Annotated in this window: 42 protein-coding genes (2 of these 42 only partly in view); 25 read left to right on the top strand and 17 right to left on the bottom strand. The window is 63.5% G+C overall.

Going from position 1 to position 57,671, the window contains the following annotated elements; all coding sequences use genetic code 11:
• Positions 1 to 290, bottom strand: the 5' portion of a protein-coding gene (locus BM338_RS01450; RefSeq protein ID WP_090449004.1) for a GNAT family N-acetyltransferase. The gene continues 184 nt to the left of window position 1, outside the view; only the first 290 of its 474 coding nucleotides appear in the window; it begins with the start codon at positions 288 to 290; the stop codon falls past the left edge of the window.
• 151 nt (positions 291 to 441) lie between these two features.
• Here BM338_RS01450 and BM338_RS01445 point away from each other — a divergent pair, with 151 nt between their 5' ends.
• Complete coding sequence (locus tag BM338_RS01445) at positions 442 to 2,538, top strand: prolyl oligopeptidase family serine peptidase (protein WP_090449003.1); 2,097 nt, start codon at positions 442 to 444, stop codon at positions 2,536 to 2,538.
• Positions 2,539 to 2,945: 407 nt separating this feature from the next.
• Here BM338_RS01445 and BM338_RS01435 read toward each other — a convergent pair whose 3' ends face one another.
• On the bottom strand, positions 2,946 to 4,721 hold the full coding sequence (locus tag BM338_RS01435) for an acyl-CoA dehydrogenase C-terminal domain-containing protein (protein ID WP_090449001.1): 1,776 nt from the start codon (positions 4,719 to 4,721) through the stop codon (positions 2,946 to 2,948).
• A 41-nt stretch (positions 4,722 to 4,762) separates the two neighbouring features.
• Positions 4,763 to 5,245, bottom strand: a complete 483-nt coding sequence (locus tag BM338_RS01430) for a hypothetical protein (RefSeq protein WP_090449000.1) — start codon at positions 5,243 to 5,245, stop codon at positions 4,763 to 4,765.
• A 170-nt stretch (positions 5,246 to 5,415) separates the two neighbouring features.
• Between BM338_RS01430 and BM338_RS01425 the strand changes: the two genes are divergently transcribed.
• The 3 genes from BM338_RS01425 to BM338_RS01415 all read left to right on the top strand — a co-directional run bounded on the left by BM338_RS01425 (position 5,416) and on the right by BM338_RS01415 (position 9,317).
• Positions 5,416 to 5,889, top strand: a complete 474-nt coding sequence (locus tag BM338_RS01425; RefSeq protein ID WP_090448999.1) for an SET domain-containing protein — start codon at positions 5,416 to 5,418, stop codon at positions 5,887 to 5,889.
• A gap of 288 nt (positions 5,890 to 6,177) precedes the next feature.
• Positions 6,178 to 8,742 (top strand): glycoside hydrolase family 3 protein, encoded by a 2,565-nt coding sequence (locus BM338_RS01420; RefSeq protein WP_255367155.1) that lies wholly within the window; start codon positions 6,178 to 6,180, stop codon positions 8,740 to 8,742.
• Between the two features lie 23 nt (positions 8,743 to 8,765).
• The gene (locus tag BM338_RS01415) at positions 8,766 to 9,317 is read left to right on the top strand and encodes a putative glycolipid-binding domain-containing protein (RefSeq protein WP_090448998.1); all 552 of its coding nucleotides are present in this window, start codon (positions 8,766 to 8,768) and stop codon (positions 9,315 to 9,317) included.
• A 40-nt stretch (positions 9,318 to 9,357) separates the two neighbouring features.
• On the opposite strand, the gene BM338_RS01410 is transcribed toward BM338_RS01415, so the two are convergent.
• Positions 9,358 to 10,896, bottom strand: a complete 1,539-nt coding sequence (locus BM338_RS01410) for an MFS transporter (RefSeq protein WP_255367154.1) — start codon at positions 10,894 to 10,896, stop codon at positions 9,358 to 9,360.
• 314 nt (positions 10,897 to 11,210) lie between these two features.
• On the opposite strand from BM338_RS01410, the gene BM338_RS01405 reads away from it, so the two are divergent.
• The 5 genes from BM338_RS01405 (at position 11,211) to BM338_RS21535 (ending at position 15,036) form a co-directional block, all read left to right on the top strand.
• On the top strand, positions 11,211 to 12,077 hold the full coding sequence (locus BM338_RS01405; RefSeq protein ID WP_090448996.1) for a LysR family transcriptional regulator: 867 nt from the start codon (positions 11,211 to 11,213) through the stop codon (positions 12,075 to 12,077).
• Between the two features lie 281 nt (positions 12,078 to 12,358).
• Complete coding sequence (locus BM338_RS01400; protein WP_090448995.1) at positions 12,359 to 12,844, top strand: nuclear transport factor 2 family protein; 486 nt, start codon at positions 12,359 to 12,361, stop codon at positions 12,842 to 12,844.
• Positions 12,845 to 12,873: 29 nt separating this feature from the next.
• Positions 12,874 to 13,941: a sensor histidine kinase gene (locus BM338_RS01395; RefSeq protein ID WP_218156282.1), complete on the top strand. Its 1,068-nt coding sequence runs from the start codon at positions 12,874 to 12,876 to the stop codon at positions 13,939 to 13,941.
• Positions 13,941 to 14,696, top strand: coding sequence for a LytR/AlgR family response regulator transcription factor (locus BM338_RS01390; RefSeq protein WP_090448994.1), 756 nt, complete (start codon positions 13,941 to 13,943; stop codon positions 14,694 to 14,696). The genes BM338_RS01395 and BM338_RS01390 overlap by 1 nt, the downstream gene beginning before the upstream one ends.
• 190 nt (positions 14,697 to 14,886) lie before the next feature.
• The gene (locus BM338_RS21535) at positions 14,887 to 15,036 is read left to right on the top strand and encodes a hypothetical protein (protein WP_177229191.1); all 150 of its coding nucleotides are present in this window, start codon (positions 14,887 to 14,889) and stop codon (positions 15,034 to 15,036) included.
• Positions 15,037 to 15,084: 48 nt separating this feature from the next.
• Here BM338_RS21535 and BM338_RS01385 read toward each other — a convergent pair whose 3' ends face one another.
• Entirely contained in the window at positions 15,085 to 15,588 is a 504-nt protein-coding gene (locus BM338_RS01385) for a GreA/GreB family elongation factor (RefSeq protein WP_090448993.1), read from the bottom strand.
• Positions 15,589 to 15,818: 230 nt separating this feature from the next.
• On the opposite strand from BM338_RS01385, the gene BM338_RS01380 reads away from it, so the two are divergent.
• Positions 15,819 to 16,862: an alpha/beta fold hydrolase gene (locus BM338_RS01380; protein ID WP_090450047.1), complete on the top strand. Its 1,044-nt coding sequence runs from the start codon at positions 15,819 to 15,821 to the stop codon at positions 16,860 to 16,862.
• Between the two features lie 4 nt (positions 16,863 to 16,866).
• Here BM338_RS01380 and fusA read toward each other — a convergent pair whose 3' ends face one another.
• Entirely contained in the window at positions 16,867 to 18,906 is a 2,040-nt protein-coding gene (fusA, locus tag BM338_RS01375; RefSeq protein ID WP_090448992.1) for an elongation factor G, read from the bottom strand.
• A 697-nt stretch (positions 18,907 to 19,603) separates the two neighbouring features.
• On the opposite strand from fusA, the gene BM338_RS01370 reads away from it, so the two are divergent.
• Complete coding sequence (locus BM338_RS01370; protein WP_255367153.1) at positions 19,604 to 20,164, top strand: hypothetical protein; 561 nt, start codon at positions 19,604 to 19,606, stop codon at positions 20,162 to 20,164.
• Between the two features lie 243 nt (positions 20,165 to 20,407).
• A complete protein-coding gene (locus BM338_RS01365; protein WP_090448990.1) occupies positions 20,408 to 22,372 on the top strand; it encodes a hypothetical protein in 1,965 nt (654 codons plus the stop codon).
• Positions 22,373 to 22,769: 397 nt separating this feature from the next.
• Here the strand turns inward: BM338_RS01365 and BM338_RS01360 are convergent, their stop codons facing one another.
• The 5 genes from BM338_RS01360 to BM338_RS01340 all read right to left on the bottom strand — a co-directional run bounded on the left by BM338_RS01360 (position 22,770) and on the right by BM338_RS01340 (position 32,640).
• Positions 22,770 to 25,187, bottom strand: a complete 2,418-nt coding sequence (locus BM338_RS01360; RefSeq protein ID WP_218156281.1) for a TonB-dependent receptor plug domain-containing protein — start codon at positions 25,185 to 25,187, stop codon at positions 22,770 to 22,772.
• A 570-nt stretch (positions 25,188 to 25,757) separates the two neighbouring features.
• Positions 25,758 to 28,040: a xanthine dehydrogenase family protein molybdopterin-binding subunit gene (locus BM338_RS01355; RefSeq protein WP_090448989.1), complete on the bottom strand. Its 2,283-nt coding sequence runs from the start codon at positions 28,038 to 28,040 to the stop codon at positions 25,758 to 25,760.
• Positions 28,037 to 28,570 (bottom strand): (2Fe-2S)-binding protein, encoded by a 534-nt coding sequence (locus tag BM338_RS01350; protein WP_090448988.1) that lies wholly within the window; start codon positions 28,568 to 28,570, stop codon positions 28,037 to 28,039. Before BM338_RS01350 ends, BM338_RS01355 begins: the two co-directional genes overlap by 4 nt.
• A 127-nt stretch (positions 28,571 to 28,697) precedes the next feature.
• Positions 28,698 to 30,038, bottom strand: a complete 1,341-nt coding sequence (locus BM338_RS01345; protein WP_090448987.1) for an APC family permease — start codon at positions 30,036 to 30,038, stop codon at positions 28,698 to 28,700.
• A gap of 667 nt (positions 30,039 to 30,705) precedes the next feature.
• Positions 30,706 to 32,640, bottom strand: a complete 1,935-nt coding sequence (locus BM338_RS01340; RefSeq protein WP_090448986.1) for a S53 family peptidase — start codon at positions 32,638 to 32,640, stop codon at positions 30,706 to 30,708.
• 372 nt (positions 32,641 to 33,012) lie between these two features.
• Here BM338_RS01340 and BM338_RS01335 point away from each other — a divergent pair, with 372 nt between their 5' ends.
• From BM338_RS01335 to BM338_RS01310, 6 genes are all read left to right on the top strand, one after another.
• Positions 33,013 to 34,527, top strand: a complete 1,515-nt coding sequence (locus BM338_RS01335; protein ID WP_090450045.1) for a fumarate hydratase — start codon at positions 33,013 to 33,015, stop codon at positions 34,525 to 34,527.
• A gap of 580 nt (positions 34,528 to 35,107) precedes the next feature.
• Positions 35,108 to 37,720 (top strand): bifunctional aspartate kinase/diaminopimelate decarboxylase, encoded by a 2,613-nt coding sequence (locus BM338_RS01330; RefSeq protein ID WP_255367152.1) that lies wholly within the window; start codon positions 35,108 to 35,110, stop codon positions 37,718 to 37,720.
• A gap of 94 nt (positions 37,721 to 37,814) precedes the next feature.
• Complete coding sequence (locus BM338_RS01325) at positions 37,815 to 38,201, top strand: endonuclease domain-containing protein (protein ID WP_090448984.1); 387 nt, start codon at positions 37,815 to 37,817, stop codon at positions 38,199 to 38,201.
• A gap of 62 nt (positions 38,202 to 38,263) precedes the next feature.
• Positions 38,264 to 39,607, top strand: coding sequence for a UDP-N-acetyl-alpha-D-muramoyl-L-alanyl-L-glutamate epimerase (gene murL / locus BM338_RS01320; RefSeq protein WP_090448983.1), 1,344 nt, complete (start codon positions 38,264 to 38,266; stop codon positions 39,605 to 39,607).
• 15 nt (positions 39,608 to 39,622) lie between these two features.
• Positions 39,623 to 40,981, top strand: coding sequence for a UDP-N-acetylmuramoyl-L-alanine--D-glutamate ligase (murD, locus tag BM338_RS01315; protein WP_090448982.1), 1,359 nt, complete (start codon positions 39,623 to 39,625; stop codon positions 40,979 to 40,981).
• 72 nt (positions 40,982 to 41,053) lie between these two features.
• Positions 41,054 to 41,458: an OsmC family protein gene (locus BM338_RS01310; RefSeq protein ID WP_090448981.1), complete on the top strand. Its 405-nt coding sequence runs from the start codon at positions 41,054 to 41,056 to the stop codon at positions 41,456 to 41,458.
• A 10-nt stretch (positions 41,459 to 41,468) separates the two neighbouring features.
• On the opposite strand, the gene BM338_RS01305 is transcribed toward BM338_RS01310, so the two are convergent.
• Complete coding sequence (locus BM338_RS01305; protein ID WP_255367209.1) at positions 41,469 to 42,197, bottom strand: N-acetylmuramoyl-L-alanine amidase; 729 nt, start codon at positions 42,195 to 42,197, stop codon at positions 41,469 to 41,471.
• 243 nt (positions 42,198 to 42,440) lie between these two features.
• On the opposite strand from BM338_RS01305, the gene BM338_RS01300 reads away from it, so the two are divergent.
• Together BM338_RS01300 and BM338_RS01295 are read left to right on the top strand one after the other, a co-directional pair.
• A complete protein-coding gene (locus tag BM338_RS01300) occupies positions 42,441 to 43,616 on the top strand; it encodes a GGDEF domain-containing protein (protein WP_090448979.1) in 1,176 nt (391 codons plus the stop codon).
• Positions 43,617 to 44,301: 685 nt separating this feature from the next.
• Positions 44,302 to 47,013 carry a TonB-dependent receptor gene (locus BM338_RS01295; RefSeq protein WP_255367151.1) on the top strand — a complete coding sequence of 904 codons (2,712 nt, stop codon included), beginning with the start codon at positions 44,302 to 44,304 and terminating at the stop codon, positions 47,011 to 47,013.
• Positions 47,014 to 47,591: 578 nt separating this feature from the next.
• On the opposite strand, the gene BM338_RS01290 is transcribed toward BM338_RS01295, so the two are convergent.
• Positions 47,592 to 48,575, bottom strand: a complete 984-nt coding sequence (locus BM338_RS01290; protein WP_090448978.1) for an alpha/beta fold hydrolase — start codon at positions 48,573 to 48,575, stop codon at positions 47,592 to 47,594.
• A 192-nt stretch (positions 48,576 to 48,767) separates the two neighbouring features.
• On the opposite strand from BM338_RS01290, the gene BM338_RS01285 reads away from it, so the two are divergent.
• Positions 48,768 to 49,577: a helix-turn-helix domain-containing protein gene (locus tag BM338_RS01285; protein WP_090448977.1), complete on the top strand. Its 810-nt coding sequence runs from the start codon at positions 48,768 to 48,770 to the stop codon at positions 49,575 to 49,577.
• Positions 49,578 to 49,605: 28 nt separating this feature from the next.
• Here BM338_RS01285 and BM338_RS01280 read toward each other — a convergent pair whose 3' ends face one another.
• The 3 genes from BM338_RS01280 to BM338_RS01270 form a co-directional block, all read right to left on the bottom strand.
• Entirely contained in the window at positions 49,606 to 50,829 is a 1,224-nt protein-coding gene (locus tag BM338_RS01280; RefSeq protein WP_090448976.1) for an SGNH/GDSL hydrolase family protein, read from the bottom strand.
• 648 nt (positions 50,830 to 51,477) lie between these two features.
• Positions 51,478 to 51,909: a universal stress protein gene (locus BM338_RS01275; protein ID WP_090448975.1), complete on the bottom strand. Its 432-nt coding sequence runs from the start codon at positions 51,907 to 51,909 to the stop codon at positions 51,478 to 51,480.
• Between the two features lie 155 nt (positions 51,910 to 52,064).
• Positions 52,065 to 54,161, bottom strand: coding sequence for a M13 family metallopeptidase (locus tag BM338_RS01270; protein WP_090448974.1), 2,097 nt, complete (start codon positions 54,159 to 54,161; stop codon positions 52,065 to 52,067).
• A 142-nt stretch (positions 54,162 to 54,303) separates the two neighbouring features.
• Between BM338_RS01270 and BM338_RS01265 the strand changes: the two genes are divergently transcribed.
• The 4 genes from BM338_RS01265 (at position 54,304) to BM338_RS01250 (ending at position 56,429) form a co-directional block, all read left to right on the top strand.
• Positions 54,304 to 54,654 (top strand): YfeK family protein, encoded by a 351-nt coding sequence (locus BM338_RS01265; RefSeq protein WP_177229190.1) that lies wholly within the window; start codon positions 54,304 to 54,306, stop codon positions 54,652 to 54,654.
• A 53-nt stretch (positions 54,655 to 54,707) separates the two neighbouring features.
• Complete coding sequence (locus BM338_RS01260) at positions 54,708 to 55,094, top strand: DUF1398 domain-containing protein (protein ID WP_090448973.1); 387 nt, start codon at positions 54,708 to 54,710, stop codon at positions 55,092 to 55,094.
• Between the two features lie 105 nt (positions 55,095 to 55,199).
• Positions 55,200 to 55,517 (top strand): hypothetical protein, encoded by a 318-nt coding sequence (locus BM338_RS01255; protein ID WP_090448972.1) that lies wholly within the window; start codon positions 55,200 to 55,202, stop codon positions 55,515 to 55,517.
• A 192-nt stretch (positions 55,518 to 55,709) separates the two neighbouring features.
• Entirely contained in the window at positions 55,710 to 56,429 is a 720-nt protein-coding gene (locus BM338_RS01250; RefSeq protein WP_090448971.1) for a hypothetical protein, read from the top strand.
• A gap of 154 nt (positions 56,430 to 56,583) precedes the next feature.
• On the opposite strand, the gene BM338_RS01245 is transcribed toward BM338_RS01250, so the two are convergent.
• Positions 56,584 to 57,671, bottom strand: the final stretch of a protein-coding gene (locus BM338_RS01245; protein WP_090448970.1) for a GH92 family glycosyl hydrolase. 2,275 nt of this gene lie beyond the right edge of the window; the window shows 1,088 of its 3,363 coding nt (coding positions 2,276–3,363); the start codon falls outside the window, past its right edge; it ends in the stop codon at positions 56,584 to 56,586.

Genomic DNA, 57,671 nt, shown 5'->3' with positions numbered 1-57,671 from the left:
GCCACCGCCAGATCGGAGATGTGGCAGTTGGTGTGCCCGGTGAAGAAGTCCTGCGTCTTTTGCAGATGGACGAAACCGACTCTTTCGCCGCCATCGTCTTCGGCGACAAACAGAAAGCTGTTCGCCGGCTGTTCTTCGAGATGGCGCGCAAGGTCCTTGCGGATGCCGGCGATGCATTCGTGGCGCCGGCGCCAGGGTGGCAGGGTGAAGTCCACAAAGCGGGGAACCAGGGCGAGGATGAAGTCGTCGTCGTCCTCGGCCAGCCGAATCAGAAAACTTATGTCAGTCATGCGCTTGGGTGTCTGGGGTTGTAAGGCAGGTTCTACACCACGGCATGTATAGGACGGAAGTCCCACCCCTGCCATCCGGGACAGGCGGGGCCAACAGGGCATCGATAAGGTCGGCGCACCACCGTGTGCTCTGGTCACCCTGGGAGGTTCCATGCGTCTGCGCGCTCGCTGTCTGCTAGTCCTTGCGTTGGTTGCTGCATCAAGTCTCCATGCGGTGGGTTCCGTGCCCGATGGTGCCGGTGTTCCGGCCGCGAGCGATCCGTATCGATGGCTGGAGCGCGCCGACGATCCCGCCGTGCAGCAATGGATTGCCGAGCAGAACCAGCGCACCGAAGCCCTGCTCGGCGCCACCCCCGATGGCGCGGCCCTGGCGGCACGCATCAAACAGCTGGCAACCAGCGGCACCACGCTTTCCGATCCGGTGATGGCGGGCGGAACGCTGTACTACATGCAGCGCGTGCCAGGGCAAGAGCATGCCCTGCTGATGGGCCAGGCCTGGCCGGTTGGTGCGGCCAGGCAAGTGCTCGATCCGGAAGCCAGTGGCCTCGGTTCCATGGATGGCTTCTGGCCTTCGCCCGATGGCCGCTATCTGGCCTACGGCACGGAAGAGGGCGGCAATGAATTGCTCACTCTTCACGTATTCGATCTGCAAACGGGAAAGACGCTCGGCGATCAGCTGCCCTGGGCAGGCGGTGGTCCAACGCCGCCCGGTCTGTCCTGGGATGCCGACGGCAAGGGTTTTCTCTACGTGCGCTATGCGCCCCCGGCGCCGGGCAATGAGGTCTCCCTGTTCAACGCGAGTGTCGTCCATCACACAGTCGGACGGCTCGCTAACGAGGACGCGATCGTGTTCGGCGAACACTATTCGCCGGTCGCCGAATACCAATTGCTGAATTCCGGCGACGCGCGATCGCAGACCGCCATTCTCGCCATGGAGGGCGATGGCGGGCCGGTCGAAGTTTTCCTGCGTGACGGCGAGCGCTTCAAACGCGCGCTCGGCCGCGAGGCAAATGCGCGACAGGCTGCATGGGTAGGTGATCGCTTGTACGTCACCGCATTCAAGGATGCGCCGCGCGGCAAGATCGTGGCGGTGGATGGCGCTGGCCGCGTCACCACCGTGCTGCCGCAGCGCGATGGCGCGATCCAGCAAGTCGCACCGCTAGGCGATGGCTTCATGGTGGTACGCAGCTGGGGGCCGGACTGGTGGGTGGAGCACTACGACGCGAAGGCTGCGTTGGTGCGTCGCCTGCCGCTTCCCGCGCAAGGCATCGCCGTCGAAACCATCGTATCCGCGGCCGGCTCGGACAAGGCGATGCTCAGCTATCGCGGCTGGACCTCGCCGCGCCGCTGGGTTGAATACCACGGCGCCGATGGCACGCTCCGCATCCTGATTGAAGCGAAGACCGCGGCGGATTACTCGACGATCGGCGTGTATCGCATCGATGGCATCTCCAAGGACGGCACGCGCATTCCGGTGACTGTGCTGGCGATGAAGGGGGTGTCACCCAACGGGTCGCGGCCAGCCATCCTAGAATGCTATGGCGGTTTCGGCTCGCCGGTGCGCGCGACGTTCGTGGGTGCGGATCTGGCCTGGCTCGAGCGCGGCGGCGTATTGGCTTATGCGAATACGCGTGGCGGCAACGAATTTGGCGAGGACTGGCATGCGCAGGGACAGAAGCTGCACAAGCAGAACGTGATCGACGATTTCCACGCCGCAGCGCAGGCGTTGGTAAAGAGCGGCTGGACCGACAGCGCGCACCTGGGCATTTTCGGTATTAGCGATGGCGGGTTATTGGTCGGCGCTTCGCTGGTGCAGCGGCCACAGGATTATCGAGCGGCGGTGGCGCGGGTCGGCTTGTATGACATGCCGCGGCATGAGGCGCTTACGGCGAATGGTCAGTACAACCGTAACGAGTACGGCAGCGTGAGCGATCCTGCGCAAGCGAAGGCGACGTTGGCGTATTCGCCGTTGCAGCAGGTGAAGGCTGGTCTGGTATATCCGGCGGTGTTGCTGACGACGGGGGCCAATGACACTCACGTGGGGGCGTGGCAGTCGCGGAAGTTTGCCGCGGCGTTGTTGGCGGCGGGGGAGGGGGTGCCATCGGATTCGCGTCGCGCGGTGTTGTTGTTGACGCGGATGAATGCTGGGCATGGCGGTGGTGCGCCTTTCAGTCAGCGTGTGAATGACACGGTGTTGAGGTTGACTTTTTTTGCTGGGGAGTTGAGGTTGCCTGAGAAGGCGCTTTGAGGTTTGTCTCGCGCCACTCCCTCCTATTCCGTCATCCCTGCGTAGGCAGGGATCCAGTGGCGTTGTCGCTCGGTTTTGGCGTCTGCGTGCGCTAGCTCGCCTGCCGCGGGCTTCCGAACCGCAGCCGCGGCTCGGGTCACTTTCTCTTTGCTGGCCCAAAGAGAAAGTAACCAAAGAGAAATGGCCTGAAGAGTAGGCGGTGCGCTCTGTAGCTGTGCCTTTTCCAGTGTCAGGCGTCGGGATGTGTTCTTCGGCTTGATGGTCTGTCCCGCCTTGAAGCGCAACATCTCCCTCTCCCCTCCGGGGAGAGGGTTGGGGTGAGGGGCGGGTGCTCGGTTCAACGTTTCTTTTGCCGCAAACAAAAAGCCCGGCATCGCCGGGCTTCTTGCATCACATCAACATGGACCTCAGGCAATCGCCGGCAACGTCTCCACACCTGCTTCAATCGCCGCCTTGTGCATCAGGCAGCGCGGCAGGATGCGTGCGAAGTAGAAGTTGGCGGTGTCGCGCTTGGCTTGTTTGAAGGCGGCGGACTGGCTGCTTGTTTCGGCGGCGGCGACGCTGCGGGCCCACATGTAGGCGAGGGTGATGTAGCCGGAGTAGTAGAGGTAGTCGAGGGCGGCGGCGCCGAGTTCTTCGGGGTTGCTCATGACGCGCGCGGCGAGTTTCTGGGTGAGTTCGCTCCACTCCTTGGTGGCCTTGGCCAGCGGGCCGATCAGGGAGGCGAGTGCGGCGTCCTGGGCGTGGCTTTGGCAGAAGGCACCGATTTCTTCCAGGAAGTACTTGGCGCCGACGCCTTGCAGCTGGAGGATTTTGCGGCCGAGCAGGTCGGCGGCCTGGATGCCGGTGGTGCCTTCGTACAGGGTGATGATGCGGGCGTCGCGTACGAATTGTTCGACGCCGTTTTCGCCGATGTAGCCGTGGCCGCCGTAGATCTGCAGGGCTTCCTTGGTGCTTTCCTGCGCGAGTTCGGTCACCACGCCCTTGGCGATGGGGATCAGGAAGGCGACGAGGTCGCTGGCTTTCTTGCGCGTGGCTTCATCTGCGCCGCGTGCTTCGATGTCGGTCTGCAGGGCCGTGTACAGCAGTAGCGTGCGCGAGCCTTCCACGATGGCGCGCTGGGTCAGCAGCATGCGGCGTACGTCGGGCTGTACGAGCAGGTTGTCGGCGGGCTTGTCGGCGAATTTGGCCCCGGACAGGGAGCGGCCTTGCAGGCGTTCGCGCGCGTAGTTGAGGCTGTTTTGCAGAGCGCGTTCGGAGAGTGCCAGACCCTGTACGCCCACGCCGAGGCGCGCGGCATTCATCATAGTGAACATCGCGGCCAGGCCTTTGTGCGGTTGACCGATCAGGTAGCCCTCGGCGGCGTCGAAGTTCATCACGCAGGTGGCGGAGCCCTTGATGCCCATCTTGTGTTCGATGGCGCCGGCGGCGACAGCGTTGCGCGCGCCGAGCGAGCCATCGGCGTTCACCTTGAACTTCGGCACGATGAACATCGAGATGCCGCGGCTGCCGGCCGGTGCGTCGGGCAGGCGGGCCAGCACAAGGTGGACGATGTTCTCGGCCAGGTCATGTTCGCCAGCGCTGATGAAGATCTTGGTGCCGGTGATCTTGTAGCTGCCGTTGTCGACCGGTTCGGCGCGTGTCTTCAGCAGGCCGAGGTCGGAGCCGGCCTGCGGCTCGGTGAGGCACATGGTGCCGGTCCAGCGGCCTTCGACGATGGGCTTGAGGTAGACGTTTTTCTGCTCATCGGTGCCATGCAGCTCCAGCGCGTGGGAGGAACCTTCGGACAGCAGCGGATACAGGCTCCACGACAGGTTGCCGGACTGGAATATCTCGGTAGTGGAGGTGCCGATCACCGCCGGCAACGCCTGGCCACCGAATTCCTCGGCCATGGTCAGGCCGGCCCAGCCGCCTTCGGCGAACTGCTTGAAGGCTTCCTTGAAGCCCTTCGGTGTTGTCACCGTCTGGGTGGCCTTGTCGTAATGGCAGCCTTCTTCGTCGCCAGGACCATTGGTCGGCGCCAGCACTTGTTCGCTGAGCTTGCCTGCTTCTTCCAGTACGGCGTCGAGCAGGTCGCGCGTGTGGCCTTCGCCACCCTGCAAGGCGGTCAGGGTCTTCTCCGCGCCGAGCACGTCATAGAGGGCAAAGCGCAGATCGTCGAGCGGAGCCTTGTAAATCGTCATGGCGAAGTTCCTGCGTAAGTAACAGAGTGATGGCGCGTCGATCAGCGCCAAGTGTTGGGAATGCCCGGCACCGGCGAGAGCCAGTTGTTGCCGTGGAATTCGAAATCGCGCGCCTTGTCTTCCTGTTCGGGCTTGGCGTTGGCGCTGCCGATGACGCTGTAAGGCACCGAGCCACTGCTGCCCTTGGCGGCGGCGACCTTGAGCACCTGGCTCATCTCGGCGGTGGGCAGCACATTGACCCGGGTGATGTCGCCGGCGAAGGCAGGAATATCCAGATCGAAACTGCTGTGCAGGCGCACCGGCACCAGTTCGTCCACCTTCAGCTCGCCGTCGATGGAGCGGAAATTCATGCCGCCGTAGCTGTTGTTCTGGATGCGCACGGTGAGCTGCCATTGGCCATCAGGCCGCACCGTCATCTCCTGGATGCTGATGGCAGGTGGGAACACGCTCTTGCGCGGCGGACCGCAGGCGACCAGGCCAGCCACCAGGGCAAGCAACGCGGAAAGGCGGAGCAGTCGTTTCATGGAATTCCCTCAAACGATTGTTTGAATATAGCAGGGAGGGGGGAATGGGGAGCAAGAGCGGAAGGCATCGCGGCGAGGCGGTATCGTTGTTGCCGCGCAGCATTTCCCCGTTCCCATCTCCTGCCTAAGCAGGCATCATCTCCAATTCCCTGACGCCAAACTTGATACTCATGACCCGACGCATCATCGCCCGCCGCTCGCCGATCCACGGCAACGGCGTATTCGCCGCCGCCCCGATCAAGAAGGGTGAGGAACTCATCGAGTACAAGGGCACGCTGATGACCCACGCCGAGGCCGACGTGCTGTACGGCGACGGCGGCGAGACGGGCCACACTTTCCTGTTCACGCTCAACGACGATTACCTGATCGACGCCAATCGCAAGGGCAACACCGCGCGCTGGATCAATCACAGCTGCGAACCGAACTGCCAGGCGCTGGTGGTGGAAAGCGAAAGCGGCGATCCGCGCAAGGACAGGGTGGTCATCGAAGCCATCCGCAACATCAAGCCGGGTGAAGAACTCACCTACGACTACGGCATCACGCTGGATGTTCCGCACACCGCGCGCCTGAAGAAGCTGTGGGTCTGCCTATGCGGTTCGCCGAAGTGCTGCGGGACGCTGTTGAAGCCCAAGCGCGGACGCTGAGCCTCCGGGTTTTCCTGCGGTCATGTAAGTAACGTTTTCCTGGGGCGCGCGGCCCCAGGAAAACGCGTGCATCGGCTCTGGCTTTGCGCGCGCACAGAGCACTACTTTCGCCACAATTTCATACTGCGCGACGTGCATTATCTCAATGTCGCACCTGGCAGGCGCCGTGTAGGATCTGGCGATGACCCAGCCACGGGAGCGGAGATGGTGCGATGTTTCGTGAGCAATGAAAGCGGCCCATCGATGCGCTGCGCGCTCCATCCACGACATTTAGTCCTGGTCGCTTGCATGCTCGTGTCCTGGCACGCCATCGCCATGGCGGCCGACACGGATCACACTGAGCAGCGCGCTGCCCAACTGGTCGCGCACATGACATTGGACGAGAAGATCGCCCAGCTACAGAGCGCCGCGCCGGCGATTCCGCGTCTGGGCGTCGGCGCCTACGACTGGTGGAGCGAGGGCCTGCACGGCATAGCGCGCAATGGCCACGCCACGGTGTTTCCGCAGGCGATCGGCCTCGCCGCGAGCTGGGATACCGATCTGATGCACCGGGTGGGTGATGTGATCTCCACCGAAGCGCGGGCGAAGTACAACGCGGTCGGTAAGGCCGATCACCTGCGTTACGAGGGGCTGAGCATCTGGTCACCCAACGTCAACATTTTTCGCGATCCGCGCTGGGGGCGTGGGCAGGAAACCTACGGTGAAGATCCATTTCTGACCGGCAGCCTCGCCACCGCGTTTGTGCGTGGCCTGCAGGGCGACGATCCACATGTGTTGAAAACCATCGCAACGCCCAAGCACTTTGCTGTGCATAGCGGCCCGGAGCCGGGGCGTCACGGTTTCGATGTGAATGTTTCGCCACACGATCTCGAAGACACCTATCTGCCCGCGTTCCGCATGGCGGTGGTGGACGGGCAGGCCGGTTCGGTGATGTGCGCCTACAACGCGGTGGACGGCACGCCGGCCTGCGCTTCGCCGGCCTTGCTGGCCGAGCGTCTGCGACATGACTGGCAGTTCGCGGGTTATGTGGTGTCCGACTGCGACGCGGTCGACGACATGACGGCGTTCCATCACTACAAGCCCGACAACGCCGGATCTTCGGCAGCGTCGCTTGCCGCGGGCACGGATCTGAATTGCGGCAAGGCCTACGCCAGCCTGGACCAAGCGGTGCGTGATGGACAGGTTCGCACCGAAGTCATCGACACCGCGGCGCGCCGCCTGTTTGCCGCACGCTATCGACTTGGCTTGTTCGATCTGGCCAGCGATCCCTATGCGCATCTCGGTAAGCAGGACATCGCGTCGCCCGCGCATCGCGATCTCGCCTTGCGTGCCGCGAGGGAGGCGATGGTGTTGCTGAAGAACGAACACCAGACTCTGCCGTTCAAGCCCGGCACGCGCCTGGCGGTGATCGGCCCTAGCGCTGACACCGTGAATACCCTTGAGGCAAATTATCACGGCACCGCGATCGATCCGGTGACGCCACTGGCTGGTCTGACTGCGCGCTTCGGAGCGGTGCGTTATGCGCAGGGTTCGACTTTGGCGCCCGGTGTGGCGGTGCCGGTGCCATCCACCGCGCTGCGCGTAAGCAAATCGGATACGACGCCGGGTCTGAAGGGCGAGTATTTCGACGCGGCCGAGTTCAGTGCCAAGCCGAAGCTGGTGCGCACCGATCGGCGTATCGATTTCGATTGGGATGCCGTGGCGCCCGCCGCCGGTTTCGATGCCGATCGCTACGCCGTGCGCTGGCACGGCGAGCTGCTGCCGCCCGGCGCGGGCGACTACACGCTGGGCGTGCATGTGGATCGCTGCTTCGATTGCACAGGGCATGATCCGGTGCGCCTCTATGTCGACGGCAAACGGGTGATCGATGACGCCGGCAAGGAGCCCGACCTCAGCGTTGCCATGCATTTTGACGATACCCGTCCGCGTCCGATTCGCCTTGAGCTACGGCACGCCGGTCAGGATCAGGGCGTGCGCTTGCAGTGGATCGCGCCGGCAGATGCGCAGTTGCGTGAAGCGCGCGCGGCAGTCGAGCAAGCCGATGCCGTGGTCGCCTTTGTCGGCCTGTCGCCGGACATGGAAGGCGAGGAACTGAAAGTGGCCGTCCCCGGCTTTGCTGGTGGCGATCGCACCGACCTGCAATTGCCCGCACCCCAGCAGCGATTGCTGGAAGCAGCGGCGGCCTCTGGTAAGCCTCTGGTAGTGGTGCTGATGAGTGGCAGCGCAGTGGCCATCGAATGGGCCAAACAGCATGCCGATGCGATTCTGGTGGCGTGGTATCCGGGCGAAGAGGGCGGTACCGCGGTCGCCGATACGCTCAGTGGCCGCGCGAATCCCGCCGGCAGGTTGCCGGTGACGTTCTATCGTTCGGTGGATGATCTGCCGCCCTTTGCCGACTACCGCATGCAGGGGCGCACTTATCGCTACTTCAAGGGCGAGCCGCTGTTCGCCTTCGGTGATGGCCTCAGCTACACGCGCTTCGCGTATGCGAAGCCGAAAATATCGTCCGATCACATCAAGGCGGGGCAGTCCCTGTCGGTCGATGTCGATGTGACCAATGCGGGCGAGCGCGATGGCGACGAGGTTGTGCAGCTCTATCTGACCGCGCTGGATGCGCCGCCCGGCAGCCCGCGTCATGCACTAGTCGGGTTTCGGCGTGTGGCGTTCAAGGCGGGGCAGACGCAGACGTTGCACTTTGATGTGGCGCCTCGCGAGTTGAGCCTGGTCGATCCGGAAGGCAAACGTGTGATCAAGGCGGGGCGCTATGAGCTATCCGTTGGGGGGGCGCAACCGAAGCAGGAGGGCGTCAAGCTGCGGTTTGCTATCGACGGAGAAGTGGCGCTTCCGCGTTGACCTCATGGCTGGAGAGCACCTGCATGATTACGACCGCGATGTGGCGAAGGCTGGATACGCCAGGGCATGACGTAGCCTCGCTAGTTCAGAGCGACACCGGCTGGCTACTCCACGGCGTAGCCGTATTTCTGCACGAACTCGGCCCAGCCAGTGTGGAGTACTCAGTTGATCTTGACCCGACCTGGCAGACTCGCGGCGGCCACGTGCGAGGCCATGTGGCCGGCAACAAGTTCAACCACGTGATCACCCGCGACGTGGATGGCTGGTATCTCGACGGCGTGCTGTCCGCTGGCACCGAGCAACCCTGCGACCTCGACTATGGCTTCACCCCCGCGACCAATCTGCAGCAATTGCGCCGTCTTGCACTCGCACCGGGGCGGACAGCCGAGTTGTCCGTCGTATGGTTCGACATCGGCGTGACGGCACTCGCGGTATTGCCGCAGCGCTACGAGCGCCGCGGCGACACCAGTTACTGGTACGAGGCACCGACCATTCCGTACGAGGGACTGCTCGACATCGCCGCGAACGGATTTGTGAGGCTCTATCCCTCGTTATGGGCGATGGAGTCCCCGTAGATTGTTGGCGGCTAGTCGCCTCCCTTGTTGCGCGCACTGCTCAAGCGGATTCCGTAGCGTTGCAGCAAACGGCATCCGGCACGGTAGTACCTGCTCCGAACGTGACGAAGCTAGCCGCCGCCAGCACCCATGCACCGAGGTAGCCGAACAGCATTACCCAGCCAAAACCATGGACGAGCGCGCTCTGCGCCACGCCATCCGCAAGACCTGCCAGCGAGGTTTCGGTGACCGAGCCGGACGCGATCCGCTCGGCCATGCGGCGCAGCTGCGATGCATCCAGTGCACCCTGCGTCGCACGTTCGAGGTGGGAGAAGATGCCTTGCAGCAGCAGGAAACCCATCAGCGCGATGTTGATGGCGAGCGTGATCAGCCGCGCGCTCATATCGATGCCCGACGCCATGCCGGCACGTGAGGTAGGTACCGAGCCGGTGGTGGTATTGGTCACCGGCGTGTTGGTCATGCCCAGGCCGGCGCCGGCAATGACGCAGCCGGGCAGCATGCTCAGCCAGCTGGCGTGATTCGCGGCGCTGCCGAGTTTCATCAAAAGGAAACCCAGTCCGATGGTGAAGAGGCCCGCGGGAATGACGATGCGCGGCTGATAGCGAAGCACGAGACGTTCGGCCAGCGGCGGCACTACCAGGGTGGGCAGCGTATAGGCGAGCAGGGCGAAGCCGGCGGCCACCACGTCGTAGCCGAGTGCGCTCTGGAAATAGATCGGCAGATAGATCATGAAAGGCCAGAAGCTGAAGTTCATGCCCATCGAACCGTAGAGCGCGCCGGAGAATGGCCGGATACGGAACACCGAGAAGTCGAACATCGGATGAGCGCGGTGCTTCTCCACATAGACAAACGCCAGGAAGCTCGCCACGGACACAGCGATGCAGGCCATGCCGGCGGCGCTGGTGAAGCCAAGCTCCGGTCCTTGCGTGATGTAGAAGGTCAGGCTGAACACCGACAACGACATGGTGACGATGCCGGCGAGGTCGAGCGTTTTCGCTTCCGGATCGCGGGATTCATCCACGCTGCCGGCGATGAGTGCCGTGGTCAGCAGCGCCAGCGGCACCTGGATCAGGAACACCCAGGTCCAGTCCAGCAACGCCACGATGGCGCTGCCGATGATGGGGCCGAAGCCCAGGCCCACGCCAAAGATGATGCCCCACGCGGCGAACGCCCGGCTGCGCCGCGCGCCTTCCTGGAACTGATGGGACAGCGCGGCGATCTGGCAGATCACCATCACGCCGCCGCTCAGCCCTTGCAGAAAACGGCTGACGATCAGCACCGAGGTGTCGCGCGCGAGGCCGCAGATCAGCGAGGTGACACCGAACGCGAGCACGCTGATCAACAGGATGCGCTTGCGTCCGTAGCGATCCGCCAGAGTGCCCGCCGCCATCAGCACCGCGGTGCAGGCGAGGGTGTAGGCATTCATGATCCACTGCACGCTGCTGAAGCCGGCGTGCAGCACTTTTTCTACGTTGGGCAGGATCGCCGGCACGCTGGAAATCTCCAGGCCGAACATCAGCGCGGCGAGGCTGATGGCAGTGACGGCGACGATGTCTTTGCTGGTGGGCGAGAGAGACACGGTGGGCTCCTTGGGGATGGCGAGCATGGTGATCGCCCATGCGGGCGAGCCATCGCCTGTTTTCGGGGTGCGTGTTGCCAGCCGCGCAGGTGGGGCTGCGCGGGCAAGCGAACGTCGGGTTGCTGTATCAGCTGCTGGCTCCCTCCCCTGCTTCGCGTCGCAAGCAGGGGGGGGGAGGAGAAAACCGCACAGCTGAGATTCGGAACTAATCAGGACGTGGCATCGGGAGGCCACGTATTCTGCGCAAGCGGGATGCATGATGGAAATGATTTAATTTTGTGCTATCCATTAGCACCCATCATTAATCCGCCGCCATGGACTTCGATCCCTCCCTGCTGCGTGCCTTCGTTGCCGTCAAGGAAACAGGCGGCTTCACCCGAGCTGCCCAGCGTCTGAACCTGACCCAGTCCGCGATCAGCCACCAGATCCGCCGGCTCGAGGAGCAGGTGGGGCGGCAGCTGTTGTTCCGCACGACGCGCGCCATGACGCTCACCGAAGACGGTGAGGACTTTCTGCACTACGCCGAGAAAATCCTGCACACGCTGGACAGCATGGCCCAGCGCTTCAAGCCATCGCCGATCTCCGGCGTAGTGCGTTTCGGTGTGCTCGAGAATTTCCTGGGCGACCGCTTGCCGACCCTGCTATGCCAGTACGGCCGTGCGTTTCCTTCGGTGCGGCTCGACGTAAGCGTGGGTATGAATCTCGACTTGCAGCCGATGATCAAGGCCGGCGAACTCGATCTGGCGGTGGTGATGGCCGCGCCGGGAAGCGAAGAGGGCACGCCGCTGCGTCGCACCCAATTCGTATGGGCAGCGGCCGAATCCTTCGACATGGCGCCCGGCGCTTCCTTGCCCTGTGCTTTATTTCCGTCGCCATGCCTCAATCGTTTGGTGGGACAGGGTGCGCTGGATGGCAAAGGCATGCCGTGGCACGTCGTGTTCACCTCGCAGAGCTATCAGGGCATCCGTGCCGCGGTGTTGGCTGGTCTCGCCGTTACGGTGATGACACGTGAAGACGTGGAGCCCGGCATGAAGATCATCGATGGCAACTACGGCCTGCCGGCGCTATCGGAAGCGGAATTCATCCTGGTCTGGGGCGCGGGTGGCAAGACACCTGCGGCGGTGGAGTTCGGCAAGTTGATTACGCAGATGCCGGGTGTGGACGGTGCTACTCGTAAATAGTGCTTGCGCTGTTGGCTGCTTTCGAGCCATCGCGTAGGTTCTGGGTGAAGGCAGTGGCGTCATCAATCCTAGCGCCAGCCGGCGCAACCACATCCAACCGCGCGCTCCCTTCGATCGCATGCCGTTTCCTCGTGTTGATGGTGCGGTCGACTATGGGAGGTGCGTGACGCGGTACACGCCCTGGCGCATGGCATGCACGACTTGCCGCATGGCGGGCCGCTGCCTATGGCGCTGCCGTGGGACTAGGGCGAACCTGCGCTCCCCCACAACGGACAGGCCCCATGAAAACCATCATTGCTTCCGCGCTGATCCTGGCATCGTTCTTCGGTGGCATAGCGCATGCCGCCGACCCCAGCGACGATATTCACCGACTCATCGACGGTTTCCAGAAGGCGATCGTGGCTAAGGACGGCAAGGCGCTGTCGGACATGTTTCTCCCCAGCGGCGGCGCCTGGGTCACCGTGCTCTCGGATGACAGCTATGCCCGCATGAAAGCGAAGTCACCGAACGTGCCTCGCTACAAGCTCGGCAACTACGCCGATTTCGTGCAGTTCGTCGCCACGTCGAAGGTTCCGATCGAGGAGCGCTTCAACCAGGTCCGTGTCGAGACCGACGGTGCCGTTGCCTCGGTGTATTTCGATTTCGTGTTTCTGCAGGACGGCAAGGAAAACAATCGCGGCAGCGAGACATGGCATGTGGTCAAGACGGATGACGGCTGGAAGATCAGCTCGATGACTTACTCCGTCAACATGCCTGCCAAGCGCTAGAATCCCTGGCAGAAACCAGGGGAGGTCAGGTGTACGCCAGCCATTTGTCGCCGCGCGTCGAGCCGCCGTTCTGGCTTCCCCTACTTGCCGGTCTACCGATCACGCTATGCATGGTGGTGATGGCGCTGCCCGATCTCGGGCGCGGGCATTCGACGGCTTACCGCGCGTTCCTTATGGGCGCGTATGTGGTGTGGATCGTTCCGTTGTGTTTGATCCAGCGCCGCCTGTGGCGGCAGCGGGTGAAGTGGTGGCAGGCCACTCTTGCATTGCTGGTGTTGACCTATGTGCTGTCGCTGATCAATAACTCGATAGAGCTGTACATGGCGGTGACGTGGAAGCAGGTGCCGAGCTACCAGCCGGCCTTTATCTTCCGCGGCCTGGACGGCTGCTGGCTGGCGCTGATCGCGTTCTGCGCCATCCATGCCGTGGTTGCCTACTACACCGAACTACAGGCGGCGCAGGCGCGGGCCGAAAACGCCATCTCGCACGCCCGCGACGCCGAGTTGCGGGCGCTGCGCTATCAGCTGCAGCCGCACTTTCTGTTCAATACATTGAATGCCATCTCCACCCTGGTGGCGTCGGGCGAAAACCGCGATGCCAACCGCATGATCGCGCGGCTTGCCGATTTCCTGCGGGCGACGCTCGAAGGCAATGAGCGATCGCACGAAGTCGCCCTGGCCGATGAGCTGGCTTTGATGGAAGCCTATCTGGACGTGGAGAAGGCACGCCTTGGACGCCGCCTGGTCATCCGCACGCAGGTGGGACCCGATGTGCTGGGAGCCATGGTGCCGTATCTGCTGCTGCAGCCGCTGGTCGAGAATGCGATACGCCATGGCATCGCGCAGCGCACAGAACCGGGGCGACTGGAGTTGACGGTTTCGCGTGAGGCGAACCGCCTTCGCATGGACGTCGCCAACGATGGCGGCGATGATGAGATCCGCGATGTCGCCAACCGCTCTTCCGCGATCGGTCTCAGCAATGTGCGCAAGCGGCTGGAGAATCTGTATCCGAACGATCACGCGCTAGACGCGGGCCATCGGCCCGACGGCGGGTATGCGGTGCATATCGATATTCCCTATCGCGAGGCGGCGGCCTGATGCGCATCGTCATCGTCGATGACGAACCCTTGGCCCGGCACGGCGTAGCGGTACGGCTGGCCGGACAAGCCGATGTCGAGATCGTTGGCGAGTTCGAAAACGGCGGCACGGCACTCGAAGGCATCGTGCGTCTTGCGCCAGATCTGGCTTTTGTCGACGTGCAGATGCCAGGCATGAGCGGGCTGGAACTGTTGTCGGTGCTTTCGCCGGCAGAGCGCCCCATGGCGATCCTGCTGACCGCGTACGACAGCTTCGCCATTCGTGCGTTCGAGCTTCACGCCATCGACTATTTGCTCAAGCCGGTCGACGACGACCGCTTCATGGAGTCGCTCGACCGCGCGCGCCAGGCTTTGCCCTATCGCCGCAAGCTGGCCTCGCCCATGGATGCCTTCCTCAGCCGGGAGGATGCCGGCTGGTTGGAGCGCTTCACCGTCCGCATTGGAACGAGAGTGCTGCTGGTCGAGTCGAAGGACGTGGACTGGATCGAAGCGGATGGCGACTACGCGGTCCTGCACGTGGGCGACGAGTCGCACCTGCTGCGCGAACCGCTGCGCAAGCTGGCAAGCCGGCTCGATCCGGGGCAGTTCGTGCGTGTCCACCGCTCCGCCATCGTGCGCATCGACCGCGTCGCTGAAATGAAGGCGCTGGTGAATCGCGATGTGCTGCTGCGGCTGCGCAATGGTGTTCCGCTAAGAGCGAGCAGGACGTACGTGGACAGGCTGTACGAAGCCCTGCGCGTTTACGGCGGTAGGTAGCCAGACACGCCACCGTCCGCTGTCCGGTCATGTCCGGACAAACATCGCCACCGTCCGCGGACAGCGTTCCTTGCGCGGACGATTTTTACGAAATGGCTTGGGAATGCGGCTTCCCAAGGATTCTCCGGGTTGGCACGGGCTTTGCCATATCTATCTCGAAAGCCTCAAAACCTCAGCAAGGAGAACCACCATGAAATTCGAGACTGTGATGCTGCATAGCCTGTTCGCCGCCTGCCTGCTGGTCTGCGCACTGACCCTGGGTGCGATGCTCACCGCGAAGACCACCGTATCGAATGTGGCTGCGAGTCAGGCGGCGGTTGCAGTTGTGGCAAGCAACTGATCGCAACCTGCTTTATCGATACACGCCCGTGAAGGTGGTATCCGGTGCTTACGTGTCATCCCCGTAATCAATCGCCACCACCTCCACCCGCATGTCGCCCGCTGGGCGATGCCACACCACTTCCTCGCCGACGCGCGCACCGATCAGTGCGCGGGCCAGCGGCGACACATAGCTGACCAGGCCATGCTCGGCATCGGCTTCCTCTTCGCCGACGATGCGGTAGCGATGCTCGCCTTCGCCGGTGTCCACGGTCACGGTGGCGCCAAAAGCCACGCGATCCCGCGGCTGCTGGGCAAGGTCGATCTCGATGGCGCTGGAGACGCGGGTGGTGAGCCAGCGCAGGTCGCGCTCGACCGCGGCCAGTTCGCTCTGCTGGCCGAGTGCCTCCTCGGCGGCTTTGATGGCGTCGCGGCGCGTCTGAGTCGCAGCCAGGCGCTCGCGCAGTTGTTGCAGACCGCGCGGCGTGACGTAGTTGGGGTGTTCGCTTAGCGGGATGTCCGGCAGCGCGCTGTTGGCGTTGTCGTCGGCATCTTTTACAAAAGCCCGGCTCATCGGACGTTCTCCTGTGCCTGACTGGCACATCATCCGCTTGCTGACATGGCAGCGCCATAGCAAGGCATCAAGCCGTCGCGGGGTCCATTTGTTACGTCCAGCAGGTGGCCTGTAGCGCTAACGGCACGTGATATTTACGGTAGTTCTATAGGATCGTCCGTTGCTGGATCTGGCTGGAGTCGACCATGCATGGCATCGCGAACGTCCGGTGGGGGAAATGGCTGGTGTGCATGGCTCTGGCGGTCATACCGGCCGGAGCCTGGGCTGCCGATGACGCGGTGCTCCGCACCGATTTCCGCGTGACGACTGAGGATGGCGTGGGCATCCACGTGCGGCAGGTGGCCGTGCGCGGCCATGCCTCTGGCGAGCCATTGATCCTGGTGCATGGTGCGCGCGTTCCCGGCATTGCTTCATTCGACTTGCCGGTGCCGGGCGGCTCGCTGGCGGCGGATCTGGCCCGCCGCACGCAGCGCCCGGTCTACGTGATGGATGCACGCGGTTATGGCGGCTCCGACCGCCCCGTGGCGATGAGCAAGCCGGCCGAAGCGAGCCCGCCGCTTTCGCGCGGCTACGAAGTAGTGCGCGATCTCGATGCGGTAGTTCGGGCGGCAAGCCGGCGCAGCGGGCACGCCACGGTTGCGTTGCTAGGGTGGGCGACCGGAGGCATGTGGGTGGCCTATTACGCATCGCTGCATCCGGAGCGGGTCGGCCATCTGGTGTTGTTGAACGCGCTATATGGCGGCACGTCGGCCCACGCGATGCTCGGGCCTGGCAGCAGTCTCAGCGATCCACAGCATCCCGGACGCCTGGTTCCCGATGTCGGCGGCTACGCGCGCTACACCGCGGCGCAGCTGTTTCCTGTGTGGGATCGTTCCATTCCGGTGGAGGACAAGGCGAGCTGGCGCGATCCGGCGGTCGCCGAAGCGTATGGCGCGGCGGCCATCGCCAGCGATCCGGATGCATCATCGACCACCCCACCCAGTTTCCGGGCTCCGCTGGGCGCGCTCGAAGACAGCTTTTATCAAGCCAATGGGCGTCGGCTGTTCGACGCGTCATCGATCACGGCACGCGTCCTGGTCATTCGCTCGCAGCTCGACTTCTGGAGCCGGCCGGAAGACGCCACGGGATTCGCGCACGATGCATCGCACGCACGCAGCGTGCAATTGTTGACCCTACCCGATGCCACTCACCTGGTGCATCTCGATCGCGCCCAGCACGGGCGCGATCGCTTACTCGATGTGGTGACTGGCTTTCTGACAGACGACGGCAGCTAACGGCTCAGTCTTCCTCGACCTTGGGCTTCCACGCCTCGCTGAGCTGCCTTTGCACTGGCGGCGGCACCGGTTCGTAGTGGCTCAGGTCCAGGCTGTAGCGGCCGCGGCCGCCGGTCATGGCTTTGAGTTCGGTGGGGTAGTCGGTGAGTTCGGCCAGCGGCGCCTGCGCCCTGATCACCAGCTCGCCGCCGCGCTGGGTATCGGTGCCGAGAATGCGCGCGCGTTTGCCGGCGAGGCCGCCGGTGACGTCGCCCACGTTCGATTCGGGAATCGCCACTTCCACATCCACGATGGGCTCCAGCACGATCGGACGCGCCTTGCCCACTGCGTCGAGAAAGGCTTTCTTGCCGGCGCTGACGAAGGCCACTTCCTTCGAGTCGACCGGGTGATATTTACCGTCGTAGACGGTGACGCGCAGATCCTGCAACGGAAAGCCCGCGACCGCGCCATGCTCCATCGCCTGCCGTACGCCTTTCTCGATGGCAGGCAGGAACTGGCCGGGAATGACGCCGCCTTTCACCGCGTCGACGAACTCAAAACCGCTGCCGCGTTCCAGCGGTTCCACGCGCAGGAACACCTCGCCGAACTGGCCGGCGCCGCCGGTCTGTTTCTTGTGGCGATGATGGCCTTCGGCATGGCCGGCGATGGTTTCGCGATAGGCGATGCGCGGCGGGTGGGTGACGACTTCCACGCCGTAGCGCTCTTTCATGCGCTCAAGCATCACTTTCAGATGCAGATCGGAGAGGCCGCGGATCACCGTTTCGTTGAGCTCCTTGTGGTGTTCCATGCGGAAGCAGGGGTCTTCCTCGGACAGCCGCAGCAGCGCTTGCGAGAGTTTCTGCTCCTGGCCTTTGTGCTTCGGCTCCAGCGCGAGGCCGAACATCGGCTGCGGGAAGCGCAGCGGCGTGAGATGGATGCGGTCCTCGTCGTGCGAGTCATGCAGCACGGCGTCGAAGTGGATTTCTTCCACCTTCGCCACCGCCGCAATATCACCGGGAATCGCCTGGTCGATTTCCACATGCGTCTTCCCGCTGAGGCGAAACAGATGCCCCACCTTGAACGGTTTGCGTCCATCGTCGATGAATAGCTGCGTGTCTTTGCGGATCGTGCCTTGCCACACGCGAAACACGCCGAGCTTGCCCACGAAAGGATCGTTGACGATCTTGAATACGTCGGCGATCACATGCTTCGCCGGATCGGTGCTGACGTCGATCGGCTGGTTCTCCGCGTTGAGGAAGGGTGGGGGATTGCCTTCGGCCGGATTGGGCAGCAGCTTGTCTGCCAGCTCCAGCAGTTCGTTCACGCCAGCGCCGGTGCGCGCGCTGACGAAGCAGATCGGCACGAGGTGGCCTTCGCGCAGGCATTGCTCGAAGGCGTCGTGCAATTGCTCCGGAGTGAGCGATGCTTCGCCGGCATCAAGGTAGGTGCCCATCACGTTTTCGTTGATCTCAACGACCTGGTCGAGGATGCGCTGGTGCGCTTCGGCCAGTGAGGAGAAATCGGTGGTGCCATCGCGGTGGAAAAAGCAGTCCAGCACCAGCTTGCCACCTTGTGCGGGGAGATTCACCGGCAGGCATTCGTTGCCGAACTCCTCGCGCAGCGCGTCCACCAGCATGCCGAGCCGTGCGCCTTCGAAATCGATCTTGTTGACCACCAGCACGCGCGCGACGCCGCGTTCCTTGGCGCGCTCCATCATGCGGCGGGTGCCGTACTCGATGCCGTTGATGGCATTGACCACGACGGCTACGGTTTCTACGGCGGCGAAGGAGGCAAGGGTGGCGCCGCGGAAATCCGCGTAGCCGGCGGTGTCGATCAGGTTGATATGGCAGTGGGCGCGATCGATGCCGGCAATGCAGCTGTCGATGGAATGGCCGCGTGCCTTTTCCTGGCTGTCGGTGTCCGATTGCGTGGTGCCGCGCTCGACCGAGCCCTGGCTCTGGATGACGCCGCCGGCTTGCAGCAAGGCCTCGAACAAGGTGGTCTTGCCGGAACCGGCGTGGCCGGCGAGCGCGATGTTGCGGATGTTTTCCGTGTTGTACGACACGATGCGACCCTCCTCTACAGAGGCGCGGGATCGTGCCGGCGTTGACCTGCGGCGCCGCACGACGCCGCGCATGGCGGCTGACGATGGCGGGCCGTCATGGTCGTCCTGGCGTGTAGGACGCGGGGGCGGTCATGGCGGGATACGGCGCGTGGCGCCGTCCGCATAGCCTTGAGCGATCGCGTGGCAGGGTCAAGTTGCACTGCGGGGCAGGGGAACCCCAACGGCCGGGATTTGTCTTACGAGACCCGCATGCCGGCCCGGAAGGCCAGGCCCGTGCGCTCCCCATGCATCGAAGGGAAGCCCCATCGAACACCCATCGCAAGTCGAACATCACCGCTGGACGGCGCCCGATGCCGCCGCCCGCGGCCTGGCTCCCCTGGACGGCCCGACCCGTGCCCTGCTGCACCAGCTGCGCTGGCGCAAGCCGCCGCGCGATCGCCGGCGGCTGTGGGCGGGCCTTGCCATCACCTTGCTGCTGCACCTGCTGTTTGTAGGCATCATCTGGTGGGAGATGCGGCCGCAGCCATTCCTCGAAACAGTGCATGAGCGCAGAGGCGATGCGCTGCAAGTGCGCCTGATCCCCCGCCCGAAGGCGGCAGCACCGAGTGCGCCGCCTCCGGAAACACCTCTACCGCCGCCCCCGCCACCGGCACCACGTCCCGCGCCGGTGGTGCACGAGGCGCCTGCGAAGAACGCGATGAGCGTGAGCCTACCGGCATCCTCGTCGAGCACGGCGCCACGCCCGCAGTTGTTCGACGCTAATGGCAGGCCGCTGATGCCTGCGGCGAATCCGTCGCCCGCACCGACGCCGGACTACGTGGCGCGCGGGGTGGATGGCGACACCAAGGTGATGCAGCACAGCAGCCCGGTGAAGTACCAGGCCACGCGTTTCGATAAAGATTGGGACCGCGGTGAGGACATAGTCGACAGCGCATTGCGCAAGGTGGTCGAGAAGGCCACGGTCAAGCACACCTTCCATGTCGCGCCGGGCGTGCGGATTCATTGCACCGTGGCGTTGTTCGTCGGCGGCTGCGGCGGCGATCCACCGCCACCGCCTTCCGCCAAGGACGGCGACGAGCGCCTCAACATGGCACCGTCTTCATTGCTCGCACCGTCACCGAACCCGCCCAAGCCGCCAAGCGAGGCGGAATGCATCGCCATCTACCGCGATGGCAAGCCGCTGCCGCACGGGTGTCCGGTGGATACCCCGAACCGCTCGGTGGATGCGGAGTTGCGCGAGCGGGAAGCCAAGCACTGAAGCAACGTATCTATTGGAATCCTTCTCCGTTCGGCGACCCGAAGGTAGTCCCCGTGGGAGAGAAGGTGCCGGCAGGCGGATGAGGGTTCGGTAGAGTGACTACGATGAAGTCTGTCGCAAGCGCGGAACCCTCACCCCAACCCCTCTCTCCCACGGGGACTACCTTCGGGTCGCCGAGGGGAGAGGGGCTTAGCCTGACGCCGCCTGTCCAGAATCCCGGTATCGCCCGCTACACTTGCGCGCATGCCCTTGCCACCCACGGAACCCACTCGCGCCGCACGCTCGACGGTGTCGCTGCCTTCGCCGCGCGAGGCGGCTACGCAGGCGGCGGTCTATCGCCGGCGCCGGCAGGAGCGTCCGCGCGAGCGCTGGCTGCGCGTGCTCGGTTTCGTCGGTACGCTGTTGGTGCATCTGTTGGTGCTGGTCGGCATGATCCTGGGGCCGGCGTATGAGCTGGAAGATTTGCCCGAATCGCACACCCCCGCGCTGCAAGTGCGGCTGATCGAAAAGAAAAAAGAAGAACCGCCGCCGCCTCCACCGGTGCGCGGCACGCCGCCGAAGGAAGTCGGTCCGGTCCATCGCGGCAGCAGCGCGCCCAGCGTGGTGCGCACTCGCAGTAACAACGCGTCCGCCACACGCACCGATGCCGAGTTGGCGCCCGTGCCGGTGCCGGCTATTGAAACGCCGGTGGTAGTCGTCAAGGCGCGCCCGAGCGCGCCCAAGCCCGAAGCCGTCGCCGCACCGCAGCCGACCGTAACCTTGCCCAAGCCCGCGCCGGCCCCCGAGCTGCAACCGGTGCCGACTGCCGTCGAGCCGCCGCAAGTGAGTCTGCAGACGCCGCCCGCGCCGCAGCCGGTGCCACCGAAATTCCAGCCAGAGCCGGTGCGCAAGCCGCAGGTCGAAGGCAATCAACCGGTGCCACCGCCCGCGTCGCTGGCGATGCCCGAAGTGCCGCCGCAATCCGCGCCCAACGTCACTGCGCCCACCATTGCGATGGAACGTGCTGTGCCCAAACCCACCACGGCCAGTCTGCCGCAGCTAGCGCATGCGGAAGTCGCGGCCGCGCCGACCGAGCCGGAATTGCAGGCTGTTCCATTGCCTGCGCAGGCCGCGCCCACGGTGAACCTGCAGGCGCCGGCCAGCGTCACCACCGCCGTTGTGCCGCGCGAACAGCCGCGCATCCAGGCGCCATCGATCCGCGTCGCCGAAACACAATTGGAAGCCGTGCCGTTGCCGGAGAACGCGCAGCCGAGTCTGGAGAAGCCGCAGGCGCCGCGTCTGGAAACCGTCGCGCCCAAGGCCATCGCACTCGATCGCAAACCCACGCTCGAACGTCCGCAAGTCACCGTCGAGCCCACCGCCAGCGCCGAGGCCGCCAAATCGTCGAGCCAGGAGGCCGCAGCAGCCGAGACCACGGCGGCCAGTGCAGCGACAGGTCCCAAGAGCAGCGCCGCATCCAGCGAAACCGCGCAAAACGCCGACACCGGCAAGAGCACCGCACCCAATGCCACACCGCAAGGCAGCGAAACGGGTACGCCGGGCAGCTCACCCAATGGTGTGACTTCATCGCCGAGCACCGGCGGAAAAAGTGGGCTGAATCTCGCGCTGCCGCCCGGCCAGGGCGACGGCCAGAACAGCAGCGGGCAGGGTAGCGGCCAAGGCAATCAGAACAACGGCCCGGGCGGTACCTACGTCCAGCTGCAGCCGCACGGCAACACCGAAATCATGGCGCACGGCACGCCAAACATCGGCTACAAGGCCACACGCTTCGAACAGGACTGGACGCCCGAAGGCGAAAGCTCGATCGACACCGCTCTGCGCCACGCTGTTGAAAAAACGACCGTACGCCACACCTTCCACCTGCCGCGCGGCGTGCGCGTCGAATGCGTCGTGATGCCCCTGTTCCCGATGGCGCTGTTCGGTTGCGGCAACGGCGACCCACCGCCCAAGCCCGTCGATGACGAGGTCTACGAAAAAATGAAACTCGCACCGGCGAATCCGCTGGTGCCACCGGCACCAGCAAGCACCACCGCTCCTGTCAGCGCCATCAAACTCGACAACAGCGCCCAGTGCGCCACCGCGAAAGTCGCCGGCGGCCCACTGCCTCCGGGCTGCGTGGACGATCGCCTGCCGGCGGGGCGCAGCCAGCCCGCAAAAGCAACGACCGCACCCACCTCATGGGCGCCCGCAAGCGATCAGTTCCACTAATCGATGCGCAAAGCAAAACGGCGGGCAAAGCCCGCCGTTTTGCTTTTGAAGTTGGCCCCGAGCGCACTGCGTAGCGGTGAGAGCTGGACGATCAGGTCCTAAAGAAAACCATCCTGACGCCTGACACTGGAAAAAGCATAGCTACGCAGCAGACCGCCTGCCCTTAGGCCATTTCTCTTTGGTTACTTTCTCTTTGGGCCAGCAAAGAGAAAGTGACCCGAGCCGCGGCAGCGGTTCGGAAGCCCGCGGCAGGCGAGCCAGGGCACGCAGACGCGACAACCGAGCGATAACGTCACTGGACCCCGGCCTACGCCGGGGTGACGAAGTAGCGACGGTGAACCGAGCACCCGCCCCTCACCCCAACCCTCTCCCCGGAGGGGAGAGGGAGCCAGGACGCCTAAAACTTCATCGCCAATCGTGCAAACCAGGATGCCCCGTTCAACCCAAACTGCACCGCCTCATACTTGAACCCGTTGTCCGTCTCATTCGGATTCTGCTTGGTCGGGAACTTGTCGAAGATATTCGCCCCGCCCACCGTGAGCTTGATCTTGTCGTTGAAGTGATAGGTCAGACTCACGTCCGCCGATGTCTTGTCGGCGTAGTGCTGGTTCGGCACCGGCGGCCCATCGAACGTACCCAGCGTCATCGGCCCGAAGTAGATGAACTTCCAGTTCGCCTCCCACGGCCCGCGCGTGTAATCAAAGCCGAGAATGGCCTTGGAGCCGGGCGCGCCATCTTCGATGAATAAACGCTCGCGATCGGATAACAACACATCCTCGCGGCCGGCCAGCGCCGGTGGCGCATGGATGCGTTGCACACGGGTGAAGTTGCGGTTGAAGCCGAAGCTGGTGTTGAGCGTGCCGCCGCCGAATTGCAGGCGATGGTTGGCGGTGAAATCCAGGCCCTTGGTTTGCGTGTCCACGGAGTTCACGAAGAACTGCGCTTGCCCCACACCCAGTCGATCGAGAATCGCGCCGATGTTCGGATCGGTGGTGTCGAAGCGGCCGCTGAGCACGATGCGATTGGTGATGTCGATGCGGTAGCCGTCGAGCGTGAGTTGCAGATTATCGCGCGGCGCCCAGGTCATGCCCAGCGTATAACTCTTGGACTTCTCTTCCTTCAGCGGCGGAATGCCCGCGGCGTTGGCGATGGCGCCGCCGTTCGGTGCCAGCACCACATCCACCGGCTTGCCGCTGACGAAATCGGTAAAGGTGGAAGAGAACCAGCGTTGCTGTAGCGATGGCGCGCGGAAGCCGGTGGAAACGGAGCCGCGCAACAGCAACTTGTCGGTGGCGTGGAACGCAGCGGCGAGCTTGCCGGTGGTGGTGGAACCGAAGTCGCTGTAGTCCTCGTAGCGCACGGCGGCGTCGGTGAGGAAACGCTCGGTCCAATCCGTTTCCACATCGGCGTAGACGGCGTAGCTGTGGCGATCCTGGTTAGTGACGTCGCCGGGCTGGAAGCCGGGGAAGCCCTGGCTGCCGGCGCTGCCGCCACCGGGGCCATCCGCGTCGAGATAGGAGCCAGGTTCACCGGCCTTGATGCGGTAGTTCTCGTGCCGGTATTCGCCGCCGAAGGCGACGTTGAGGCCGTGCAGGATGTCGCCGTAGTAGCGCGACAGATCGAGGTTGGTGGTTTCCTGTTCGAACGAGAAACCGCCGGCATGGAAACGCCGCGGGCTGAGTCCCGGGCCGCCGTTGAGCAGGTCGCGGTTGGCGATGGATGCATTCAGCGTATTGCTGATGATGTCCTGCAGCGCGTTGTAGCCGTAGGTCTGCGACAGATCGGCGCGCCAGTCACCGAAGGTGTCCCACACGCCGAGGATGGCGTAGCGGTCCTTGATCGCACCATTGATGTAAGGCACGAACCCATTCGGATACATCGCCGCCGAATTGCGCGAAGGAATGTCGTCCGAGCCAATGCCGCCACGTGCGAATGCAGCGGAAGACGCGGAACGGTTCTGGATGCCACCGGTGAAATACAGGTGCGCCGAATCCGCGACTGGTACTTCACCGTTGACGTAGAGCGTTTCGTTATCGACCTTGGTGTCGCCGATGGTGCGCGGGTCACCAGGATCGGAGCGGTTCGAGCGGCCGCGCTTCTGCCATTCGCCGGTGATACCGATGCTGCCACCGTTGTCGAAGCGGAAGCCGCAGTAGGCGGAGGTGAGGTAGTTCTTGCCGTCGCCGCGCGTGTATTCGCCGAAGCCGGCGACACCTTCGCAGCCCGGGCTTTTCTTCAGCACGATGTTCATCACACCGGCGATGGCGTCGGAGCCGTACTGCGCGGCGGCGCCGTCGCGCAGCACTTCGATGCGCTCGATGGCGAGGGTGGGAATGGCGTTGAGGTCGGTGCCGGTGTTGCCGCGGTTGCGTGCGCCGAACAGATTCACCAGCGCCACGCTATGCCGGCGCTTGCCGTTCTCCAGCACCAGGGTCTGGTCCGAGCCGAGGCCGCGCAGCGCGGCGGAGTCGACCAGGTCGGCGTTGTCCGATCCGGTCTGTCGCACGGAGGTGAACGACGGCACGCTGTATTGGAGGTTCTGCGCTACGTCGAACTGTGGACTCTGTTCGGCGGCTTTCTGCATGGGGATGACATCGACCGGTACCGGTGTTTCGGTTTCCGAGCCGCCGACGCGGCGCGAGCCGAGCACAGTGACGCCTTCGAGATTGGTGGCTTTCTTCTGGTCGGCGGGTTTGGCCGTCGAGGTTTGTGGCGGATTAGTGGGTTCGGTGCTTTGCGCCCATAGCGGCGCGGAGATGCCAGTCATGGCCAACGTGATCGCGGTGCACAGCAACGCCTTGCGCGTGTCTTCCATATCACCCTCCCCGGTGTGGAATGTTTTTGCCCCTTGGTGGGGGAGCCTACGCGAGGGGTGTGGGGGATGGGAATGTGCGTGGTGCACAGTGTGGGGGTGTCAGGTTTGCGTAAGCTTGGGTGGGTTGCTGGACTGATCCCGCGATATCGCTTCTACCTCGTCATCCCTGCGTAGGCAGGGATCCAGTAGTGGTGCGCTCCGATTTTGGCGTCTGCGTGCCCTGGCTCGCCTGCGGCGGGCTTCCGAACCGCTGCCGCGGTCTGGGTCACTTTCTCTTTGCTCGCCCAAAGAGAAAGTAACCAAAGAGAAATGGCCTGAAGAGCTGGCGGCGTGCTCTGTGGCTGCGCCTTTTCCAGTGTCAGGCGTCGGGATGGCTCTCTTCTCGGCCTGATTGTCCAGCACTCGCCGCCGCGCCGTGCCTTTGCTCCCTCCCCTGTAAGCAGGGGAGGGTTGGGGAGGGGTGTGGGTGCTCGGGATCGCGTTGCCAGGTGAAGTTCTTTTGTAGGAGCGCACTTTGTGCCGGTCGCGCACAGGGTGCGCTCCTACAAGGAATGGAATGGCTGTGGCTGTTTAAAGCAGCCGCAACAGTTCCTTCATCAGCGGCAATCGACGCACGCGCACAGCACTCACGCGGAACACGGCATTCGCCAGCGCGGGTGCGGCGGTGGGCATGGCGAGGAAGCTGGCGCCGGCGGGGTCGCGGTCGCCGGGGACGGTGATGACTTCGACGTTGTCGGGCAACTGGGCAATGGTGGCCAGCGGGTAGTCTTTGTAGCTGCGCTGTTGCGGTTGGCCATCTTTGATGGTGATGGCGAGGTTGAGGGCGGCGGACAATGCATCCAATGTGGCGCCGGCGACCTGGCCTTCCAGTCCCATGGGATTGATCACGCGGCCGACGTCGACGGCGCAGACGACGCGTTCGATGTTGAGCTTCTCGCCTTGCATCGAGGCTTCGACCGCGTGCGCGACGTAGGTGCCGTTGATGTGCCAGCAGGCGATGCCGAGGCCGTTGACGGTGCGCAGCCAGTTTTTCCACTCGATGCGGTCGGCGACGAGCTTGAGTACGTTGATGAGTTTGCCGGTGTCGAGGTTGCCGCCGCCTTGCAACGGAATCTGGCGCGGTTCGCCGAGCAGGCGCAGACGGGTGACGAGTGGATCTTCTTTCAGCGAATGCGCGATTTCGTCGATGAAGCTTTCGACGGCGAAGGCGTTGCTGAGATGCGGCATGCCGCGATGCGGGCCGCGCGGCATGCCGGACTGCAGGCTATACCAGTCGCTGCGGTAGTTGGGCACCAGGCCGGCGGGCAGCTGGTTGGCATCGACTTCGGACGTCCACAGACGGTTGTCGGGTACGCGGCGCTGGCCGAGGGCGGAGGCGCTGGCCATGCGCTGGTTCCACGTCGCGATCTCGCGTTTGCGGTCCAGCGTGGCGCTGAGTTTGTGCACGCTGGCGGAGCGGTAAAAGTCGTGGCCGAGGTCTTCGTCGCGGGTCCACAGCAGGCGCACGGGTTTCTCGGCGAGCTTGGCGAGCATCACGGCTTCGGCGACGAAGTCGTGGTCGAGGCGGCGGCCATAACCGCCGCCGACGCGCGGTACGCGTATATCGATCTGGTCGGGTTTGAAACCGGTCAGTCGCTGCACCACGGCCCAGGCATGCTGCGGTGCCTGCGTGGGCACCACCAGGGTGGCGCGGTCCTTGTCGATGCGCGCGAGGCAGTTCATCGGCTCGGCGGTGGCGTGCGCCAGCCACGGTTGCACGTAGACGGCTTCGATGCGGCGGGCGGCTTTCTTGGCGGCGGCATCGACGTCGCCGTCGTTGCGCACGCGCGTGCTCGGCGCGGCGTCCTTGCTGTTGACGAGGTCGTTGGCCTGCTGCTCCAGCGCGGCGCTGCTTTCGCCACCGCTGGGGCCGGGCTTCCATTCCAGTTTGAGTTTGGCGCGTGCCTGCAGGGCCGACCAGGTGTCTTCGGCCAGTACCGCCACCGACGGTGCGAGCACGGTGTCGCCAGGGAGCAGGCCGGGTTCGGGCTTGAGCTCGACAATCTTCACGACACCCTTGACCGCTTCGGCGTCCTTGAAGTCTTTGCTGGCGAGCGTGCCGTCGGCCCAGGGGCAGCGCAGCAACACCGCGACCAGCGCATCACCGTAGGTGTTGTCGATAGCGAACGCGGCCTGGCCGGTGACGATGGCGCGCGCGTCTACGTCACCGGCCGGTTGACCGATCAGGGTGTAGCGGTCTGGTGTTTTCACCGCGACGGAGGTCGGCGGCGGTGCCACCTTTGAGGCGGCTTCGGCGAGGCTGCCGTAATCAAAGCGGCGGCCGTCAGGCGAGATCACGAAACCGGATTGCGTGCGCAGGCGATCCGCCGGCACGCCGAGGCGGCGCGCGGCAGCCTGCATTAGCAGCCAGCGCGCGAGCGCGCCGGCTTGGCGCAAGTCAGCCCACGCAGCGGGAATGGAGTCACCCAGGCCACCGGCCTGATGGCCGTAGATCCAGCGCGGTTCGCCGTTGCCGTTTTCCACGCCGAGGCCAAGTTGCACCACGCTGACCCGCGACCAGTCGACATCGAGTTCATCGGCGATGATGCGCGGCAGCGAGGTAGCGGTGCCGGTGCCGGTATCGGGATCACGCGCGCCGATCAGCACATTGCCATCGGCATCGATGCGCACGTAGACACCGAGGCCATACAAGGTGTCACCAAGCATCGCTGGGGGCACCGACGGTTCACCGGCTTCGGCCAGTCGGATGCCGACGATCAGCGCACCGGCGGTGCCGGCCAATACCTGCAGGAAGCGGCGGCGCGCGGGCAGGGCGGGCTGTAGGGGCGAGAGGTCGCCGTGACGCTGGCTCATGCGTGGCCTCCGCCGATGGCAGCCGCGGCGCGCTTGATGGCGCGGCGCACGCGGGTCTGGCAACCGCAGCGGCACAGGTTGGGCAGCTGTTCGATTTCGTTGTCGCTGGGTTGCGGATGGCGAGTGAGCAGATCCACGCCAGCGATCAGCCAACCGGGCGTGCAATAGCCGCAGCCGATCGCGTCTTCATCCACAAAGGCCTGCTGTAGCGGATGCAGCTTGCCGTCGTCTGCGGCAAGTCCTTCGACCGTCGTCACTTTCTTGCCGGCGAGCTCGCGCACGGGCAGGGTGATCGCCGACACGGCCTTGTTGTTCACCAGCACCAGATCGGCGCCGCCCAGTCCGTGATCGCTGCCGTACTTGGTGCCGGTCAGGCGCAGCACATCGCGTAGATACCAGAGCAGCGGCATATCGGCGTCGCCGGTGTGGCGGAATTGCCGGCCGTTGATCTCCAGGTCGATGCCTTCACGCACCTTGTCGGGGGTGATGTTGCTGGTCGGGTTGGTGGCCAGGGCCTGGGCTTGCGCCATGGTGGAACTCTCCTCGCGTATCCATCCATTGTGGCATTGCAGCGGCCTTTGTTGGGAATGCAGCAAGGCGCGGCCCGCGCCGCGGTTCATGCAGCGCGCTATGCAGGGTGGTCAGGACGAGGACGATTTATTCGGCGTGCGGCGCCGGCTGGCTGGTGGGAAACATCCGGCGCCACACGTAGTACACCGGTACGCCGGCCGCCATGATCAGCAGGCCGATGCCGGCGTTGCGCGGGTTGTCCATCATGGTTTTCACCACCACCCACGCGATCACGCCGACAAAGATCAGCGGCAGCAACGGATAGCCCGGCACCTGGAAGCTGGCCTGCCCGCCCTGTTGGCGGCGATACCAGAACAGCGTGGCCACACCTAGCGCGCAGGCGAGCCAGTCGCCGAAGGTGGCGTAATCCAGCAATTGACCGTAGCTGCCCGAGAGAGCCAGCAACACGGCCCAGCCCGACAGCAGCAGCAACGCCACGTTCGGCGTGCGGTGCTTCGGATGCAGCCTGGCCACGCTGCGGAAGAACAGCCCATCGTCGCCCATCACCTGCAGCACGCGCGCACCGGCCACCAGGGTGATGTTGCAGAAGCCCAGGGTAGAGATGGCGATACCGATGGCAATCAGCTTGGCGCCGATTGGGCCGAACACGCGATTCATCACATCGGCGGCCGGCGTGCTGCTAGCAGCGAGGCCGTCATGGCCCAGCACGGCAAGGTAGGCCACGTTGACGAGGGCGTACACCGCGATCACCAGCAACATGCCCACCAGCAGCGCGCGCGGCAACGTGCGCTGCGGATCACGCACCTCACCCGCGAGGTTGTTGAGATAAGTGAAACCCGAGTAGGCGAACAGCACTGGCAGCGCCGCGCCCATGAAACCCACGTTTGCGCGGCTGGGATCGACTGTCAGCACGCCCGAGCCGCCTGCACCGGCGAGAAAAAGACCGCAGACCACCAGCACAGCCACCGCCAGCAGCTTGAGCAGCGTGAACAGGTTCTGCACCTGCGCGCCGAGGCGCAGACCGAACAGATTGATCCCCGCCACAAACACCAGCGCACCCGCCGCCAGCGGTTTGATCGTCGTCGCAGGCAGACCGAATACCGACGATGCGTAGCTGGCGAAAATCGTCGCCACCGCTGCGCTGGAGCCGGAATAAATCACCAGCAACATCGTCCAGCCAAACAGAAACCCCGCCAGCGATCCAAACGCCTCGCGCAGATACACATAACTGCCACCTGCATGCGGCCGACGCGCGCCAAGCTCCGCATAACACAGCGCACCGATCAGCGTGAGCAGACCCGCGCCCACCCACACCAGCAACAACGCCAGCCCCGACTCCGTGCGCTGCGCAGCAATACCGGGATTGAGAAAGATGCCACCACCGATGATGCCGCCGACCACAATCATCGCCGCATCCCACGAACTCAATCGCCGCACATAACCGCCCGACGCCGGGGAATCACTCATGGATGTCGTCACCCTGTGAAATTGAAGCGAGCATGGCGGGTGTGCGGATTGGCGGCAAGCCCTGCGCGTCGCAACTCAGTGGAGCAATGCTGCTGCATAGCAACGCGATCCCGAGCACCCATCACCTCTCCCTCCCCTGTCCCACGGGACTAGCTTCGCGTCGCAAGCAGGGGAGGGAGAGGTGCTGCTTTAGGCGATGCGAAGCGAGACTGTGACGGCTTCTTTGTAGCGATGAGGACTGGACGATCAGGCCCCGAAGAAACCCATCCCGACGCCTGACACTGGAAAAGGCGCAGCTACAGAGCGCATCGCCTGCTCTCAGGCCATTTCTCTTTGGTTACTTTCTCTTTACTCCGGGCATCCATGCCCTCCACCCTTCGGGCCAGCTGCGCTGTTCGCACCCGCTCCTGCGGGTGCGTGGGCCAGCAAAGAGAAAGTGACCCGGACCGCGGCAGCGGTTCGGAAGCCCGCGGCAGGCGAGCCAGGGCACGCAGACACAAAAATCGGAGCGCACCACTACTGGATCCTTGCCTACGCAGGGATGACGAGTAGGAGGGAATGTCACTAGACCGAACCCTCACCCCGGCCCTCTCCCGGAGGGAGAGGGGGGGCAAGAAAAAGCCGGCGCCCTTTCGAGCGCCGGCCCCAAATCACAACTCAACCCACCTCAGAAACTACGCAAGAACAAATCAAAATTCGACACATTGAGCGTGCCAATACCCGACCCCGGCTCATACCCCGGCTTCCCGAAGTAAAACCAGTTATCCCCCGCACGGATATCGTTAAAGCTCGACCACTTGCCGTAGCCAAAGATGTTCTGCAACAGATACACCTGCGGATTCCAGAAGCCAACGCGATGCCCGCTGCTCTGCGTGAGCAGCGCCGAGATACCGTTGAGCTGCGGCGCCACGAAGCTGGTGCCGCCTTCGCCGGAGAACGCACCGCCATCGGTGGTGGAGACCACGATGTAGCCGGTTTCCGGATCAGCATTCAACGAAATATCCGGGATGTTGCGGCCGTGGAAATTACCCGGCAGCTTGAGCAGCACCTGCGGACCAGTGGTGTCGTTGAAGGTCAGCGTCTGGTTCTTCTCGCTGGTGCGGACGCCCTGCGTGAACAGCTGATAGAACGGCCGTTTCCAGTACACGCTCACGCCACCGCCGCCGCCAGTAGAGAACAGATCGATCACACCTTTGCCGACGTAGGTGTCGAAGTAGTTCTGGATGTAATCCCAGCTCCAGACGCTTTCCTGGGTGATGGACTGCACCGGACCTTTGCGGAAGTGATAACTGAAGGGCACGGTGGTGCCGCCTGCCGCCGTCATGAACGGATCGGAGGCCGGCGAGTCGACCGTGAGCGGAGCGTTATAAGTGCCCGGCGTGGTGCCGACGCCCAGTCCGCGCACAGTGTCGTATGCACCCGAGTCGCCAGTGGCGGCGAAGAACGACTGGCCCTGCACCGCGGCCTCGAGCAGGATCTGATGCCAGATCTTCAGGTCGCCCACGTCGGTGGTGTCAGTGTTCTTGGCGCCGGTGACGTTGAGTGCGGCGAAGTTGAAGATTTCCGGCAGGCCCCAGCTGGTGGAAATGGTGTCGGCCTTGTTGTCTGAGACCGCCTGCATCGCCGCGTTGGTGAAGCTGTTGCCGGCGTTCGGCGCGTCATACACCAGGATGTCGGCATCCGGCGCGAGACCACCGGACTGCTCCACGTCGAGTGCGGTTTCGCCGCTGCCGCCGTCGAACGCGCCGCCGCCGTCCACATGAATCTGCGTGATGCGGTTCGGCTTGGTCACCAGGCCAATGCCGGACCAGTATGTTTCCGCATCCGACGGATAGAAGTTCGACAGCGTGACGATGGCGATGGTCGAACCCTTGCCGGTCACACCGCGCGCATACAGCGGATTGATGTTGTAGAAGTTCGCCACGTCACCCACGGTGTAGCTGCCCGGCACGCCGGTCGCGGTGGGATTGCCGCTGCTCGGCGTTGCGGCCTTGGCGGAAGTGGCGGTCTTGGCCAGCGTCTGCAGCGAAGCTTGCTGGCGCACGTCGGACGGCGCACTGATGCGATGCGAGAGGAGCTGATGCTCGTTATTCAGCCCCGTAGCGTGCAGCAGCACGTTGGCAAGGCTGGACGGCAGTACTAGCGGCTGGGTGGGGCGATGGAAACTGCGCCCGTTTTCGCGCGAGACAAAGGTGTGGATAGGTGCCTGGAAGGCCGCGCTGAACTGGGCCAGGGTGCCGCTGGTCTGGATGGCCATATGGTTCGGCAGCAAGGTGCCGGCGGCGAGTCCCTGCTTCTGCAGGAATGACTGCACCTGCGCGATCTCCGCGTCGGTGGCGCCGTACTGGCTAGCGAACTGGCTGGTGGTAAGGAATTGGCGATAGTGGGCACTGCCCGGGGTGACGGTCTGCTGGACGTAATCCTCCAGCTGGTCCTGGTTATGCAGCTTCAGCACCAGGGTCACATTGACCTTTTGCGCGTTGTTGGTGGCGCCCATGTCGAGCGCGGGTTTGACATCGGCAGCGAGGGAGACCGTGGTTACGGTGCTGAACAATAGCGTCAGGGACGCGGCCAGGACTTTTTGGTGAAGCTTCGCGAGCATTTGGGAGTTCCTCCGTGGATGGGACTCTGGCTTCATGCGGAGCGACAGCGCCGACACAACAGGCGTCGCAGCCCCGCCTTCCGGCCAGGCCGTAAAGCGAGTCGACAAACCGTGTGATCTCTAATATTTCCCCACCCGAGAGGCGGCTCCCCCTGAAGAACAGCCCCGCGGTCCGGCAACGCTAGCGCGGAACGCGTGCAAGTTCTTGCGGCCGCGAGAAATGGCGGTATGACGCCATTTCTGGCCCCTTTCGATAGCCATCCGAAGGTCCTGGCTTTTTGAGGCCTGCCCGGCTTGCGGCACAATAGACAAGTTATGCGCCGCGAACAGCTTCTCCGCGGCGTGCCCCTCTCCCAGTCCAAGCCGCCGCCAATGACCATCATCAAGCAAGACGATCTGATCCAGTCCGTCGCTGACGCCCTGCAGTACATCAGCTACTACCACCCGGTCGACTACATCACCAATCTCGCCAAGGCTTATGAGCGCGAAGAGTCGCCGGCCGCGAAAGACGCGATGGCGCAGATCCTGATCAATTCGCGCATGGCCGCCGAAGGCCATCGTCCGCTGTGCCAGGACACCGGCATCGTCACCGTCTTCCTCAAGGTCGGCATGAATGTGCGCTGGGATGCGACGCTGTCGCTGGAGGACATGGTCAACGAGGGCGTGCGCCGCGCCTACAACGATCCGGACAACAAGCTGCGCGCCAGCGTGCTGGCCGACCCGGCCGGCAAGCGCACCAACACCAAGGACAACACACCGGCGGTGATCAATGTCTCGATCGTGCCGGGCGATACCGTCGACGTGATCGTGGCGGCGAAGGGCGGCGGCTCCGAAGCCAAATCCAAGTTCGTGATGCTCAACCCGTCCGATTCCATCGTGGACTGGGTGCTCAAGACCGTGCCGACCATGGGCGCCGGCTGGTGCCCGCCGGGCATGCTCGGCATTGGCATCGGCGGTACCGCTGAGAAGGCGATGCTGCTGGCGAAGGAAGCGCTGATGGAGCCGATCGATATCCAGGAGCTGATCGCGCGCGGCCCGAAGAATCGTGCCGAGGAATTGCGCGTCGAGCTGTACGAAAAGGTCAACGCGCTGGGCATCGGTGCGCAGGGTTTGGGTGGCCTCACCACCGTGCTCGACATCAAGGTGAAGGATTACCCGACCCACGCCGCCAACCTGCCGGTGGCGTTGATCCCGAATTGCGCCGCCACGCGCCATGCGCATTTCACCCTCGATGGTTCCGGCCCGGTGATGCTCGATCCGCCGTCGCTGGAAGACTGGCCGAAGCTTACCTATGACTCGTCCAAGGGCCGTCGGGTGAATCTCGATAAGGTGACCAAGGAAGAAGTGGCCAGTTGGAAGCCGGGCGAAGTGCTGCTGCTCAACGGCAAGCTGCTCACCGGTCGCGATGCCGCGCACAAGCGCATGGTCGAGATGCTCAACAAGGGCGAGCCGCTGCCGGTCGATTTCAAGGGCCGCTTCATTTACTACGTTGGCCCGGTTGATCCGGTGCGCGATGAGGTGGTGGGTCCTGCTGGTCCGACCACGGCGACGCGCATGGACAAGTTCACGGAGCAGGTGCTGGCGCAGACCGGGTTGCTCGGCATGGTCGGCAAGGCGGAGCGTGGGCCGGCGGCGATCGAGGCGATCAAGAAGCACCAGTCGGTGTATCTGATGGCTGTGGGTGGTGCTGCCTATCTTGTGTCGAAGGCGATCAAGGCTTCGCGCGTGGTGGGCTTCGCCGATCTGGGTATGGAAGCGATTTACGAGTTTGAAGTGCAGGATATGCCGGTGACCGTCGCGGTGGATTCGGCGGGGACGTCGGTGCATCAGACGGGGCCGAAGGAGTGGCAGGCTCGCATTGGCAAGATTCCAGTAGTCGTAGCCTGACGCTCCTTACTCCCTCTCCCCTCCGGGGAGAGGGTTGGGGTGAGGGGTGGGTGCTCGGCTCGACGTTGCTATACCTAGCTCGTCATTCCGGCGTAGGCCGGAGGAGCTCTTCAACAGCGAAGCTGGTCATCCAGTGTCTCGTTGCTCGGTTGTCGCGTCTGCGTGCCTGGACTCGCCTGCCGCGGGCTTCCGTCCTCCTGCCGGAGGCCGGGTCACTTTCTCTTGCTTGCCCAAGAGAAAGTAACCAAAGAGAAAGGCACCCCTCTTACGCGCCCTCCGGCTTCGCCTGCGGGTCCGTGAGGGTTGGCCGGGCTTTTCGACAGGACATCCATGTCCTGTCGAAAAGGAACCGGCATTCATGCCGGTTCCCCTGCGGGCCTGATCGTCCAACCCTCACCGCTTCACAGGGGACCCGGGAGATCAAGAGCCAGGATCAAGAGCTCAGCTTTGAAATCTCGGGATTTCCCGTTGAGCATACGCCCCCGTTTGGCCGTCCAAACCCTATCCCATTGCAATCCAGCTGCTGCGGCGCAACACTGACTGGATTGTTTCCCCGCAACCAACGCAACTGAAGGTAACCGTGAACCCGCAAAGCCCGGCGTCGCTTCCTGTCGACGCATCCTGGATCGTGATGAAGTTTGGCGGCACCAGTGTCGCTACCCTGCCGCGCTGGCAGAACATCCGTGAGCTCGTTGCCAGCCGCCGCGCCGAAGGCGCTCGCGTGCTGGTGGTCGTGTCCGCGCTCACTGGCATCACCGACGCACTCAAACATATGTGCGCGCAGGAAGACAAAGGCAAACGGGTCGAGGCTGCCAAGGCGATCGCGCAGCGTCATTACGACTTGCTCGATCACATGCAGCTGGCGGTTCCGGACACGCTCGCAACCCGCCTGACCGATCTGGCGAAGCTGGCCGATGAAGGCCCCGCGGTGCTGGGTGAGTTGGCCTGGGCGGCGCTGGTGCAGGCGCATGGTGAGTTGATGTCCAGCGCGCTGGGCGCGGCGTTTCTCAGTCATAGCGGTTTGCCCACGCAGTGGGTGGATGCGCGTGAGTGTCTTGCTGCCGTGGCGCTGCCAAATCAGAACGAGCGCACCAAGCTGCTGTCGGCGATGGTGGAGGCGAAACCGGATCCGGCGTTGAATGCGCGTCTCGCGGAGCAGGGCGATGTGTTTATCACCCAGGGTTTTATCGCGCGCGAATCGCAGGGCCGCACGGTGCTGCTCGGCCGTGGCGGTTCGGATACCTCGGCTTCGTATTTTGGCGCCTTGTTGAAAGCGCAGCGCGTGGAAATCTGGACCGACGTGGCTGGCATGTTCACCGCCAACCCGCGCCAGGTGCCGGGTGCACGTCTGCTGCAGCGTCTCGACTACGAAGAAGCTCAGGAAATCGCCTCCACCGGCGCGAAGGTATTGCATCCGCGCTGCCTGTCGCCGCTGCGTGAGCCGCGCGTGCCGATGCTGATCAAGGACACCAACCGGCCGGAGCTGGAAGGCACCGTGATCGGCCCCGAGGTTCGCGAGCACGCACCGAGCGTGAAGGCGATCAGCGCACGCAAAGGGCTCACCCTGGTGTCGATGGAGTCGGTGGGCATGTGGCAGCAGGTCGGCTTTCTTGCCGACGTGTTTGCGCAGTTCAAGCAGCATGGTTTGTCGGTGGATTTGATCGGTTCGGCCGAAACCAACGTCACGGTGTCGCTGGACCCCACCGAGAATCTGCTCGACTCCGATGCCATCGCGGCGCTGGCTAGCGATCTGGCTAAGGTCTGCCGGGTGAAGGTGATTGCGCCGTGCGCGGCGATCACGCTGGTCGGCCGCGGTATGCGCTCGATGCTGCACACGCTGTCCGGTGTGCTGGCCGAGTTCGGTCAGTTGCGCGTGCACATGATTTCGCAGTCGTCCAACAACCTCAATCTCACCTTCGTGGTGGATGAGAACGTGGTGGACGATCTGCTGCCGCATCTGCACGAACTGCTGATTGCGGCGGGTGCCTTGCGTACCGACGACAGCGCCTTGTTCGGCCCGAGCTGGCAGGCGATTTACGGCAGCGGCGAAGTGCCGGTGCCGGCGGCTTCGTGGTGGCGCACCACGGAACGCCAGCGCCTGCTCGAGTTCGGCGCAAAAGCCACGCCGCGTTATGTCTATCACCTGCCCACCGTGCGGCAGCAGGCGCGTGAGCTGAAAACGCTCGCAGCGGTCGATCGCCTGCATTACGCGGTCAAGGCCAATACGCATCCAGCCATCCTCAAGGCGCTGGCTGAGGAAGGTTTCGGTTTTGAGTGCGTGTCGCCGGGCGAGATGAAAGCGGTGATGGCGGCCGTGCCCGAATCCGTGCCGCTGCTGTTCACACCCAACTTCGCGCCGCGCAAAGACTACGAGTGGGCACTGACCACGCGCGCCACCATCTCGCTGGATGCGCTGTATCAGCTGGAAAGCTGGGGCGAGTTGTTCCGTGGCCGAGAAATCGTGCTGCGTGTAGATCTTGGTCGCGGCCTGGGGCATCACGAGAAGGTGCGTACCGGCGGTAGCGGCAGCAAGTTCGGCTTGCCGGTCGAGTTGATCGATACCTTCCTGCGCCTTGCCGATACGCACGGCGTAATCGTGCGCGGCCTGCATGCCCATCTGGGCTCGGGCATCCTCGACGAGAGCCATTGGGGCGAGGTCTACGGACAGCTGGCGAGCCTGGCCGAGCGCATCGGCAGCGTGGCCTTCCTGGATATCGGTGGTGGCCTCGGCGTGCCCTCGCATCCAGGCGAGGCGCGACTGGATATCGCGGCACTCGATCGCGTGTTGCGCGGGGTCAAGGCGGCCTATCCGCATTACCAGCTGTGGATGGAGCCGGGACGCTATCTGGTGGCTGATGCCGGTGTGCTGCTGACCCGCGTTACCCAGCAGAAGGGCAAAGGTTCGTGGCGCTATCTCGGTGTGGACACCGGCATGAACAGCCTGATCCGCCCCGCGCTGTACGAAGCCTGGCATGAGATCGTCAACCTCACCCGCCTCGACGAGCCGGCCACCGGTCTGTTCCAGGTGGTGGGTCCGATCTGCGAAAGCGGCGACGTGCTTGGTACCGACCGCCGCCTGCCCGAGCCGGAGGAAGGCGATGTGATGCTGATCGCCCAGGCTGGTGCCTACGGCAAGGTGATGTCGTCGCCATACAACATGCGTGACGAAGCGGAAGAGATCATCATTGAGTAATCAATGGCCCCACACTTCTCCCTCTCCCCTCTGGGGAGAGGGCTGGGGTGAGGGGACACTCTTGAGATAGAGCGGCAACGGAGAAGCTTCAAGGATGAAGCGCTTGAATGTAGACCGCGCCCGGGTGTTGCGTAGAACGTCGACAGATGCCGAGCAGGCACTGTGGTATCGCCTTCGCAGCCGACATTTGATGGGTTGGAAATTCCGACGGCAACACGAAATTGGCGGCTACATAGCCGATTTCGTGTGTAGCGACGCGATGCTGATCGTAGAACTGGACGGTGGACAGCATGCCGACAAAGTTGCCTACGACGAGCGCCGGAGCTGCGAATTGCAGACGATGGGCTACCGCGTGCTGCGTTTCTGGAACAATGATGTACTGACGAACATAGACGGCGTGCTTGAGGTGATCGTGGAGGCTTTAGCCAACCCGGCCCCTCACCCCAACCCTCTCCCCGGAGGGGAGAGGGGGCTGCGATAAGACAAGATTTTGGCTCCCTGCTTCCATGTATGTGGAATAGGGTGACGAGACGGAGTGACCGAGTGACCACCACCATTCAACCCCGCCTGACCCAGGTATTCCGCTTCGTGCGCTGCAGCTATGCCGATGGCGTAGCCGAGCTCGTCTATGCGTTCGACCATGGCGAGGAACTGATCGAGCGGGTGCGCTTCCCGCACGCGCCGGCGCTGCCTGCGTCACATAAGACGGCTTTCGAACGCGCTCTGAAGCTGCTGCATCTGATTGCCGGCGTCAGCTACTACAAGGCGGGTGTGCCGCCAAAGATCGAGCTGGCCGACGGCCCGCTGGACGATGCAACGGCCGACCTGCTCGACGCGCTGTACCTGCACGGCCTGGCCGAGTTCGCTTATCGCAACGGCCTTGATCTGCGCGGCCGGATCGCCTTCCCTCGTGGCGGCGTGGCGCAGCCGCAGGCGCCCGTCCTGAATCTGCCCAAGCGCACTTTGGTGCCGATCGGCGGCGGCAAGGACTCGCTGGTGGCAGTGGAGGCGATCAAGTCCATCGGCGGCGAAGCCACTGCGGTATGGGTGGGCAACTCCGAGCTGATCGCCGCCTGCGCCGAGCGCACCGGTCTGCCGACGCTCAACATGCAGCGCGAACTCGCGCCGCAACTGTTTGACCTCAATCGTCTCGGCGCGTGGAACGGGCATATCCCGGTTACGGCAGTGAACTCGGCGATCCTCGCGGTGGCGGCCATTCTCTATGGCTATGACAGCATCGCTTTCGCCAACGAGCGCTCCGCATCGGCGGCCACGCTGGAATACGAAGGTCAGCTGGTGAACCACCAGTGGAGCAAGGGCTACGCCTTCGAGCAGTCGCTGGGCGACTGGCTGCATGCGCAAGTGGCGGCGGATCTCGACTATTGCTCGCTGCTGCGCCCGTACTCGGAGCTTGCGATCACCCGTACTTTCGCCAAGCTCACGCCCTATTTCGATGCGTTCTCCAGCTGCAATCGCAATTTCAGGATTCTCGGCCCCAAGCCGGCGGACCGCTGGTGCGGGCAGTGCCCGAAATGCCATTTCGTGTTCCTCGCGCTGGCGCCGTTTCTTCCCAAGCCGCGCCTGCTGCAGATCTTCGGCCGCAATCTGCTGGACGATGACAGCCAGGCCGCCGGCTTCGACGCGCTACTGGAATATCAGGACCACAAGCCGTTCGAATGCGTGGGCGAGGGTGCCGAAGCACGTGCTGCCATGTACGCGCTGAGCCAGCGTCCGGAATGGCAGGAAGACGCGCTGGTCGCGCGCTTCCGCAGCGAAATCCTGCCGCAGCTCAGTGTCGCCGAGCTGGCGCTGGAGCCGTGGCTGGTACCGTCCGCCGAGCATCGTATTCCGGCGCGATTGCAGGCGGCGCTGGCGTTCTTCGCTTGATGCACAAGGACCGACATGCGCATCGCTGATTTGGCCGGCAAGCGCGTTGCGGTCTGGGGTTTCGGCCGGGAAGGTCGCGTGGCGATCACCGCGTTGCGCAAGCGTTTTCCCGAGCTTCCGCTCACGCTGTTCTGCAGTGAAGCGGAAGTCGAAGCCGCGCGGGCTTTCGACGGTACGCTGAGCGTGCACGGCCATGAGCCGGATGCCATCGCGCTGGCGCCGTTCGACGTGGTGGTGAAGTCGCCCGGCGTCTCCGCGTATAAGCCGGCGCTGCTGGCGGCGAAGGAAGCGGGCATTCGTATCACCTCGGGTACTGCGCTGTGGTTCGGCGAAAACCCCGAAGCCAAAGTAATCGCCGTCACCGGCACCAAGGGCAAGAGCACCACTACCGCGCTGATCGCCCATCTCGCGCGTGCCATCAATGTGCGCACTGCGCTGGCCGGCAATATCGGCATGCCGTTGCTTGAGCTGCTGGACCAGTCCGCTGATTTGTGGGCGATTGAGCTATCCAGCTTTCAGACGGGCGAGGCGAGGCCGCTCTCGCTCGGCGTCATCACCAGTCTGTACGAAGAACATCTCGACTGGCACGGCTCGCGCGAGCGCTACGTAGCCGACAAACTCAAGCTGGCGGATGTCTCGCACAAGCTGCTGGTGAACGCCCTGCAGCCGGCTTTGCTGGATAAGACATCCGGTCATCCGGACCGTCTGCTATTCGGCGTGGCTGATGGCTGGCATGTGGCGGACGGTTTTATTCGCCGTGGTGCGCTACCCATACTCGAGGTGGAGAAGCTATCCGTTCCCGGCCAGCACAACGCACTCAATGCCTGCGCCGCGCTCGCCGCGCTGGAGGCGATGGGACACGACGCCATCGCCGCTGCGCCCGCGCTGGCCAACTTCCGCCCGCTGCCGCATCGCCTGCAACCGCTGGGTGAGCGCGACGGTTGGTACTGGATCAACGACTCCATCAGCACCACGCCGCAGGCGACGCTCGCCGCGCTGGAAAGTCTGCGTGGCCGCGCCGTAACCGTGTTGGCCGGCGGCCATGATCGCGGTCTCGACTGGTCGGAGTTCGTTGCCGTCGCCGCCGTGCAGCCGCCGCACGCCATCGTGTGCAGCGGCGCCAACGGTCCGCGCATCGCTGCCGCTTTGCGTGAAGCCAGGGTGCCGACCCGGATCGTCGAAGCAACCGGACTGGACGCCGCGGTCACCGCCGCGTGCGAGCTGACGCCACACGGCGGCTGCATCCTGCTTTCTCCCGGCGCGCCCAGCTTCGACCAGTTCCACGACTACGCCGAGCGCGGCCGTCACTTTGCCGATCTGGCGGGCTTCGACGGGCGCGAGATCACGGGGATCGAGGGGTTGGGGATCGGTTGAACACTTTCGGGTAAGACGATCACCACCGGGTTTGTATAGGATCGCGGTGATTGCAGCCTGGAGCTAACCGTCATGCCACGCCTTTCCTCCGCCAACATCGTATCCACCGACGCCGACTATCTGCACCACATCCGCGCCGGCCACTTCTCGCTGGATACGGACGAGCCGAAAGTGTTGGGCGGGCAGGGTGCGGGGCCGGCGCCGTTCGATCTCTATATCGCTTCGCTCGCTGCCTGCACCGCGATCACCCTGCGCATGTATGCGCAGCGCAAGGGCTGGAATCTTGGCGAGTTCCGCGCGGAGCTGAATCTGACGCGCGACGACGACGGCAAGATCCATATCCATCGCGTGCTGCATTCGGATCAGCCGTTGAGCGACGAGCAGTGGCAGCGGCTGCTGGAGATCGTTGCAAATACGCCGGTGACCAAGGCGATGCGCGAAGGCGCCGAGATCACCAGCGCGCGCGGAGAAAGCTGAGCTTCCGTATTTAAGGCGCCTGCGTGGCGCCTAGCTGCTTGGCCAGCGCGTACAGCACGCGCATGTCGTCGGCATCGAGCGCATCGCCATCCATGCCGCGGAAGTGGTGATGGAACGAGCGCACCGTCGCCTTGCGGTCGTCGAGCGGGTAGCCCACCAGCCCGAGCGCCATCCACGGATCGAAGCCCAGCGGCGGATCGACCAGCGGACCTTGCGGCCACAGTCCGTAGCCCGCGTCGGCAAGGCGCTTCCACGGGAACAGCGGGCCGGGATCGTCCTTGCGGCCGGGCGCGAGGTCTTCGTGGCCGATGATCTGCGTGCGCGGAATGCGCAGCCGCGTAGTGAGGTCGCCGAGCAGGCGCAATAGGCTGTCGATCTGCGCGGCGGCGAAGGGTGCGTCGCCGTGGTTGTCGAGTTCGATGCCGATCGAGGCGGAGTTGACGTCGGTGATGGTGCCCCAGTGTCCCGGCCCGGCGTGCCAGGCGCGCTGTTCGTCGGCCACCAGTTGATAGATGCCGCCGTCTTCGCCGATCAGATAGTGCGCGCTGACCGGGCCGCCGCTGTTGGCGGTGCGCAGGGTTTCCAGGCTCTGCTTCACCGAACGCTGGTTGGTGAAGTGCAGCACGATCAACACCGGCCGGCGGATGTCGTGATTGGGTGATTCGACCCAATGCGCCATCGGATTGCGTGTGGGCACTGGGGCGCAGGCAGCCAGCCAGACGAGCGGCCATAGCAGCAAGAGGTGGCGGGCAGCGCGGAGCTGGCGCCAGTATCCGGGCGCGGAGAGTGGCAAGGCGATCCCTGATGGCGAACGGAGCAGGGCTGAACCTGCCGCATCGTCGAGGGCGGCGTCAAGGCGAGTGGCGCGGCCGGCTGCGACGTCACTGGTTCTGAAAGCCATTTCAGTCAACTGCTGGCCGGCCGATAGTCAATAATGGCGACATCCTCACCGGGGGTACCCAAGCGGTACGCAGGGGTAGCAATGCATCTCGACCTATTCACGCTCGGCATCATGGGGCTCGCTGTCGGCGCCACCATCTCGCTGAGCTTCACCCTGCTCGGCATGGTCCTGCGCGGTATGCCAGCCTTGCCCATCTGGGCGGCGGGTTTCTGGGTATTGACCGCGGCGGCCCTGGCGCAGGGGCTGGATGAGAAGCAGAGTCTGCTATCAGCCGTCGTCGGCAGCGGGCTGATTGCGCTGTCGAATGCGCTGATGCTGATGGGTATCGCGGTGCATGTGCGCTACCCGCTGCGCTGGCGCTGGCCAATGTTGCTGGTGGCCGTATTCCTGGTGATACAGCTGGTGTTTGTGCTGGAGCCACCCGCGCAACTGTTCGAGGCGCTGGTATTCGGCGCCAAGAGTGTGGTGTGGGATGTATGGATGATCTGGGTGCTGTTGCGGCGTTCGCCTCGAGATCTGCGCAACACCTGTGCCTTCACCGCCACCATCTTTTGCGCCGACATGGCGTTCTACTTTTTGCGCTCGGCGGTGATGCTGGCGCCGGGCACGGAGTCGCAGGTGTTGCTGGCGACTCAGTTGGTCTCGGCCAATTATCTGTTCGGCATTGTCTGCACTTTCCTGTTGAGCACCGGGTTCACCCTGATGCTGGCGCAGCGGCTGACGCTGGACCTGCGCAGCATGGCCCGCACAGACGGCATGACCGGGCTGCCCAACCGTAGGGCGGTGATCGACGAAGGGCGCCGTGCCGTGGATGCCTGTCGTGTGCGTGGCGAGACATCCTCGGTGCTGCTGCTCGACCTGGATGGCTTCAAAGTCATCAACGATAGCTGGGGACACGCGGCGGGCGACGAGGTGCTGCAGCACTTCGTGCGCCTGATGCGCGGCATCCATCTGCCCGACGGTGCGTTACTGGCGCGCTATGGCGGCGAGGAATTCCTGGTGGTGTTGCCCGCAATCGATGCGGCGCAGGCCATCGTGGTGGCGGAGGATATGCGCGCTTGCGTCGCCGCCACGCCAGCGCAGTTCGGCACGCATAGCATTCCGGTCACCACCAGCGTGGGCGTGGCAGGGGCAGCGGGGCTGGAGTTCGACGCGCTGGTGAGCGCGGCGGATGCGGCGCTGTACCGCGCCAAGAAGTTGGGACGAAACCGGGTGGAGTGGGTAGGGAGCCGCGACGAGGTGGTGAGCTTCGCCTGAGAGTCTGTTCAAGATTTTCGCGCCGGGAGGCGCTGAGGGTTGTTCTTTGTGTTTGCGACAATTGTTGAGTTGTCTCGACCTGGCCGCTTATGCAGCGAGGCGGAATGCCCGCTGCATAAGCGGCCAGGTCGAAACACCCCTACCGAATGAGCGTGAACCAAGGACTCCCGCTCCCAGTCGCCCTCTGCGAGCTGGAGCATTCCGTTTTTTCGCAGTAGCCATTGCGGTTTTTTGCGCCAGAAAAAATTGTGCACAAATAAGCATTGAATTCATAGATAAACTCACAATGCCCGTGTGATAGGAAAGATTCCTGTTGCAGCGCTACTTGTCTCGATCTAAACAAGTATGAAATATGAATTCGCCAGTAAACATTCGTGACGGAATGACTTGCTGGTGATGACAGGGGAGGGGCCAGCTCTCCCTTTGTGACAGGCGCCAACCCATTCGGACACCGCGTTTGCCCTGCTACCAGGGCGGGGTGCCGGTATTTGCGCCCATCCGCTGGACCTATGCGCGGACATTCCGTCCGCCGAACCCGTAACCCAGGAGGCATCACGCCGCTAGCGCGCAGTCACCGAACAAATCACTCGAAATATGGATCGATCCAAACGCTCGGTCGCCGGCCGCTCAGGCGAAGTCCACACACGCCACGACTGTCCGTCCTTTAGCTCATGAGGGTGGGTTAATGAATCACTGTTTAGCCAAGATCATCAGACTGACGCTTGCCACCTCCATGGTGGCCTTCACCGGCGGCGTACTCGCACAGCAGGCCGCGGGTTCGGTTTCGGATAGTCAGGGCGGCGCCTCCGGCGACGCGAAAGACACAACGGGCAAGTCGCGCAAGGCCGCCGACAACAAGAGCGCCAGCACGCTGGCGACTGTCACCGTGTCGGGCTATCGCGCCAGCCTGGACAAGGCGATCGACATCAAGCGCAACGCCAATGCCGTGGTCGATGCGATCAGCGCCGAGGACATCGGCAAATTCCCGGATACCAATGCCGCCGAATCGTTAGCGCATTTGCCGGGCATCACGGTGGACCGCCAGTTCGGCGAGGGTGAGAAGGTCAGCATCAACGGCACCGATCCGGCATTGAACCGCGCGCTGCTCAACGGGCAGACCATCGCTTCCGGCGACTGGGGCGGCAACCCCACCGACACCAGCGGCCGCACCTTCAACTACACCTTGCTGTCGCCCGAGGTCATCGGTGCGATGGAAGTCTATAAATCGCCCGAGGCGCGCATCGACGAAGGCAGCATCGGCGGCACCGTGATCATCCACACGCGCAAGCCGCTCGACTTGCCGGCCAACACGCTGCGCGGCTCGCTTGGCTACAACTACAACGACCGCTCCAAAGACGGCAATCCGCGCGGCTCGGTGTTGTGGAGCTGGAAGAACAAGGATGGGGATTTCGGTTTCCTCACCTCGATCACGCACGACAAGGCCGACCTGTCGCGCGCCGGCATCGAGTTCTTCGGCTATACCACCGGCGCGGGTATTCCGAGTACGGCCAGCGTGAGTGGCAGCGGCAATGTCGCTACCGACAAGGTGCCGGTGGGCATCAACAGCGCGTATTTCCAGCAGACCCGCGAGCGCAACGGCATCCAATCGGCGCTGCAGTGGCGGCCGGACGACAAGAACGAATTCAACCTCACCGGCCTGTACATCAAGGGCAAGTACAACAACTACAGCGAATCGCGCTATGTCTGTCCGGGCTGCGGCGACCTGGGTAAGATCACTAGTCTTACGCAGAACAACGGCTACATCACCCAGGGCACGGTTTCATCGGCGACCGGCCAGCCTTATGCCGAGCTTGATGCCAACTATCGCAAGTCGACCGTCACCACCAAGAGCATCAACCTGCGCCACGACTACAACGGCGACAAGTGGGTGCTGACCAGCCAGGTCGGTTACACCAGCGCCACCGGCGGCAAGGACCCCGAGTACCTGATGAAGTACCTGCTGCAGTCGGGCGGTTATGACTTCAGTTATGACGGCAGGAACACCGCCGTCAATTATCAGAACGGCAGCGCCGGCAACTGGGGCCTGGCTGCCTCGCCTGCCGGCTCCGCACCGGGCGCGAGCATCGACGGCAAATACCAGGCTGGCGGCATCTACTACTCAGTGACCAAGGATCGCGAGAAGTACGCGCAGTTCGACGCCAGTCGCGACCTGGATTGGGGGCCGATCAATCAGGTGCAGATGGGTGTGAAGTACATCAATCACGACAACGGCCAGAACTCGCGCGGCAACCGCATCAACACCACCGATGCGATCAGCCTCAGCCAGTTCAATCCCGGCGGCACGCCCAGCGGTCTCTTCGACGGCTTGAACGCGAGCGGCGATCTCACCAACTGGCCGACCGCCAATCTCGGTTCAGTCCAGGGCTATCTGAAATCGCAGCCCCAGGGGCCGTACAACATCGATTACCCGAGCACTTTCGGCGTCAAGGAAATCACCAAGGACCTCTACGCGCAGTTCAACTTCGAATCGAACGGCCTGCGCGGCAACTTCGGTGTGCGCTATGTCGACACCATGGACAAGTCGCGCTACTACCAGAGCAATGACGGTAGCCCGTACCAACTGGTCGAAGGCAAGACGCACTATTACAAGCCGCTACCCAGCTTCAACATCGCCTACGACGTCGACGAGTCCAAAGTGCTGCGCTTCGGTGTGTCGAAGGTGATCGCGCGGCCGCGCTACGCCGACCTCGCAGGCTCGGTATCGCTCAGCGGCACTGGCGGCAACTTCACCGGCAGCGCTGGCAACCCCAACCTCAAGCCTTACCAGTCGACCAACTTCGACCTGGCCGGCGAATGGTATTTCGCACCATCCAGTCTGCTGTCGACCGAAGTGTTCTATCGAAAGATCGGCACCTACATCGTCAACACCACCACCGATCGCGTGATGCTCGACACCACCACCGGGCAGACCAACACCTACAGCATCACCTCGCCGGTGAACGCCAGCAATGCGAAGGTGCGTGGCATCTCGCTGATGTACCAGCAGGACTTGGGCTACGGCTTCGGTGTGCAGACCAACTACACCTACAGCCATGCCAGCACCAGTCCGGGGCTGAACATGCCGTTCCTGTCCAAGAACACGTTCAACCTGATTCCGTATTTCGAGAAAGGGCCGTGGCTGTTCCGCGTCAACTACAGCTGGCGCACGCCGTACTTCACCCAAGTCGGGCGGCTCAACTCCGACGTGTTCTCCGACCAGTACAAACAGCTCGACGTCACCGCCAGCTATCAGGTCAACGACTGGATGGGCCTGACCTTCAGCGCCACCAACCTGCTCGACTCCACGTACTACTGGTACAACCAGGTGAAGTACGCACCCATCGGTATGTACAAGAACGGCCGCACTTACGCGGTAGGGGTGAACTTCAAACTCTGACCGGCGCGCAACCCTGGGGTACACCGCCGCCGCTACCCCTCGCGGCGGCATTGAAGGAGCTTGCCGACCACACCTGGCCAGCCCCTCCCTGCCGGCAGGTAAGGCAGCTCCGCCGACGGCAAGAAACAGACCAGGCTGTTTCTTGCCGTCATCTTTTGTGGGTGTGCGTTCTTTGCCTGGCGATCAACGCCTGCGACGTGAAAGCCTTCCTACGGCAACGAAGCAAAGATAGATCGAACCGACGGCCAGTCCACGCCACGGACCGGCAGCGGCGCTGTCTTGTCCGACATCGTGTCGAACCATGGTGGATGCTTGTCCACTCATCGGGTTGCTAGCCGGTGACGGTTGGTTCAAGTGGACCAAGGCGACATCGAACAACATCGCCGCCACGATCAGTCCAGTCCAGCACAACGCGCGATGGAGATGCCTGATCGTCGAGAGAGATGGAGATTTCATGGCGCCATGGTTGCGCGGACGGGCGTAAAGAAGCGATGCCGCTCGTGGTGTTCCGCTGTATAGATCGCATAAAGAAATGGGCGGCCATCAGCGGCCGCCCACGTGGATCTATATCGTGGCGTTCAACCCACACCCCACAGCCGCTTCGCTTCCTCCGCGATCACATCCGGAAACTCTTCCGGGAAGAAAAGCTTCGCGCCTTCGATACGACGCACGCCGCGCGAACCGGGAAGGATTTTGTCGAGGTAGTCTGGATCGGCGGCGGCGAAGATGGTGTCGCCGGTGCCCCAGATGATGCGGGTGGGAATGGTGCTCTTTTTAAGCAGCGGTTCGACGCCGGCCAGCGGGTTGGGCGTAAGGCCGAGGGCGTAGGCATCGCAGAGCGCCTTGCGTTCGGGCGTGGCGACCAGCGGGCCGAGGTACATGTCGAACGTGTCGTCCGCCATCCGCTCGGGATAGGTGAACGTCGCACCGCCCAGGCCTTTGGGCGAGCGGGCGAAGGTCTTGTCGGTCGCCGAGGGCACCAGCCATTCGTCGGCAAAGCGGCCGCGGCGCGCTGCCTCGAGCACGGGCAGTACCGCAGGTGGCGGGCTGTCCGGCTCCACATCGCAGTTGGTGAGCAGCACGGTGCGCACGCGTGCTGGATGGCGTGTCATGAAGAGCTGCGCAACGGCGCCACCGCTGTCACTGGCAACCAGATCCACGCTATCGATGCCCAGTTGATCGAGCAGCGTGGACAGCATGTCCACCTGGTCGGCCGGCGTTACGCTTTGGCCTGGAGCGGGGCGCGTGAAGCCCAGGCCAAGCGAATCCGGCGCCACGCAACGGCGGTAGGGCGAGAGCCGGTCCAGCGCGCCGCGCCACTGATAGCTGTTGAGCGGGAAGCCGTGCAGGAACAGTGCGGCCTGGCCGCTGCCGCGCTCTACGTAGGCGATCTCACCGAAGCGCGTGCTGGCGAAGCGGCGAGCTGCATTGAACGTGGCCACGTCGGTGGGGCGGGTTGCGGCGCCGGCCGTCAGCTGGCGCGCGGCGCGGGGAGCGCAGCCGGCGAGCACACCGGCGGCCAGGGTACCGGCGGCGATGCCAAGGAACTGTCTGCGTTGCATGGTATGTCCTTGTTGGCGGGGTAATGAGTGGGGATGAGCGCGAGGGAGCGGGGCCGATCATTCGCGCCCGAGGGCATGGCCGCAATGACGTCCCAGGTCATGACGGCTTGATCTCACAGGTCATGGTTTTTCGACAGCGGCCCGCCGTATGCTCTCGCCGTGAACCGCGCCCACGCTCCCGTATCGAATGCCATGGCCTCCGCTTCTGCGCTCGGCGCGCTGCTGCGCGAATGGCGCGCATCGCGACGCCTGAGCCAGTTGGACCTGGCATTGGAAGCCGGCGTCTCGGCCCGCCATCTGAGTTGCGTCGAAACCGGCAAGTCCCAGCCCAGTCGCGACATGCTGGCCCGGCTGGCTGACGCCCTGGGCATGCCGTTGCGCGAACGCAATGCACTGCTGGTGGCCGCCGGCTTCGCGCCAAAATACCCGGAGACCGCGCTGGCTACGCCGGAGCTGGAGCAGATGCGCCGCGCCATCGAATTCATCCTGGCGCAGCAGGAGCCGTATCCCGCCTTTCTGCTTAACCGCCACTGGGATGTGCTGATGGCGAACCAGGCGGCGGCGCGCATCGGCGATTTTGTTATGCGCGGCAAGCCGAGTGCGCACCAGAACATGTTGCGGCAGATTTTCGATCCGGATGATTTTCGTCAGGCCGTGGCCAACTGGGAAGAAGTGGCCGGCAGCCTGATCCACCATCTGCACAACGAAGTCGCCGCGTTGCCGTCAGATACGAAGGCGCGCGAGCTGCTCGAAGAAATACTCGCCTATCCCGGTGTGCCGGAGCGCTGGCGCATGCGCGACCTCGGCACGGCGCCGTCGCCTTTGTTGACCACGGTGCTACGCCGTGACGACAAGGTGCTGCAGTTCTTCTCCACCATCACCACCTTCGGCACGCCGCGCGATGTGACGCTCGACGAATTGCACGTGGAGTGCTGCTTCCCGGTGGACGAGGCGACGGCGGCGCTATGTCGTGAACTCGCGCGGGCCGAAGCGGCGGCCTGATCCGCCGCGATGTCGGCGATCTGGTGGCTTACGGGCTGCCCGCAAAAAAACTCAGGTCGATTGCATTGGCCATGGCCTGAAAGCCCGCGCCGCTCGGGTGCAGATGATCTCCACTGTCGTAGGCAGGCAGCATGCGTTCCGGACGCGCGGGATCGCGGACCGCCTTGTCAAAATCGACCACGCCGTCGAACGCGCCCGACTCGCGGATCCATTTGTTCACTGCCTGGCGCTTCGCTTCGTTGGCGCTGGAGTGATAGGGCCAGCCCGCGCCGTGAAAAGGTGTCAGCGTAGCGCCGTAGATCTTGAGGCCCTTAGCGTGTGCACGGACGATCAGCGCTTTCATGCCATCGATAATCTGCTCCGCGCTGACCCGATCCTTGTCCGCGGCATAAGGGCCCGAGCCGCCGATATCGTTGATGCCTTCCAGCAATACGATCCAGTGTGCGCCGGCCTTGTCCAGCGCATCGCGGTCGAAGCGAGCCTGCGCGCTCGGTCCGAAGTTGTCGTTCACGACGCGGTTGCCGCCGATGCCGGAATTGACCACCGCGATGGAGGCCAGCTTGGGATCAGCCTGCAAGCGCGCGGCAAGATAGTCCGGCCAGCGTTGATAGGTATCCTGCGTGGAACCTACACCGTCAGTGATGGAATCGCCGAAGGCCACGATGGCGCGGCGCGGGGCAGGGCCGGCGACTTCGACGTCGCTCAGGAAAAAACGGTTGCCGCTGACTTCGTCGCCGGGGAAGCGCGTGGCCGAAGTCGCGTCGCCGCTTTCGGTGAGGTAAGCGGTGGCGAGGCCGGCATTGTGGATCGTCGAAGGCACCGCGGCGCCGGCTGGCACGTAGAGGCTCACGGCCAGTTCCTGCAACGGCTTCACGTCCAGCGCCACCGCATCGCTCAGCACGGTGTCGCCCTTGGCGATGGTCACGGTGGGCTTGCCATGGAACCGCAGTGGGCGATCGCTGCCGGGCGCGATGGACGAGCCTTCCGTGCGCAGCGCCGCATGTACGGGACCGATGGTGATTGGCCCCGTGCCGAACAGGTTGGAGAGCCGCACGCGCACCTGCGAGCCACCTGCGCTGGTGCGCACTACTTGTCTAACCGTCTGCGCCGATAGCACCGGACCGGGCGAATCGGATGCGGCCGCCCAGGCACCGACCCAATGGGCGTCTGTTTTGGTCGAGGCGGCGAATGCCGGGCCGAGCAGGCCGCAGAGGGAGACAGCCAGGGCGAGCTTCAGTATCTGATGACGCATGCCGGGTCCTTTGTCTGGTTCGTTGAATCAACGTAGCGCGGACGTATAGCAGCTAGGCCATTCATTTATGGCTGGGGTGTTTTTACGATATTTATCGCTGCTGTGCAGCGGTAGTGGTTGCGGGGAGGTGCCATTGGCGTCGAATCCCATCTGCGCCAGCTCTTGACTCCCTCCTCTGGTCACAGGGGGGCAGCTGTGTTGAAGGGTTCGAGTCTTGAGCCATTCCCTCCTACTTCGTCATTCCGGCGTAGGCCGGAATCCAGAGTGGTGCGCTTCGATTGCCGTGTTGTCGCGACCGGGCTCGCCTGCCGCGGGCTTTCGAACCGCTGCCGCGGTCCGAGTCACTTTCTCTTTGCTGGCCCAAAGAGAAAGTAACCAAAGAGAAATGGCCTGAGAGCAGGCGGTGTGCTCCGTAGCTACACACTTTTCCAGTGTCAGGCGTCGGGACGGTTTTCTTTTGGGCGTGATCGTCCGACCCTCACCATGCCGCGCTTTTGCTCCCTCCCCTGCTTGCGACGCGAAGCTAGTCCCGCGGGACAGGGGAGGGTTGGGGAGGGGTGAGTACTTGAGGAAGCGCTGCAGGAGATGTTGTCGCAAGGGCCTACCCCCTCCCAGCCTCCCCCTGTGAACAGGGGGAGGAGTGAAGCATCAATGACAAATCAGCACCGGCACATCGCAACTCAAAATCACCTTATGCGTCGTATTGCTGAGCAACAGACGCTCAAGGTTGTTGTGCTCGTGCGCGTCCATCACGATCAGGTCGCAACCGTACTTGGTTGCCACGCCGGCAATCACGGCGTAGGGGCGGTTGTCGAACAGATATTCCACCTCGCAAGGCACGTTCGCTGCCTGCGCCATTTCGCTTACTTTGGCGAGGCTTGCTTCGGCGCGTTCGCGCGCATGCTTGCGATAGACATCGCCCTGCAGCACGTCGGCAAAAAAACTTACCGCCGGCAGTGGCGTGAGTACGTGGAGTGCGCGTATACGGGCGCCGAGTTGGGCGGCCAGCTGGATTCCGGTGGTGGCGGCGCGCATGGCGGGATCGGAGCCGTCCGTGGGAATGAGAATGTGCTTGAACATGATGGGCTCCTTGCAGCGCAAGGTTGCACGGCTTCCGTCTCCGCGCTGCGCGATCAGTGTCGCGCGGCTTGCGTGAAGAGTTTGCGTGTCTCTGGCGGACATAAAAAAAGGCCGCACTCCGGAGAGTGCGGCCCGGTTGAACCAGAGACGTCGCCTTACCAGATCTTCACGCGATCCTTCGGGTCCAGATAGAGCTTCTCGCCGGCCACCGGCTTGAACGCTCCGTACCAGGCGTCGATGTTGCGCACGGTCTGTGCGCGGAAGGTGCCTGGCGAGTGGCCGTCGGTCACGACCTGTTGCCGTAGCGCCTTCTCGCGGGTCTTTTCGCGCCACGATTGCGCAAAAGCGAGGAAGAAACGCTGGTCGCCGGTCAGGCCGTCAATGACCGGCGCCGGCTTGCCACCGAGCGACTTCTGGTACGCCGCATAGGCAATCGCCAGGCCGGAGACATCGGCGATGTTTTCACCCAGGGTCTGCTGGCCGTTGATGTGCAGTCCAGGCAGTACCTCATAAGCGTTGTACTGTTCGACCAGTCGTTGGCCCGCGGCCTTGAAATGCGCCTGGTCCTCCGGCGTCCACCAGTTGGCGAGGCGGCCCTGTGCGTCGAATTCGGCGCCGGTGTTGTCGAAACTGTGGCTGATTTCGTGACCGATCACCGAGCCGATCGAACCGTAGTTGGCGGCGGCATCGGCCTTGGGATCGAAGAAGGGCGCTTCCAGGATCGCTGCCGGGAAATTAAGGGCGTTCTGCAAGGGCAGGTTGACCGCGTTGACCGTTTGCGGGGTCATCCACCATTCGCCCCGGTCCACCGGCTGATCGAGTTTGGCTAGTTGGTGCTGGTACTCAAAGGCATCGGCACGCAGGCGGTTACCCAGCGCATCGTCCGGTCGGATGTCCAGCGAGGCGTAGTTGCGCCAGGTCTCCGGATAGCCCACGCCGACTTTCAATGTGGCGATCTTGGCTTTGGCCTTCTGCCGGGTGGCCGGTGTCATCCAGTCAATGGTGTCCACATGGTCGTTGAAGGCGGCCATGATGTTGCTGACCATCTGCTGCACTTGCTGCTTGGACGACGCCGGGAAATAGCGCGTCACGTAGATCTGGCCCACCGCATCGCCGAGGGCACCGTTGGTGGCGCCGATCGCGCGCTTCCAGCGGTCGCGCTGCTTGGGCGTGCCGTTGAGCGTGCGGCCGTAGAAGTCGAACGCCATTTCGGCGTAGGCCTTGGGCAGCAGGTTGGCGCTGCGGTTGAGTTCATGGAAGCGCAGATAATCCTGCCATGCCGGCAATGGCTCGCTGGCTACCAGGGCGGATAGCTGGCGGATGGCGTCCGGCTGCCACACGATGACCCGCTTCTGCTTGGCCAATCCGGCGGCGCCGAAGTAGGCGTTCCAGTCGATACCTGGCGCCTTCTTGCTGAAATCGCCAAGGTTCCAGGGGTTGTTTGCCTTATGAACGTCTTCGCTGTCGACAATGCTCGACTGTGCCTTAGCGATCTTGGTTTCCAGCGCAAAGATGGCCTTGGCCTTGTTCTCCGCGTCCGGTGTGCCGGCCTGCTTGAGCAGCGTCGCAATGTAGGTCTGATATTTGTCGCGGACGGCAGCCATGCTCTTGTCGTCCGACAGGTAATAGTCGCGGTTGGGCAGGCCCAGGCCGCCCTGTAACAGGTACGGCATGTTGTGGGATGGATCTTCGAGGCCCTGCGCAACGAACAACCCGAACAGGTTCTGGGTCCACCAGTTGGTGGCGTTGACCGGATCCACGTCGGCGCGCAGGCCATTGCCCAGCACAGTGGACAGGTCGCCCGTGGTCTTGATGGCATCGATTTTCGCCAGGGCGGACTTGAGCGGGTTCAAGCCTTGTTTCTCGATGGCGGCTTCATCCATGAAAGCGGCGTAGTAGTCGGCAATCTTCCGCGCGTCGGTGCCGGCGGCCGGATGGCTCTTGCCTGCATCGCGGATCAGCTCGGCGTTGCGCTTCTCGGCGAGCTCGAACACCTTCAGGAAGATGCCGGTGCTGGAACGGTCGGCTGGAATTTCGGCGGTCTTGGCCCAGGCGCCGTTGGCATAACCGTTGAAATCATCGCCTGGCTTGACCGCGTGATCGACGCCGGCCAGATCAATGCCCGAGGCACTACGGGCTTCCGGCCCGGCATGGGCTGCGGCCGGCTTTTGTTGCGGTGCGACGGGCGCTGCGGCCAGGGTCGAGGCGCCGCCGAGAACGGCGGCGGTGAAGATCCATCGGATGTGCTGCATGGCGACGTTCCCAGTCATGAAAGGGGACGCCAACGATAGCCCCGGCCCTTGAGGTTTGGGGGTATGACCAATGGGCTAGCATGCGTCTTCGTGAATTCATGCGACGCGGCAGGTGAATCCAATGGACTTGAGTCGATACGTCATGCTTGCGCTGCTAACGGCCGTGCCGGTATCAGCCGCACACGCGGCGCTCGATGCAAAAGGGCAGCAAGAAGTGAAGGCCTTGCTCGCCTTCGTAGGCAACAGCCACTGCACCTTCATCCGCAACGGCAGCGATTACAGCGCGACCGACGCACAAGCGCACCTGCAGAAGAAGTTCGACTACCTGGCGCGCAAGGATCAGGTGAATTCCGCCGAGGAATTCATCGAGCGCGCGGGCAGCGAGAGCAGCTTGAGCGGGACGCCGTACAAGGTCAGCTGCGATGGGAGGGAGCAGCTGACGGGGGATTGGTTGAGGGAGGAGTTGGAGCGGTTGCGAGGAGCTGGAGGGTGAGGTTGGTGAATTTGTTTCGTGGGCGAACCTTTGTGTGAAAGGGAAACGCGATCATGTTTACGATCGGGCAAATCGACGAACTCCACGCTCGGCTTGGTAGCGCGAAGACACTCCCGGAGTATGTGCGGGCGCTCAAGGCGCTCGGCGTCGAACGGTACGACTCCTACCTGACGGACGGCCATTCGGAATACTTCGGGCAAGGTGGCCACAGGGTCGTCTCCCCAGCGGCACACGAGGTGCTTTCTATCGCTGAAGTCAGTCAGCGCGAGGCGTTTCTTCAACACCTGCGCCGGCACGAGTTGCGCGAGACGACTTACTTGGAGATGTCCAGGGGCCTGGCGCAAAGTGGGATAGAGAAGTGGGCCGTCGACACCGGCAGGATGACTATGACGTTTTTCGATAAGGCCGGTGAAGAGATGCTGGTCGAGCAGATTATTTGATTGAGCGTTCCATCATTGGCTGCTTCGCTGATCGCTTCAAGTCTATAAAGCGGGTCCGTGCGTTTCGAATTAGTCTCCTACCAACCTATTGAAAGGAAGCTTTCTATGCACGATGAATCGAGATCGATGGTTGTGGGGAAGGCGTCTCTTTCCAGATCGGAGCGAGTCGTCGCGGCCGTCATTGCTTTGGTGAGCGGTCAGGCGCTTGCGGCGCTGTGGGCGATGCCGGGCTACGGAAAATATGCAGCTGCGGCAATCATATTCTTCGGCCTCATCGGCCTCGACTATGCCCTTGTCGCTTGGTATCGAAGAGAGGGCTGTGACATCGAGCTCGCCAGGTTGCTCTCGAGTTCGTATCTCCTGTTCATCGTGATGGTGGCGGGTGCCTGGAATCTTGTTCATGCGCTGTGGCCAACTCCATAACGCAATGGTTGGCCCTTCAGTGCGGTCTCTCTTGACTGTTGCACTGCCAAGCACAGCTCGCCAAGCGAGCTTGCAGCGCTTGCTTTCTATCTGGGCGGATATTCCTCATAGCGCCAATTGAACGCCCATTCTTTCAGTCAATGTCATTGCCACATGTCTTCACCCACGACCAATAGTTCCAGAGGGATGCCGATGAAACCTGTAGGCCAGCGTTTCTTGATGATTTATGCGGGCGTGTTGACCGCGGTCTTTGCGGTGACGGTGCTGAGCGGTTTCGTGCAGGCGCCACGGGCGATGACGCTGGAGCAGCTGGACGTGCAGCGCATCAATGTGCGTGAGCCGGATGGCACGTTGCGGCTGGTGATTTCCAACTCCGACAAGACGGCGGGGATCATCATCAAGGGCAAGGAGTATCCGCATCCCGATCGAAAAGCCGCCGGCATGATTTTCTACAACGACGAGGGCACTGAGAACGGTGGCCTGATCTTTGGTGGCGAGAAAAATAAAGATGGCACGAAGGAGTCTCACGGTCATCTTTCCTTCGATGCGTACGAGCAGGACCAGACGATGGCGCTGGACTCGCACCAGGAAGGCGGTACTCGTTACACCAAGCTGCAGTTCAACGACTATCCGGACTACTCGATTCTTGAAGAAATCCAGTTGATGGCGGCGATCAAGGATCTTCCTAAAGATCAGCAGCGGGTCAGGCTGAAGGCTTTCTTCGATCAGCATGGCGGTCCTACCCCGCGCATGGTGCTCGGGCGCGGTTCCGATAATGGCGTGCTGCTAGCGCTCAACGACACGCAGGGCCATCAGCGCATCGTGATGAAAGTCGCTCCGGACGGTACGCCTTCGCTGCAGATGCTCGATAGCGCCGGCAAGGTGACGGGCGAGCTGGTGCCCAGGCGTTGATCTTTGTGGGAGCCTCGAATAATCGACTTTCAAGTTCGTCATCCCGGCTTTCGCCGGAATGACGGGCGTTGAGAGGTTATTCGAGGTTCCCTTGAGCGTTACGCGTAAGCGGACCGGCACAAGCCGTGCCGGTCCGGTGATTGCATCTGGCGACTCAACGCCCGCCGATAAGCTCAATCTCCGCCAGCGCCGCACCGGGCTTCGCTGCCTTGCCGAAGCGCAGGCGGTAGTAGCTGTAATCGCCTGGCTTCGCCACGCCGAACACGCGCGTCTGGCGTGGCCACGGGAAGCGCTCGCCGTGGCGCGTATCGAGCGTTACCCAGCGCTTGCCGTCGCTTGAGGCTTCGAGTGACCAGTTTTCTGGCGCGGGCTGGCTGGCGGCGGAGGTGAGGGTGTACATGGCGACATGCTGTGCGCCCGGTGCATGCCAGGTCACGGTGGCGCCGGCGTCGGGAAGACTAGCTTCTGTACTGGCGTCGTTGTCGAACAATGCGGCGAGATGGTCGATGGCGGGTTCGCTGCGCAGTTCGCCTTGTCCGCCATCGGTGAGGTCGCGCGGTGGCTGGGGGGGGCCGTGTCTGGTGAGTGAGTCGGGCAGGGCGGCGGCATCGCTGGCCCAGGTGGAGGGTTGCGGCCCCATGTCGAAGTCCAGCGTGGCACCTTGCGCCAGCAGCGCGTGCGGCAGGGTCAGCCGGTTCCACGGTTTGCCGTTGACGCGAAGGCTCTGCACGTAGCGGTTGCGGTCGCTGACATTCGGCGCGTTGACCACGATGTGTTTGCCGCTGTCGAGGCGGATATCCATGTGCGGGTAGTAGGGTGCGCCGATGACGTATTCCGGCGTGCCCATGCGCAGCGGGTAGAAGCCGGCCGCGCTGAACAGGTACCAGGCGGACATCTCGCCGTTGTCCTCATCACCTGGGTAGCCCTGGCCGATCTCGCTACCGATGTACAGGCGCGAGAGCGCGTCGCGTACTTTGTCCTGGGTTTTCCAGGGCTGGCCGGCGTAGGCGTACATGTAGATGATGTGGTGCGAAGGCTGGTTGCTGTGGCCGTATTGGCCCATGCGCACGTCGCGGGCTTCGAGCATTTCGTGGATGGGTTCACCGTAGCCGCCGACATGGAATTCGCCGGGTGTGGCGAAGAACTGGTCGAGCTTGGCGGCCAATGCGTCGCGGCCGCCGTACAGCGCGGCGAGGCCGGCGCCGTCGTGCGGTGCGTGGAAGGCCATATTCCACGCGTTGG

The sequence above is a fragment of the Dyella sp. OK004 genome (assembly GCF_900114495.1).
Lineage (GTDB): Bacteria > Pseudomonadota > Gammaproteobacteria > Xanthomonadales > Rhodanobacteraceae > Dyella_D.
This window is presented reverse-complemented; position numbering and strand designations above follow the sequence as displayed.

What these genes read in the sequence shown, in the direction of transcription:
- BM338_RS01445 (WP_090449003.1), top strand. Translation starts at nt 442, where the DNA reads ATGCGTCTGCGCGCTCGCTGTCTGCTAGTCCTTGCGTTGGTTGCTGCA.
- BM338_RS01435 (WP_090449001.1), bottom strand. Translation starts at nt 4,721, where the DNA reads ATGACGATTTACAAGGCTCCGCTCGACGATCTGCGCTTTGCCCTCTAT.
- BM338_RS01430 (WP_090449000.1), bottom strand. Translation starts at nt 5,245, where the DNA reads ATGAAACGACTGCTCCGCCTTTCCGCGTTGCTTGCCCTGGTGGCTGGC.
- BM338_RS01425 (WP_090448999.1), top strand. Translation starts at nt 5,416, where the DNA reads ATGACCCGACGCATCATCGCCCGCCGCTCGCCGATCCACGGCAACGGC.
- BM338_RS01420 (WP_255367155.1), top strand. Translation starts at nt 6,178, where the DNA reads ATGCTCGTGTCCTGGCACGCCATCGCCATGGCGGCCGACACGGATCAC.
- BM338_RS01415 (WP_090448998.1), top strand. Translation starts at nt 8,766, where the DNA reads ATGATTACGACCGCGATGTGGCGAAGGCTGGATACGCCAGGGCATGAC.
- BM338_RS01405 (WP_090448996.1), top strand. Translation starts at nt 11,211, where the DNA reads ATGGACTTCGATCCCTCCCTGCTGCGTGCCTTCGTTGCCGTCAAGGAA.
- BM338_RS01400 (WP_090448995.1), top strand. Translation starts at nt 12,359, where the DNA reads ATGAAAACCATCATTGCTTCCGCGCTGATCCTGGCATCGTTCTTCGGT.
- BM338_RS01390 (WP_090448994.1), top strand. Translation starts at nt 13,941, where the DNA reads ATGCGCATCGTCATCGTCGATGACGAACCCTTGGCCCGGCACGGCGTA.
- BM338_RS21535 (WP_177229191.1), top strand. Translation starts at nt 14,887, where the DNA reads ATGAAATTCGAGACTGTGATGCTGCATAGCCTGTTCGCCGCCTGCCTG.
- BM338_RS01385 (WP_090448993.1), bottom strand. Translation starts at nt 15,588, where the DNA reads ATGAGCCGGGCTTTTGTAAAAGATGCCGACGACAACGCCAACAGCGCG.
- BM338_RS01380 (WP_090450047.1), top strand. Translation starts at nt 15,819, where the DNA reads ATGGCTCTGGCGGTCATACCGGCCGGAGCCTGGGCTGCCGATGACGCG.
- BM338_RS01370 (WP_255367153.1), top strand. Translation starts at nt 19,604, where the DNA reads ATGAGCGTGAGCCTACCGGCATCCTCGTCGAGCACGGCGCCACGCCCG.
- BM338_RS01365 (WP_090448990.1), top strand. Translation starts at nt 20,408, where the DNA reads ATGCCCTTGCCACCCACGGAACCCACTCGCGCCGCACGCTCGACGGTG.
- BM338_RS01360 (WP_218156281.1), bottom strand. Translation starts at nt 25,187, where the DNA reads ATGGAAGACACGCGCAAGGCGTTGCTGTGCACCGCGATCACGTTGGCC.
- BM338_RS01355 (WP_090448989.1), bottom strand. Translation starts at nt 28,040, where the DNA reads ATGAGCCAGCGTCACGGCGACCTCTCGCCCCTACAGCCCGCCCTGCCC.
- BM338_RS01350 (WP_090448988.1), bottom strand. Translation starts at nt 28,570, where the DNA reads ATGGCGCAAGCCCAGGCCCTGGCCACCAACCCGACCAGCAACATCACC.
- BM338_RS01345 (WP_090448987.1), bottom strand. Translation starts at nt 30,038, where the DNA reads ATGAGTGATTCCCCGGCGTCGGGCGGTTATGTGCGGCGATTGAGTTCG.
- BM338_RS01340 (WP_090448986.1), bottom strand. Translation starts at nt 32,640, where the DNA reads ATGCTCGCGAAGCTTCACCAAAAAGTCCTGGCCGCGTCCCTGACGCTA.
- BM338_RS01335 (WP_090450045.1), top strand. Translation starts at nt 33,013, where the DNA reads ATGACCATCATCAAGCAAGACGATCTGATCCAGTCCGTCGCTGACGCC.
- BM338_RS01325 (WP_090448984.1), top strand. Translation starts at nt 37,815, where the DNA reads ATGAAGCGCTTGAATGTAGACCGCGCCCGGGTGTTGCGTAGAACGTCG.
- murD (WP_090448982.1), top strand. Translation starts at nt 39,623, where the DNA reads ATGCGCATCGCTGATTTGGCCGGCAAGCGCGTTGCGGTCTGGGGTTTC.
- BM338_RS01310 (WP_090448981.1), top strand. Translation starts at nt 41,054, where the DNA reads ATGCCACGCCTTTCCTCCGCCAACATCGTATCCACCGACGCCGACTAT.
- BM338_RS01300 (WP_090448979.1), top strand. Translation starts at nt 42,441, where the DNA reads ATGCATCTCGACCTATTCACGCTCGGCATCATGGGGCTCGCTGTCGGC.
- BM338_RS01295 (WP_255367151.1), top strand. Translation starts at nt 44,302, where the DNA reads ATGAATCACTGTTTAGCCAAGATCATCAGACTGACGCTTGCCACCTCC.
- BM338_RS01290 (WP_090448978.1), bottom strand. Translation starts at nt 48,575, where the DNA reads ATGCAACGCAGACAGTTCCTTGGCATCGCCGCCGGTACCCTGGCCGCC.
- BM338_RS01285 (WP_090448977.1), top strand. Translation starts at nt 48,768, where the DNA reads ATGGCCTCCGCTTCTGCGCTCGGCGCGCTGCTGCGCGAATGGCGCGCA.
- BM338_RS01280 (WP_090448976.1), bottom strand. Translation starts at nt 50,829, where the DNA reads ATGCGTCATCAGATACTGAAGCTCGCCCTGGCTGTCTCCCTCTGCGGC.
- BM338_RS01275 (WP_090448975.1), bottom strand. Translation starts at nt 51,909, where the DNA reads ATGTTCAAGCACATTCTCATTCCCACGGACGGCTCCGATCCCGCCATG.
- BM338_RS01270 (WP_090448974.1), bottom strand. Translation starts at nt 54,161, where the DNA reads ATGCAGCACATCCGATGGATCTTCACCGCCGCCGTTCTCGGCGGCGCC.
- BM338_RS01265 (WP_177229190.1), top strand. Translation starts at nt 54,304, where the DNA reads ATGCTTGCGCTGCTAACGGCCGTGCCGGTATCAGCCGCACACGCGGCG.
- BM338_RS01260 (WP_090448973.1), top strand. Translation starts at nt 54,708, where the DNA reads ATGTTTACGATCGGGCAAATCGACGAACTCCACGCTCGGCTTGGTAGC.
- BM338_RS01255 (WP_090448972.1), top strand. Translation starts at nt 55,200, where the DNA reads ATGCACGATGAATCGAGATCGATGGTTGTGGGGAAGGCGTCTCTTTCC.
- BM338_RS01250 (WP_090448971.1), top strand. Translation starts at nt 55,710, where the DNA reads ATGAAACCTGTAGGCCAGCGTTTCTTGATGATTTATGCGGGCGTGTTG.